The organism is Pseudoalteromonas sp. ABE4_541, assembly GCF_056312285.1.
This window is the reverse complement of record NZ_JBSVEM010000001.1, coordinates 288,358-344,830: the sequence shown is the minus strand read 5'-3', so window position 1 is coordinate 344,830 and position 56,473 is coordinate 288,358. Positions and strand designations below refer to the sequence as shown.

The following is a 56,473-nucleotide window of genomic DNA, read 5'->3' as shown; positions in this document are numbered from 1 at the left end:
ATTGACATCATGATACTCAATCAGCTTCTCCACAACGTTAACAAAGCCTTTTTCAATTGCCCACATCAGCGCTGACTTATTATTTTCGTCTCGAGCCGTCCCTTTGGCCCCTTGTGCTAGCAACGCCATCAACTCTGGTTGTTTAATGTCATCACGACAGATCAGCTCTAGTAATGCTTGCTCTAGCCTCTCTACAATTTGCTCTTTATCGTCACAAAGCTTTTCCAACAAACCATAGTAATGCGCATCTTGAAGTAGTAGCTCTGCGGCTAGTGATGCAGTCGCGTCACGATTTACTATGCAATGATCCAAATGTGTTTCAATCGCAGCTTGAAAACTAGGCTCAAGCCAGGCCGTACAAACATCCTGTGGAGATAACTGAATGTTGGCCGCCAAACACCATTCAAATACTTGGCCATATTCTAACGCGATAAGTAAATCAAAAAAGTTAGGATATTCAGTTGACTCAATTTGTATCGCTAAATTGCTGTACTGAGTAAAGCACTCTAACAATCGAACAATCAGCGCTTGGCGAGTCATACCTGATTGCTCTATATGTGCAAACAACTGTTGTGTATAAGCCTGCTGCTGCTCATCATATTCGTCAATATGCTGAAAATAGCACGACTCAAAAGGCTCCAACGGTTTTAACCATTGAAGGTAAAAAATAGGAGGGAGTACGGTCGTTTTAACGCCTTGATCATCTGTACTTGTCGTACAACTTGGCCAAGTTTCTAGGGCGTCGAGTATAAATGCCCCATTTTGCTCTACCAAGCCACGTAGTAACATTGGATACTGCGATGGCCAAATCAAAACATGTTCCATGAGCTTATAGTTCACCTATCAAAAACAAAAATCACTGTCGTCTATGAGACTAAATTCGACAGCCTGACTGCTGGGTGAATAATACCAATTTAGTGAAAAAATTGCTTCGCAAAATCTAAGTAAATCACATGATTATTTCAACCATCTTATAAAACAGCTAAAATCTTTGTGGCTCAAAGTCAATTTAAAATGCTATACACAACAAATCCGAAGGAACCATGATGAAACAACTCGAAACATGGCAGGTTATACTCATTATTGCAGGTGTCTTGGCTGTTATTTGGAGCAATATTGCACTACTCAAATACTCGACCAAATTTGACGTTAAAGTTAAACCCAATAAAACAAAAGAACAAAGTGATGAGAAAAAACAAGACGAAAAAGAAGATGGCTTGGACTAACTGAGTAACTCAGTAGTCCAAACTCTTTAATTATGGTCGAGTTACGCAACTAACCAGTGGGCCATTAAGCAAATAACAGGCAATGTAACTAATGTGCGTAAAATGAAAATCGCAAACAGTTCCAGAAGATTGACAGGGATCTTGCTACCAAGCAGTAATGCCCCTACTTCCGACATATAAATAAGTTGAGTCACACTCATCGCAGCAACAATAAACCGAGTCACATCGCTTTCAATACTACCTGCAGCAAGAATTGAAGGAATGAACATATCAGCAAAACCCACAACGATAGTTTGCGCCGCTTTTTCAGCTTCAGGCACATTAAGAAGCTCTAAATAAGGCACAAATGGCGTGCCCAGCACCTGAAATACAGAGGTATATTCAGCAACAATTAATGCCAGTGTACCCACTCCCATCACTACAGGTAATACCGCAAACAGCATATCTAGCGCATTACATAAACCTTCATGCAACGTGCCCTTTACGCCGGGCGCCTTTCTTGCCTTTTCTAATGCAACATCTAGTGCATGCTTAAATAAGGTTTTACCTTCAGGTGTTGCTTCAGCATCTTTGTCGGCTGGACTTCCATCAACATACATATCTTGTTTAAAACGCAGTGGAGGTAATCGAGGCACTATAATTGCGGCAACAAAGCCTGCCAAACATACTGTTAGATAAAATGGTGCAAACAAGTGCTCCAATTTCACTTGGCCTATCACCACCAAACAGAATGTGATAGACACAGCAGAGAAAGTCGTTCCAATAATAGCGGCTTCTTTTTGTGTGTAGTATTTGTCTTCGTACTGCCTAGCCGTCATCAAAATACCCACGCTACCATCACCTAACCACGACGCAACACAGTTAACCGCACTACGGCCAGGCACCCCAAAAAGTGGTCGCATCACCTTAGTCAACAATGTACCGACGAGCTCTAACAAACCAAAATTCAACAACAAAGGAAGTAATAATCCGGCTAAAATAAACACAGAAAACAAGACTGGCAGCAAGTCGTTCAATACCAATGCTCCGGTATGTTCTGAATGGATCATTGCAGGTCCAACATTGAAGTATGTCATTAGAATAAATGCCATACCTGCCAAGCGTGTCAATAACCAGATCCAGCTCACGTCAAACAAATGCTTGACCAAGGTTACGTTCATCAAAGCCGCAGGCTTGAGAAGTTTGACAACTAAGCTCATCACACCTGTTATGCAGATAATGCCCAAAATAAGGGTATCAATAAAAGGGGCTACAAACCCTTGTAAAGCTTTTGCCATGACCGCAATGGGGATTGTCATTGCCTCACCAATTGCAACTGGTGTCATAAACAAAAATACCCCAATAAGCGAAGGAACAATAAATGCGAAAAGCGTGCGCCAATCGGGCGTCACATTGCGACTTGTTTGTGTTGTCATTATATTTAGCCTACAAAAACGAAGAAAAGAGCCTAGGCTCTTTTCTCATTGAAAAAACAGGTCAACTATTAAATAGTTAAACCTTTATCGCGCAATGCCTTAAGTAGTGCTTGCTGCAGTTGCGCCATTACATCTGTATCTAGTACTTCTCCTTGCGCATCACGCCATGTAATAGAGGTACTCTTATCTTTGGTCGTTGCAATAGAAATCTTATAATCCCCACTTTCGATAGGTAACTGGATTTCATCATCGCCCCAAATTGAATCCCATACGCTCGTGTCAGGTTTCTCATAACGAGTTGAAATATCTCCTGAATCACGATCAATTTTAATGATAGTGAAGCCCATACGCTCTAAAAAGCCTGAGAATCTGTCCAGCACTATATCACTGCTTTGTTCTGTAAGCATAGCGCCGTTTCCTTGCGCATCGAAGCCAAGCTCAAGCGATAACATACCCTGCTGCTTTCTCAGTTCAACTTCAAGCAAACGGTACAAATAGTCGAATTCAGCCACAACTTCATTAACAGCTCTTGCCTCAAGCCGCTGTTTTAATAAATCATTTAATTCAACTTTGTCGCTGCGGTAATCCACTAACTCTGCTCTTAACGATGCTGTTCGTTGATGCGCTTTTTGCTCCACAATAAAGCGAAATTTTTGCTCAGACACGACCTCATCGTCTTCCCAAAACCAACCCTCCGTTGGTTTGATCAACGAATACCAATCGGTTGTCACACTCCCATCCGCTCGTTTATCTTCAACTAAAGATATACTTCTGTTGCTCATAACACTGTCAACAGACTGCCAAATAAAATTAGTTAAGTGTTCAATACCGTCATTTTTATCAAAAAACACTCTTGCTAGTTGTTCGTTTTCTTCAACCCAACTCCCCTTTGCAAGCGTCAAAACTTGAGCGGGTGGACGGTAAGCTTTTGGATCAGGGTCGTTGTCAAAACTCGCTACGGACATTGTGTAAACGGGATCTTGTGATGGCTGTTTTAAATTAGTAGGCACCTTAACAGCTTCATGCACACGGTAGTTACGCTCATGATGTGCATCATTTGTAAAAACACTACACCCAGATAAACCAAGTAATACGCCGATAGCCAACGTTTTTGGGATCCAATACTGCACTGATTATTCTCCTTAGCAGACCCATTAATTTTTATTTCAATACTATGAGTAGGGAATGCTGGTTTGGTTCACTGTCAAATCAAAATATTCCCAAAGATGGTGAGTTCTTTAAGAATGAATAGGTTAGTCTTAATCAACCGTAAAATTTTGCAACTATGGTACTTTCCAATGGGCATAAACACAAGAATGCCATAAAATAATCCACCTTACCGACAATAATTCTCAGATCAGACATGTTCATAGCTCAGATATATGTTACCATTTTCGGTTAAATATCAACTGTTCGCCGTTCAGTTCTGTACAGAAAATGGGCAGTACACAACTTTAAAGGTTAGGTTTCATTAATGACTGCATTTGCAAATCAACAACTGGTGTTAACAGCCATAGGTGAAGACCGCTCGGGTATTGTCAGCGAGTTGACTCAACTGGTAAGTGATTGCCACTGTAATATCATCGATAGTCGAATAGCGATATTGGGCAACGAATTCACTTTTATTATGTTATTAAGTGGGGATATGTCCGCCATTAGTCGCGTTGAACACAGCTTACCTGTCAAAGGCATGGAACTTGGCTTGCTGACGATGATGAAACGCACCAGCTCGCACCAACAAGGCGACTTTAGTGCTGGCTATACTTTGGAATATCACGGGCTTGATATACCTGGCACTTTAAGTAAAGTAACGCGTTTCTTTGCCGAACACCAAATTAGTATATGCTCGCTAAAATCAGACACTTTTGAGCAAGATGAACAATTACATATGCGTTGTGAGCTTGAGTTTAATATTCCCACTGAAGTCAATATAGATGAATTTAAAATTAAATTTGAAGATCTTTCTCACGCGCTCAACGTAGATTATATTTTTAGACGAATTCGCTAAGGATTAACATGAAAACTTTAACAGCAGGCGAGCAAGCCCCCCTTTTTTCACTACAAAACCAGAATGATGAAACAGTCTCTTTGGCCTCTTTGTTAGAGCACAGCCAAGTGCTTGTGTACTTTTATCCAAAAGCGTTGACACCTGGCTGTACAGTGCAAGCTGAACAACTTCGTGATCACAAAACCCAATTGGCGGAATTGAACACAATTGCAGTAGGCATAAGTCCCGATCCAGTGAAAAAACTTAAAAACTTTGAAACCAAAAAAGAGTTAAACTTTGATCTGCTATCTGACGAAGATCATGCCGTTGCAGACGCGTTTGGCGTTTGGGGCTTGAAAAAGTTTATGGGCAAAGAGTACGACGGTATTCACCGCATCAGCTTTTTAGTTGGCCAAGGTGGTAAAATTAAACACGTGTTTAATAAATTCAAAACCAAAGACCATCACCAAGTGGTGATTGATCAACTTAAAAGTCTATAATGTAAAAGAGGCGCTTTATTAAGCGCCTCTTTTACATATCAATCAGTTAATACCAATATATTTGTGTACTTGCACCGATAAGCGCCAGTTCTTTCTCATACAAGTATCTATCGCCAGCTTAGTTGCCTTGGCTTTTTGACTAATAGGCTGCAAGTAAACAAGCTCTGGGGTAACGCCAGTTTGTTCAAACAAGGCTTCTAGCTCTTCCACATGCTTCTGCATCGCCACAGGGTGTTTTATTTCATTGGCGCGCTGCATGGCGCTAGTAAGTACCTTGTAGCCACCCCGCATATTAATTTTTGGCGAAACCGTTACCCAAGTTTGCTCTGGTGCTTTGATCTCAAACGTACCACTGGTTTCTATTTGCGTGCTGTAACCTGCACTATGCAACAGTTCACAAATTGGCACTAGATCGAACATACATGGCTCACCACCGGTGATCACGACGTGTTTTGCTTGATAGCCTCGCAGTTTGAATAAATCGAGAACTTGCTCTGCGCTCGCCTCGGCCCACCATTCTGAATCAGCTTTTTTCTCAACAGTATTTTCTAACGAAATGCGATATGTTGGGTTTACGTCCCAAGTTTGCTTAGTGTCACACCAGGCACATCCCACCGGACATCCCTGCAAGCGCAAAAATATAGAAGGCACACCAGTGAAGCTAGCTTCCCCCTGTATCGTTTCAAAAATTTCGTTGATTTTGTACAAAATGGCTCCGTAATGTATGACTAACTCAAAAAAACACCAAGGAAAATTGTTATTTTCTCAGCGGCCGTGTAGTATATCGCGCCCTGAAGTAAACCTCTATCAAAATCGAGGCAAAACACCTATGAGCGAAAAAGTTGTCGTAATTTATTCCGGTGGAATGGATTCATATACCGTGCTAAACAAAGCTATCCGCGCAGGCTATGAAGTCTATGCGCTTTCTTTTAACTATGGCCAACGCCATGTAAAAGAGCTGCAAGTGGCTGCACAAGTGTGTGACAAGCTGAATGTCGCTCATAAAGTTGTGGATATTTCGGCGATTAACCAACTTATTGGCGGTTCTTCACTCACCGATGACATTGAGGTCCCAGAAGGTCATTACGAAGAAGAAAGTATGAAGAGCACCATAGTGCCAAATCGTAATATGATTTTGCTCTCTTTGGCTGTTGGATATGCCGTTTCAATTAAAGCCAACAAGGTATTTTACGGTGCACACTCGGGCGATCATGCAATTTATCCAGATTGCCGTCCTGAGTTCGTAAAGAAAATGGATGACGTTTGTCGCATTGCCAACTATGAAGAAATTGAAATTGTTTGCCCGTATTTGAACAATAGCAAGATTGATATTTTGACTGATGGCCTTAAGATGGGTCTAGATTACGGTGATACTTGGACTTGCTATAATGGCCGAGAGAAAGCGTGTGGAAAGTGCGGCGCTTGCCAAGAACGCTTAGAAGCCTTTGAGCTAAATCACGCTCAAGACCCACTTCCTTACGAAGCATAATCATGAAGCGGGAGATAGTACTCCCGCCTCACACCCCACTGTAGAAATCTCCATACTAAGACTATTCCTTTAGTGTAATCCCTGATATGTTTATACGGATTTGTAAAATTAAGGAAATGAATATGTCTGGCACAACTATGGTTGTTCTGATTGTTTTTATTGCAGTTGGCTTTGGTGTGTTAAACAAAATGCTTAATACCTATCTAACTCACAAGAAAACACAAGATAGTGAGGAAAAGAAGGCTCTTGAGCAGGAAATTAGTGCTCTTAAAGAGCGTGTATCTACACTCGAGAAAATCGTCACTGATGAGGGCTACACGCTCAAAAAAGAGTTTAACAACCTATAACTAACTGACTTAGACTGAATTAGAAAAGTAGTCTGATGTTCCATGCGCTTGTAGTGCCTCTGACAAGCGCTCTAATGCTAGTAAGTAAACAGCTTCACGCATTGATGTTTCGCGCTCTTCGTATAATTGCCAGGCACTGTTAAATGCGCTGCGCATATAATTCTCAAGCTTCTCACTCACTTTACTCTCACCCCATGCTTCACCTTGTCGATTTTGACACCACTCGAAAAAGCTCACCACAACGCCACCCGCATTGGCTAGAATATCTGGAATAACCTGCGTACCTTGATTTTTTAGTTGCGCATCAACCTCAAAGGTGACCGGACCATTTGCAATCTCAACAATATATTTTGCCTTTATTTGATCCGCATTATGTTTAGTTATAACACCCGCGAGCGCGGCCGGAATTAATATATCTACGTTCAACGCTAATAACTCTTCATTAGTTATTCTATCATGCTCAATGTCTTCACACACAGAGTGTTCACAGTACACGGCTTTTAGCGTATTGCTTTGCTGCTTTTCATGATAAACGCTTTCAATATCTAACCCTTGTTGGCAGTAAATTCCCCCTTTTGAGTCGCTCACGGCAACCACTTTATATCCTGCTTTTTGTAACAATCGCGCGCAATGATAGCCGCCATTACCAAAACCTTGTATCGCGACCGTCTTGTCACTGGGTTCCCAGTCTAACTTTTCAGCCAGTGCTTCCACACATAAATAGGCGCCTTTGCCGGTCGCACTGTCTCGCCCTAGACTGCCACCAAAAGCGATTGGTTTACCAGTAATCACCGCCGGGCACTTAGTTCGAGTTATCTTTTCATATTCATCCATCATCCAACCCATGATCCGAGCATTGGTGTACACATCGGGGGCTGGGATATCCAGTTCAGGACCAATAAAGTCAGCTTTTGCGCGAATATAAGAGCGAGCCAAGCGCTCCAATTCCATTGGTGAGAGAGATTTAGGGTCTACCGTTACGGCGCCTTTGGCACCACCAAAAGGCACTTTTACAACAGCACACTTCAATGTCATCCATAGTGCGAGTGCTTCAACTTCATCTTGGTCGGCTTGATGATGAAAGCGGATCCCACCTTTCGTTGGTCCTAATAAGTCGTTATATCTGCATCTATATGCTTTAAAGTAAGCCGTTTCACCGTTGTCTTTACGAATAGCAATATGATTGATCAACGTACTCTGTGGCTGACGTAGCGCCTCCAGCACAGCATGATACCTTTCGTCATGCTTACCAATGTTAGTAAGCCTCGCTATTGCATCTTGTAAAATGTTATCACTCATTCTTCATCCTTCCCTACGCACGATATTCAGTTATACGGTTCAAATTAGAAGAATAGTTTAATTTTCAAAAACAAATCAGCTATGGCAGGGTTAATTAATCCATCAGCTCGTCCACGAATCGGCAAGGTCTAACGCTCGGTTTAATAAGAAACATTTGTTTTTTAGCCCGCGTCAACGCCACATAAAACAAGCGGCGTTCTTCAGCAAACTCAAAGCGCTCTTTTAATGGTAGCATTGCCTCCAATAAAGGCTGCTTTCTAGCTTGAGAAGGAAACCCCTGCTTTCCTTCGTGTAAACCCAGCAAAATGCAGTATTCAGCCTCACGACCTTTAGAGCTATGAAATGTCATTGTTTTGAGTTGTATCTGTTGAAATTGACCTTGCAGCTTAGCCACAAACTGCCTGTCAGGTAACATCTTATGAAATCGGGCCAATATCAGTACGCTAGCGCTGCCATGAGCGGCAAGACTCTCTATAATTTGAGTTAAAGCATCCTGCTCGTTATCTGAATCCCAAACCTTAATGGTCTCATCCGCAGATGATATATTCGCAGAAATTCTTTTGTTCACTTGCTCTGGGTTCACACAAACGAATTGGCGGGACATATCCAGTATCTGCTGAGGATAGCGAAATGTTCTATCCAATTGGGTGACCGTTCCGGCCCCAAAGTGGCGTATGAATTGTGTCGTTAAGGTAACGTCCGCTCCGCTAAAGCGGTAAATAGACTGCCAATCGTCGCCCACCGCAAAGAGATAGCGCTTAGATTGTGCAAGCATGGCCATAATTAACGCTGCACGCACTTGTGAAATATCCTGAAACTCGTCAACCATAATATGGTGCCAAGGTACTCGAAACTGCCCTTGCTCAATGTAGCGAGTTGCTCGTGCAATCATATCTTCAAAATCGATTGCATTTTCGTTACTAAGATAAAGTTGATATTCAGCAATGATCGGTTTTAAACACTCCAACAGTTCACTTTGCTCTGCTTCAATTTGCCCAAGTTGATTTATTGCTGATGCATTTTTATATGCGCTAATTAATGACCGAATGTGTCTGACAACCCGTGTGCTATTGGGCGATTGCAAGAATGTATTCACGTTGTCAATATTTGCTACACCACATTCCTGTTTACAAAAGTACTCAAACGCGCGCTTGAAGCCCAAATCCATACATAGCGCTTGCAATGTATCTTGAATAAACGCATCCATCTTTTGGCTATCTGTGATGAGCTCACTGAGCTTGGGGTGTTCCCCTTCTACTTGCGTAATAATATGCATGCCTAGGGAGTGGAAAGTCATGCAGCAAAATTGCTCACCTAGTCGCTGCGTAAGCTCTTGCGAGGCTTCATTGCCATATGCGAGTAATAATATTTGTTGCGCTTGTGTGTTGGTACTTCTCAATAAGAAATGCGTGCGCGCTACCATCACACTGGTTTTTCCTGTTCCCGCACCAGCCAATAAAAGCTGTCGTTCATCTTGAATAATGCAGGCGCGCCTTTGAGCTTGAGTCAACGGCTTTGCTTCTATAGTGTCAAAAAAGTGCTGATATTGATGCATTTGATAGGCAATAAAGGCTTCCCTAAAATCGTCAATATCGGCGTCTTGCCAGCTGCTCAGCTCTCTAACTGTAAAAAGCGCTTGGCGTAAAGCGTGAGGCAATGAGGTCTCAGGTTGCCATGATAACCAGCACTTAGCCAAGTTTTCAGCTGACTGACGTACGACCTTTAGGTTATTCGATGATAAATACTGTTGCTTCAGTAATCGTTCTAACTTATTGAGACTTTTCAAGAGGAATGGACTGTGATGCGCTATCCAAAGTGTTTGTAGCTGTTCAGTAGTAACACCGGTTTCTGCCAGTGTAAAAACATGGGGTTTGCTATCCGCTTTCAAGTATATCGTTAGAATATAATGAAAAATGCTTTTCTTTAACTCTGGTGGCTGTAAAAGTTTTTCCCACTGAAATAACAACTCCCCAGACTTAGTCGTAAGCTGGATATGATTATCAGACAGCGTTAGCGTTTGGCAAGATAAGCCAAAATTAAACAAGGGTAAATTTTTCAACGAATTAATGCTATAAGAAATTTTCGAGAGAATATTAGCAGCTAGTAACCCAAAAAGACAAAAGCTACTGGGCCTGAAATGCAAAAAAACCAGCGTGATGCTGGTTTTTTAAATTTGGTGCGGATGGGGGGACTTGAACCCCCACGGCCGAAGCCACCACCCCCTCAAGATGGCGCAAACAAAGCAATAACTTATAATAAACATGCAGTTACCAAAAGAAGTGATGGTAGATTTTTACATTTTCCTATGTGAGCTCTGTAAAACCGACGGCTTTTCTATATGAGCATTCTAGCATGTAACGTAGATTAAACTCACGATCTATACTTCAACCACACCATTAAAAACTGTATATTTATACAGACCTATTTGACAGGTAATATCTATGCTTATAACAATCGCATATCGCCATAACTATGGCCGAGTTTTACTGAATAAGTACGGCAGCCCCAATAACAGTAAAAGCATCAGCGGCCGAAAAGTCGCATGTGTTGTTGATGGTGAAGATCGCATGATTGAGTTTGCCGGTATTGTAAAATCGCACCGTGCTAATCAATTTAAACCTATCACGCTATTGCGCATCGAAGCATACTCGCATGACGAAACAGGCTTGTTTGGTTTTATTGAGTTACCCAAAGGCACGAAACTAAAAGGTGTATTGCATCACGATAAGGCTTACATGCTGGTTGATGAAAAATGTAAGCCTTGCACTGAAGATTAGTCGCGCATGAGACTTGCTAGATATTGCGCTCTGTTGCCAACCTGACGAGCCCAGCGGCTATTCAACATCTCATCCGCCGCCTTGCCATAGTCGCAAGCCTCTAATGCTGCAAACATACGTTTAAATCCGAAAAGCCCATTTATACCAAGGTTAAAGCCCATATCCATTAATACACGCTTTTTAGTATCGTCCAACGCCTCAAAGCCTTTGAAACGTCTGTTCAACTCGGCGTGTACGTGTTTAATGTCATTGCCTAGTAAGTAATCTATCTCGTCGTCTGACAAACCGCGCTCTTCAATATTACGGCCAACACCTACCGTTATTTTCCCACCTGGGCATACATACGCGAAATGACTCTTACCCTCATGGGTAGTTAGCTGCTTTTTCATCTCTGTCATTAAAACATCATTCACGATTTACACCTCTATTTTTTGATAATCGTTGCTAGTTAAAACCTTGCTCACTTGTTCATCATCTGCGATCACTTTGTCGTTAAGTTGTGCACCTATTGAGTTTGAAACCCATAATTGACCATCGTGCCGTTCTAGCTTCGCTCGTGATTGCTGGGGGTCCAAAGCGACCACTTGAGCACGAAATAAAACTTTCTGAGTGCCGTTACCAAGAACGCTCTGAAACTGTTTCCATGGATTGCCCGTTGCCATTAGTGGTGGACCTCCAAACTTACATCCTGCCAAACATCGGTTAAGCCGTTCACGGATATACCCGTCGAGATACATAAACCTGTTGTGTCACCAAATCGAACTATCATGCCGGGTTCAATTAAACTGTTGCCAAGTGGTACACGTATTCTCACTAACTCCTGACTCCCCGACTCGTTCATAATTCTGCGACCAAGATCTCTATTCACAGCGTGATCTTGCTGTAATGGGGAAATTACATCCGCACCTCTGTTGGCTCCAACTGTTCCCGACTTAAGCAGCTCTGTTGTGGTGCCAGTGGTATCTGAAACAACAAACAAAGAGTCAACTACAGGTGTGCTTTGGTCTGAACGTGATTCACTTATGATGTGAGATATATCGATAACATGATCGCATTGCTCGTCTGCTAGTGTGCTGTATTCGTCAGGGTTTCGTTTATATCTCGGTTCAACAGTTAATGCATCGTTGATACGATCTGGTTTAATCATTCCACCCGATGCCGCTACTACATCATTTAATAGTGCCAGCGGTGATTTACTGTTGTATGAGTATGAGCCAGAGGACAAGATCCAATCAGGCATGTTTGACCTGTCAAGCGTAAACCCTGTCGGTTGTATTTGCTCTTCAACAATTTGCCATGGTGATATAGGCTGATCAACTGTGCCAGTTTGCTTAGGCGCGTATGGTTCGCCTAAATACTTTGAGCGCCCTTCAGCTAAAAACCTATATTTAGTATCTGTAATGCTCGATATGGAGCGCTCAAACGAAGATACAAAGAAACGCCATACATGCCCGTTCACCTCCATCTCTATCTCATTCTGAACGGCCAATAAGCTGCCCTCATCCCCTACGAGCTCACCCGATAAAAGCCATGCACATGACTCAATGTCGAGGTTCAAAGATGCAGCCACTGGATTAATTTCATGTTTAGCGTTCGTTTGCTTATTAACAATCGCACATTTGATTTTGTTCATAACTATTAATGCATCCAGTTCAACTCTCACGAACTCTAGTTGTGCATCAGAAAGCCTAAGAGTTCGGAAGTCTAATTTTAATGGTGGTCTTGTGGGTGGCTGTATGATTGGTGGCTTTATTACTATCGGACGTTCGCCATGTATGACATTGCCTGCATTGCCCAACGACGACTCAACGGAATGGCTATAGTAATAGCCCCGATTGTAAAAAGGCGCTCGCAAAGTCAAGCTATAGGATGCAGCGTGCTCGAACAATGTGCTTAAGCTTTCTGCCGCAGCTACTGGCATTAAGACACCAAAACCATGTTGTGCAACCAAAGCTTCGTAACTATCTATACCAAACCATTGCCCACCCGTTAACCGAGGTAAAAAGCGAGCGCTTTGCTCTTGGAGTATTTGTGTTTTATACGCATCTTTAACGCTGAATAGTATGTTACGAGCAATTGAAGCCAATGAATCATGCGATATGATAAACATGTGATCCAGCTTTTTAGCACCGTATATGCCAACTTGCCGACAAACACTTTCACGCTGCATGTTACCAGCTACTGGCTCTATAACTTGGGCCAATTGAATACCATGTCGAAAGCCGTTGCTTACGCTACCTCGACCACCTCGTTCGACGTTTACATCATAATTCACCACACTTTCGAGTTGCATATCAGTTACTACTGCGTGACCAGTCAACGCAATGCCAGTGACAATTTCACCTATAGCATTAAGTGCTTGGAGTTTTGCCCGGCCAGAAATAAACAACGCAACGGGCTCACTGTCAGCGGGCTTTAGCTCAATTTGTGCATTTAACTGTCTTTCTTTTTCGAACGTAAGCGCTAGATAGCTCGGATCACCTTTAGGTGGCACCTGCACATCAATGATGAAATCAAGTTGAGCATTATCTTGACGCTTACGCGAAAACTTCATGAGATAGACCAATCCTGAATTGAGAACATCGCACCTCTAAATACGGTTGCGTCTTCAATTGGCAATCTCAAATCGGCAAAACTATCACTACCACCGATTGATAAAGTAGCGACAGTTACACCAGACGAGTCCAAAATCTCAGCGCTCGCCAATACACCAGATTCTAACAACATAACTGCTTGAGTGGGATGCATCCGCATAATGCCATTGTTTATTTCACTATACGAAGGGGTTGCTAATTTAATCTCGCTAAGTACATTTTTATTAGCATCAACCAACTTTATTAGAACCGCATTATCTCCAATAGACCTAAGCAGCTCATCCTTATAAGGTATACCTAACTGCATAGGTTAATACTCCGTTGGCGACTGGAAATCAGCGGCCACCGCGTTGTACTCAGCATCACCAAACGCGGGGCTGTCTTGGGCAATGATCATATATTTGGTGGTCAAGTCGAGGTTATCAAACCTGTAATTACCTGATTTATCGGTCATACTCTCGTCAATGATAATACCTGCCTGAGTAAAACACAGTACGCGCCGTCCCGCCGCAGGAATGCCATTAATCGTGACGGTACTTTTTATATAACCTTGACGCCTATTCAGGTCATGGATTTTATGCCCTTTCGCTATTCGTTGCGGATTCAGGTTGCGGGTGGCTTTATATTGAGGGTAGTTGCCGAATGGAAATGCCAGCTCACGGCTATGCGGTGACCCCCAAACTAATGATTGTGAAATCGTATGGTACGTGTATTCTACCTCTGCCATCACACTACCTCTGAACTAATATCAAATAAGACGGAAGATAGATAGCTTTCGTTAATGCTATTTGAATGTGACCCGCACAGCACCAGCAATAACTCCCTATCATGCCTTAAATTTTGGTAAATTGTTCGATGGTCATTCGTTTGTTTATGGTAGCGATTCACTAATAAAGGAAGTGTCCCTCTATACGTATAAGTAGAACCTTCGAGCTCCAAAACTGGTAAATCACTCTGGCTTAGATACACCCCATTATCAGCTAAATTTGGTGTCGAAAGACCATCACCAAGCAGGGACCAAAAGTTCATTAATCTGAATGGGACAACACCTTTTAATTGAGTATGAGAACGTGCCAGTCGAGCGCGAACTGGAGTACTATTGTATGAGTTATCATTCAAAAATTCGGTTAATTTATTGTAAGGTGTATCTGTTTCACTGAAGTTACCCCGAGTAATGCAGTGACTCCTATCGCCAGGTCTAACAGAGTCAATATAACCAACGCAGTACATTGAATTAGCTTCATAGTAAGAATAATTCCCACCGGTATTATCGTGCGTGAAATACACTATTTTATCGTTAGCAACTATGTTCCAGTCGCTCACATCTCTGTTGTTATACCAAGTATTACTAACCCACAAACTTGTGTAAGCCTCTTCAAAAGTGTCAATGTCTACAACATCACTTACTAATTGAACGCCCGCTCTAGTTCCATACGATGTACTAGAGCTACCGAACGAATGATCATCAACCACACGGATCAGAAAATCACCTTCATCAGCTTTGGTTCTGTATATGACAATGAGGCCATCACCTGATTCGTGTTCGATTGTCCAACCAACACCGGGGGTTCTCATTGTGATTGCACCGCTTACAGTTTGCGTAGGGACACTATCTAATTCAAACCATACCTGCGTAGCCGTTACCTTTGTTACCCGATGCTCACCTGTGTATTCCTCTTGGTCCGCAATAATCTCGATCACTTGATACTTTTGAAAACTATGTCCAGCTTGAATTGTCGCTACAGCGGCTTGCTCTGCTTCGTCGTATTCAAGTGCATCAACTTGAGTGTCACCAAACCCTGTTACTAGGCATGATTTGAGAATGTTGTTTAATAGCCCTGCTTGACGATTTGGTGCACCACATGCCGGCGCACCTTGGAACTCAGAAGTAAACCATTTTCTAGGGTATGTTGTAGCCATTATTATATTACCTATTGATGTTACCACGCGCTTCGAACTGAAATCGTTCACGTTCAGCGCTTGATGGTGTTGACTGTAAAACAGTGAGAATTAACCAGATTGGGAAAATTGCCCCGACTGTATTGAAACGAAGCACGTTGCCAGCGGCCCAACCATCGCCCCACCCTAAGTGGGGCACTGTAAAATAAGGGGTGCTGGTGTTGGGATTGAGCGGTGCAAATTCTGAATTAGTACTGCCAATCGCTATCTGCCCGGTATGCTCGCCAATTAACTTAAACGATGTATTACTGGTAAAAACTATCGCCCACCGTTCAGTGATCGCACCTAAGTTGTCGGTGGTAATTGGGTGATCCGCATCATTGTATTGCGCACTGGTTTGCTCACCTATGAGCGAGTCAGACCACTCCCCCGTCCACGTTCTTTGGTCGAATAAGCCTGTATATCGAGACCACAGTGACTTGGCGACAAGCAGTGATGAAACCTTCGCTTTTTGGGCTTTGTAATCATGTGACAAAGGTTTGGCTAACCTGACGGTACCTGAAATATCCACATCAGTCGCCACAGCCATATCCTCATAGCGATAGCTAATGACGCGCTCAGCACTTAAAACAGATTGAGCAAAAGTGATTTTCCCTGCATTTAAGTCGGTGACATAATCTGAGCTTTCAATACCTTCCACGCTTACCGAAGCAAGGCGGGGTTTATTTAAATCGATGACCATATTTGGCCCAACTGTGGCCGTGATAGTATCGGTTTGATGAACCAGCACAACATCACCTTTCGTGACCGTTGGTACACGACCATCACTGGGTAATCTAACTGGGTCAAGTCCAATTAAATCAGCGTCCAAAGGCAGATTGCTGTACGTTACGCACGAATATCTCAGCGTTGACATATCAACACCTTCATTCGTTTCAAACGTAACAACCCCAGTTTGGTGGTCAACTTTGCCAGTTACCAATGCGCTTATCAGCGCGCCCGATGCATCAGAAGTAACGGAGTGCCTGCCGCCTTCAGGGGCCACAAATGATAAGGTCATTGATTGAGGTGCCAAAGGGGCTGCTATGGTTCTAAATACTGCATTACTATCGACTTGGTTGTAATCAAGAGATGTTGAAAAGGCGACTCGCGCAAAGTTTACGTACTGCTCAGCTTGCCAGTTATCAACTTGAATTTGTGCGGAGAGGCTTTGCACACTGCCTACAGACGGCCCGCGAGCCCCTGTTGCATGGTCAATTTCATTGTATAATTTGCCGTCGTGCTCAAAGTAATATTTACCGGCCAGCCAAAAACGGGTGGTATTGGGTATAAGTCTCTCATCGTTTGACCGAGGCACATCAATAATAAGTTTTTCGCACTTAAACGCGAAGGAGTCAGAAGCGTTTGAGCTAAGACCACCATAGCGCACATTCAATGATGACATGTCATTGATGGTTACGTTGGTAACCGACTTGTCTCGTCGTAAAAAAATGTACTTGTAATATTTATACTTCACATCGCGCGCGACAGATAAAGATAAACTACGTTGGATCTGGATCACGCCCGTTTGATAATTAATTGACGCGACTTGCTCACCATAAGTATTTTTTAACCGTCCGTAACCATCATCAAAGCAAGGGTATGTTGTAGCTGCATCGTAAAAGTAATAGCGCAGTTGATTGTATTGCCCTTCCCGTCCTTGCTGGTCAGTTTCGACAGTGCTAGCAGACACCTCAAAATACACTGTACCTGGCTGCACGCTTTCGCCCAACTCAATTGTAAAAACATCATTCAAAAACGTAACAGGCCTACTTGCAGAATTAATTGACCCCAGCACATCGAAATCAATGGTAAATTCAGTGCTTTTTGATTGCAGCACGTGAGGTCTAAACTTGATCAAGTTTTTCGTTGCATCATGAATGAGAACGCCATCACCGCCGGACTCTGAAGCTTGCTTGTTCCCCCATTTTACAACGGGGGCCGTAGCAGTAGCATTTTGAGGTAAATCGATGATGAACCAAGGTTGGATGGTATTGTCACTGGTTCTATCAATGACACTAAATGTAGTCCCCCATTGCATCACAATATGGGTTTTTGCATCGGGCAGAGCACCCAAGGTTAATGTCAGTGTGCCAGTATTAAAATCAACGCTCCCCGTTCCTACTTTGTCGGAGCTGCCAGTCAGTACACCCGCGCCTTTATCTATCAACGTGTACCATTTGCCCTGAACCATATAACTAACCACTAGTGTGCCAGGTGAAGGTATTGGTGCCAATTCGCGAACGTAACTATAGCCGCGATTTGTAGAATCTATTTCAATCGAATCACTATTTGCGGTGGTTTTCTGAAGCGCAGCCGTAATAAACTTCACCTTTGTATTGCCATTCAATACCTGCATGTTTTCATTGAACTCAATAACACCCGTTTGATAGTCGATAGACGCAACTACCACACCGTCTAATAACAGGTTTTCGTTACTGTCATCAGTCATCGTAATACTTCCGTACTCAACAACTAGTGACCCATGCGCAATAGAACTTCCTAAAAACAAAGATTTATAGGGTTCTAACAATGTAGATACTGTGGTTTCATGTAGTGCACCAGAACCTGTTAACGAAGTCTTTTGCCCAAGCGCGTTAACGTCCGTGACTGGCGTTTCAATACGAGATGACGGCACAAGTTGAGTGAATATGTCATCGACATTGAGAGTCATGCTACCAAATGCAGCATCGTTAACCAGAGTAGATACGCCGTAATACTTCACCGCGTTTGCAACGATGGTTTCTCTTAATGTTGTTTCAGTTGTATTAAAATCCACGGGGCTGGGTTCACCGCCTTTGAACGTTTCACGCAGTGGCTCTGATATTTCAGCGGTGATTACCCTACGCTGAAACGATTGAAGGCTACCGCTATTTTGTACCGTGAAAGTACGTATTTCTGAAGAGTAATCAACAATACGAATATACTGCTCGTATTCGTTATCCTTGCTTTCATTGCTAATAAGTGATAACACTTCGCCTACATTTGGCTCTCTGTAGTCGTCCCGCTGCACAATTCGTATTGTTCGCTGCCCTCTAAGCTGATCCCCCAATAGCGAGCCCGGCCAAAGCGATGACCTCGCTAAGTAACGTTCAATTACATCTTTGGCATCTTTGCGGGTATCATAGTGATCAAACGTGGACATGAGCGTCACGCTCACGCTTTCATCTTCTGGTGGCTCAATTAGCGCAATGTTAGCGCCTGAGTACTTATCATCTGTCGGGTTATCTACGTGCAGATATACCTTGCGTAAACTAACTGATCCCGTAGCCCTATCCAAATCAGATATATCAGGAAAAATACTGTTTTCAGTACCATCAACAATAACTTGCCCAGTAATACGCCCACCACCGTCAAGCGTATCATCCATACGCTGCGACTCTTTGAATTTGATGTCTGATTGATGAATTGCCACTATAAAACCTCGATAAAGCGTATTTTTTCTATGTAGTAGGTATCTGCCATTAAATGGTTGATGACTAGGTGATCAGATTGGGCCAAGTCGAACTTAACGGTGTACTGCGTACCGTTGATAACCAGCGTCAATCTGTCTTCTTCTCTCAGTGCAGCGATGGCTTGCGCGTCTGCCAAACTCAACCAGCACCTATCTGCGCCACCTGTTAACGTAATTTGTCTACCATCTTGATATTTCCCCCGCTGAATAACGACCCTGCCCGTTACAGACATTTGATTGCTCTGGGCCATCGCTGAGTATTCAAACGGGTTGTGCGTTAAGCCCCTTGGTAACGTTAAATTATTGAGCTTTATCATATTTGCACCCTCAAGCCTGACTCTCTGAGAATTTGAATAAGTGAGTCGAGCATACTTCTGTTTTGCATTGCTAACTCAGCTTGGGCCCCGCTTGGTGATTCAAAGCGCACGGTGATCACTTCGCTCACCGCTTGCGCCTGCTGCCTAATAACGGGTGAAATGCTGGTAGGTGATGGAATTGCAACAGATTGTTGCGCTCTTTGGCTAAGCGTTCGCTTTGCGTTTTCAATTTCACGCAAATAAGCTGTTAGGTCTGAGTAGTCTAAATTGTTAAACTGGCGGCTAGCGTTACTTGCAAGTTTGTTCAACTCACTGAGTGATTTACTGCCTGATCGCACTTGCTCGGTTAGTTTGCGCATATGGAGCGTTTGGCTGATCACCTTTTGCTCCTGTTGAAACACTTTGTTTGACTCTCTCGCTAGGTCAACCCACCAACTACTTGATACACGGCCGTTTTCAACGATAGTACCTTGCAGTTCATCGTATCGAGCTTGCAACGATTCAGTTGATTGATTTGATAAGTCAGTCTGTTTACTCAGTTGTGCGCTAGACTTAGCAAAAATGCTGGTGTATCTCGTTGAGTTTTGAACCGCTTTTGAGTATTGGTTGAATGATTCGGCGCTTTCACGATTCCATCGAATGCTATTACGCACGCTTTGCGTAGATCTATCTTTCGCTTGAGTAAAACTATTAACGGCGCTAGTCGCTCGCTGTGTCGCTTCAGTATTACTCTGCGTTGCTGTGGTTTCAGCAACCACGGCATTTTTGAGAAGAGATTGCGTGACTTTCAAGGTATCTAACTTGGTTTGGTATTCGCCGAACGTGATCGTGCCTTGCCGATACTTCTCCGTTAACAACTCGATTTGTCTGGTGTTCTTTTCAGCTATCACCTGCAATTCAAAATTGGTTTTAGTCTCTAGCTCTGTTTGCACGCGTAAGCGCTCTTTGACTAATTGCAACTCTCGTTCAGCATTAATGCGTTGCAGCGTCAGTTTTAACTTTTCACTGTCCGTTTTTATATTCTTGTTTAACTGGTTATCAAGCTCCCAAATAGCATGTTCTAAATCAATCTCGGAAAGCTTCAGACCTCTGACTGTATCACTGAGCTGTTCATTTTGAGCAACTTGAATTTGCTGTGTTAAAACAAGCTTTGAGCTTTGTTCATTTAACCTTTCTTCGGCAAATAGTAATAACTTTGTTTTGGCCTCATAGTCAGCAATGCTAATAGTGCCTTTTTCAAACTCTGTTCGAAGCTCTTCAGATTTTTCAGTTAACTCTTTTCGATTGAGATTAAGTCGCTCAGCTTCTTCTCTCAGCGCCTTGTTGCGTGCAATCTCTTCTCGTTCAAGCTTGGCACGTTCTTCGTCACGTTTATTTTGAAGTGCGATCATCCGAGTGCGGATCTCGGCTTCCCTATTTGCACGAACGAGTGCCGCAGCGAGTTCAATATAAGCTTGTTCGTTATCAGCTAAATACTTATTAGCACTGATAAGGGTTTGGATCTGCTTCTGCTGTTCTTCACCTAACTCTGTCGAAGCATTTTTGTACTTCTCATAGACAGAGAGAAAATCTTCATATGCAGCACTAGACTCATCAAAAATACGGTCAGCAGCATGCCCTATGTCACGAAAATCTTCTTGGATCCCTGAAACAATCTTCTTGCTCGTTTCGCGCATCGCTTCAAGCTTTTCACCACTGACCCCGGCAAATTCAGCAATCGCAATTTTTGCTTCATTGAGTGTGAACGCAAAACCCTTTATGACTAAAGTAAGGCTGTTAAACAAAATCCGTACATTAGCCACTTGAACGGCTAATACCGCCCCAATGGCAGATCCACCTACATCACTAATGACATCATATGCCAGCCCAAACGATTCAACTACTTCGCTAACCCCCTCAGACAAATCTCCCATACCATTCATTAGCATGGTTACGACGGGCTCTAGGCTAGTTAACAGCTCTGAGGTTGTTCTCACGCCTTGGTCTAGTTCGTCGCTGAACGCCTCTCCCGCAGCTCGCTTTAGCCCGGTAAATTGATTAATTAGACGGGCAATCTGTGACTCTTGGTTTGCATAGACTTTCGCGGCTTCTTCAAAGTGCGCAGTAGAATCAACATATGCTTTGCCCGACAGATCCAATGCATACCGGAGTCGAGACACCTTGTTCGTCAAAACCTCAAATACTTCTAACGTTTCTTGTGAATCGATACCCAAATCACGCATGATGTTTGACAACAACACACCTTCACTCTTCGCGTTTGCCAACCCTTTAACTAAGCTGAATAAGACTTCTTCAGGCCTTTCCCCTAGGTTCTTCTCTATTTCTTGCGCAGTTAACCCGGTAAGCTCTTGAAGTCGCTCAAGCGCCGAGCCGCCCTTTTGTACGGCTTGCAAAATAGATTGTGACAAGCGCGTAAAACCAGAGCGTGAACGCTCAGCTTGTTGACCTGATTCTTTTAACACAGTACCGTAAGCGGCCGCTGCTGCACTGCCCACCTTAATCGCACTCGTACCCGTGACTATTTCTTTAGTCATGAATGCGATCTCGTCTTCAGTAACAGCGAAGTTATTACCTAGAGTCACCACAGAAGAAGCGAGATTATTAATTTGTGGTATGCCTTCTCCCGTCATCGACAGGATACGAGATAAAAGCGTTGCAGCCTCATCACCGGCTAAGTTGGTTGAAACATTTAACGCATCTGCGGCGGCCACAAGATCCAAAATATCCGTTGTGGACTTAGTGCCTAGCTGGCCAGCAATCTCGGCAAAACGTGCTAGTTCATTGGTGCTTGTCGGCATTATTTCCTGAGATAGTACCGCCAACTCTTCATGCATGGCCGCGATAACTTCACGCGCCTGCCCTGTAGTCTTCTCAACTTTTGTGATGGCTGCTTCAGATTCACCGTAGGCTTGCGTGCTTTGGCGCACCACCTCGATGGCTGATTGAGCCGCGATTAACACGGTGTAAATTTGCGCAAGTCGGCGTGTTGCTTTGGTTAGGCCATCTGTCGATTTGGCCGCTTTGTCTTTGCTAACCGAATCAACTTCAACTGCTCGGCGTGACGTTGAAACTTGCGCAGAGGTTAGCCCTAACTGCGATCTGAGCTGTTCCTCTTTCTTGATATACTGGCCTGATGTTATGACACCATTTTGCTTATCGCGATTGAGTTGTTCAAGCTGTCGCTCATACTTTTTGAGCGATAATGTAAGATAACGAGCCGCCGCCTCCTGCTTTTCTTTTTGCTCGGCGGCTTGCCTATCTGCTTCTATCTGCTTTCTGGTTTCTTCTGTGAGCTCTCCTGTAACACCTAAAAGCCTTTTTTCAGATTCAATGCGTTTTGCTACAGATTGAGTTTGCTTTGATAGCTCAGCGTTAAGGCGCTCAACTTCTTGTTTTTGGTTTTTATGTGCCTGCCCTAGTTGCTCTGAGACTTGCGTTAAATTCTTTGTGTGTGCACCAAATTGCTTAAGCTCAGCCTTAGAGTTATCGTATGCCTTTTGAAGGTTGTTCAACTCTTTACGTTGCTGCTTAAGTGACAACTTCGCCAGCTCTACAGACTGCTTTTGCTCATCTGTTGCTTTCTTATTATTCTTTACTGAAACAGTGAGATTTTTAAATTCGACTTCAGCTTTTGCTAACTCAGTTCGAGCTTGCGTCAATTGTTGCTTAAGCGATTGGAAAGAACTGATCGTGCCTTGCTTAACTTCAATTTGCTGTAAGTTTTGCTCAGCTTTTCTGGCTGTATTACCAAGGTTGCGCAATTGCTCCGCAGCTTGAACCAGCTCATCACTAGACAGGTTCTTAGCGTCAATTATGAGCTGTACGACTTCTTGATTATGTTCGTTGTTTGCCATAGAAAAGCCTTAAAAAAGGCCGCGAACGGCCAGTTACTCTCAGGGGACTAAGCCGCTTGCTCGATTTTAATGTATTGAGACTCACCAGCACCTAATACCGTTTCGTCTTTCAAAATAGTGAAGTTCAAAGGTAGGCTAGAATAGTCATCGCCAATAAAGCTAATCGCATCAGACGTACTAAAGCGCACTCGATGGAATGTCACGCGTACTGGTTTGTTTTGATCAGCCTCGTTAAGCCCATCAAATACGACGCGGTATTCTTTAGCACTTTGCGTGATACCTTCCACGTTATAGGTCGTCATAGACTCATAGGTGACTTTGATAGTCGAAGCATCGGAAATAGAACCCGCATCTAAAATCAAAATGCCACTATTACGAACTTTGTAATCACTCCCCTCTACATACGTTGTGCTAGCTGTACTATCAGTCACCGTGATTGACTTTGACTTATCAGGTATTTTTTTGAATGGGATAAACCCATTTTTGTGTGCGGTGTGTTCTTCCGCCGCAACCGCAATGCCTGGCACAGCGTTAACCAAGGCACGCATGGCTAACGCCACGTTTTGTGGTGAAAAGCTCAATGTCGTTGCGCTGGCCGTCACTTGTGATACACGTGAAATCGAGTCAATCACACCGCCACCGGCGTTTTCATAATCGTTTTGTTCTTGTGACTCTTCACTAATACTGGTTGATAGTTCCGAGCAGTTGCCAAGCGGCAGCAAAGCCCCGCTGCCGCCAACCTCTTGAATGTAGATAGAGCCGCGACCTTGAAAGCTTCTATTTCTCGTTTGTTGATTCATTGTCTTCACCTTTAATAAAGCCGTGTTTTTCGAAAAGTACTTTTTGTTCTGGCGTTACGCTTGCTTCACTACCAGGCTGATACTCAACACCGTTGAACTCAGTGAAGTCACTGAACACCACAGGGATTAGTTTTTGCTTACGTGTTGTCATGCTGTACCACCGTTCACAATGTATAAAATGCAATCGTCAGGCATTGCTAACCACGTTTCACCATCTGGCGCCTCTGGCATTTGCGTGCCAACGTTGCCTTTGGGGATACGTACAACCTGACCTTTTTTAAGGATTGGCTCGCGTGGATTGCCATTGCGGTGATAACTGATCTCGTTTGGCACCAACACTTCACATAACGTCGATTGCTCCATAGCACTGCCAGGTATTACTATGCTGCCCACTTTTTGCTCATTAGGCAGAACACGTAAAATTGCAATATCCCCAAGAGGTCTAATATTCATATTTATCTCCATTTTTCTTGGTAAGTAAGCGTTATATCGAGCTCTACGAACGCAAACGGGTCGCCAGCTTCAGAGGGCTCGAACTTGGCACCGCCTAAACTTAGGTTCATTGATTTGGAACTGTGATCGTCTTCATCTGAAACGAATAACGCGGCTCTGATTTTGTACAAAAGGTCATCCAACTCTCGTTGTATGCTGCCTTTTTTGAGGGGGGAAACCAGCCCAATTATTTTTATATCTCGGCCTAATTTCGATGAATTACCAGCGGTATTACCCAGTGTGTTGTCATGAATAGAATGCACAAAAATCGCAGGCAGTTTTTTTTCTTTTCTTAGGTCATTGATATGGTGTTGAACAAAACCATCAATCACCCACACATCAGGGATTGTTTTAAGCTTGCCTATCACATCATGTTGAATGACTTCTGTAATGTTAGGTGTCATCAAGCTAGCCTCCGAAAGTCATTTTTAAATTCCGTAATAAGGTGGTTTTGTATCACTGGCTGCATGCGCTCACGCGCACTCACAAACAACTGATTGATAGAACGAGAATGTAAAACCGTCACGCCGTATGGCTTGGTGCGTGCACGCTTTATGATTTTTTGAAGCTTTCGAGATTTGCCCGGTGTACGCCCCACGCCTTTATGTAATCCACTTCGAAAATGACCAGCCGCGTGTCTATTAGCTAATACAACGCTTTGACGCGCAGAACCTCTTAGTGGCTGCTTCATCAAACGTGCATGTGGGATATTTTCAAACCCACCGCGTTTATTAATACGAACCGCAATGCCATTGCTTGTTTTATGGTGCTGAAAGCGCGTCAAAAGCGTTTCGCGTGTATTTGCATGTACCACTGAACGTAAATTATTAGGTGCCGCACGAGACACACGCTTGATGTGGCGCTTAACATAACTAGGCTGAAGTGTCGTTTCAGTCGTTATGTCTCGAACGGCTTCTTTGATTGAATAGGTAACCGTTTTATTGATGGCTAAGGACGCAGCTTTATTCACCGCTTCGGGTTTCGCTTGCATCTTTTTAATTAGACCAGATAAGTTACTGGCGTTATAAACGGTCACTGAAACACCTCCGTTAAATGGACGTATGTTTTAGCGGTAACCACTCGGTTGATCCCGTCTACTTGCCACGTTCGGTCTAAATCGTCAGTAAACGTGTCACCTGGTTGCGGCGATGGAATGTCAATGCGCAATATTCCGCCTTCAACAATTGAACCTGCTATCACATCAAATTCAGTGACCACAGGCTTACCCGCATTAATAGTGATAGAGACATCTTCAAAAACTTCACCATCAACGTCGGTGTAAGTGCACACATGACCCAACGTGTCATTAATACGCTCTGCCATATCAGTGAAAATGTCTCGATACATTACGCCACCGCCGTTTGAACGAGGCGTACACTACAAGTTTCATCGCCGTTTACAGCAGGTTCAGTAAACACCCCAATTACTTTTGCTTCCGCAGCACTTGAGACTTTACCCGATGACACAAGAAATTTTGCGGTTGTTCCTTCGCCTGCTGCTAACGATGCGGTTTTTGGTAACTCCCAAACACCTTCAGTACGACCATTAAAACGCTCACCTTCCGCCGCAGTCGTCGAAGCAATAACAACTGTAGAGCCAATGATGTATAACCCACCAGACACTACCCCACCCGTAGGTGCAGTGAATTCAATGCTTTTACCTTCTTGAATAAAATTACTCGGCATTTTCGTTACTCCTTATGCTTTACCTGTTGCCATGGCTGTACCACGGTAATCAATCCAACCAGCCCCAAAATCTTTGCGTACAAGCGTACTCATACCATCAATGTCATGGCTCGTATTTGTCTCGATGTACATTTCTTCTTCACCTGCAAGGTAGGCGTATTCGAATGTATCGATACCTCTAGAGAAAGTGTGATATTGCTGTTCATTCACAGCGGAGATGCGAGGCTCAACAATGAGCTTCATCTTGTGCCGTAAGTGCTGCTCAGCCATGGTGTTAGCGACATATGCTGGGTATAGCAACTCTTCGGCGAGCGTTTCATTCTCATCAGAAACAGCCAAATAATCCCAAGTTATATTGGTGTAGTTATCACCGAGTGATTTTTGTCTACGACCGAGCTTTCGCATGGCTTTTAAACTGTCTTTGGATAACTTAGAGCCAGCATCAAGCAAGTTATTATGATCAGCGTGATAAACTGATTTTTTATCCGCCATCAGTATTTGTGCCGGTTTGTTCGTAAAGAAATTATGACCGAGAATTAAGCCCCAAATGATATTTGATTCAAGATCACGGCCAGAGCGACCAAACATGGGGGCAATACGGTCAAACGCACTCATATCATCGTTGATGAGCATTTGACGAGAAAACGCGATTTTTCTGGCGAACGTTGCAATTGAGTACGCTTCACCATTTTCTTTGAATGTGCCAGCTTTGTACTCACCATCTTCACCAAGCGGTAAGAGGTTTGGGGCATCACCTAGTGAATACGTTTTCTTCTCTTTGAAGTCGTTAACGGTTGTTCTTCGGCCAAGTTCACGCCACGTTTGCGGCACTTCCGCATAACTATCTTGCAGGTTCTTGTTGAGCACATTCTCTAACAATAAAGGGAAATCACTCGTGGTGTGAAATGCACGAGCTGCAAGCTTTTGACGGCTCATGCCCAGTGTTGATCCGCCTTGCGCGTCAACAAAATAACGCGCCATATCCAACAATGTCATCCCATTAAAGTCACGCACTAGCTGCTGTGAAACACCTTCATGTGGATCGCGCCCGCATCGCGCTAAAAGAAAAGACTCACCTGCCTTTCTAATGTTTTCACGCTGATCAGTCCGCCCATCGCTAACAAACGTCGCATAATTGCGAATTGCACTTTGCTCAGACTGACTCGATTGTGCTTCGATGGCAGTGCGGTAAAAAGAGTCAACAGTGTCGCCACGTGTGAACGCATCGATTGCGATCTGATCATCGAGGCCCACACTGCGCCCCACATTCATCATTTCAGTTAAGTCTGCACGATTTACAGTCGGTTGCTGGCTGGGCTGCTCAACAGCCTGCGGTGCAGCGCTCGGAGTTGGTTGCGGCTCCGTTTGCGCCCTTCCGACTTCTACTGGTTGAGAAGGTGCCTTATGTTCTGAACGAGTTGTATTTGTTGTCTCGTTCGAGCTTTCTTCAGGGTCCATAGTGGTATCCTCAATTATAACGTTGTGTAGTTCTTCTTTTGCACGCTCGTTGTCTGAGCGCACACCGTTTGTGGTCTCGAACGAAACCGGGGTAAAACTTAATTCGGTAGGTTCCCAATCAACAGCGCGGTAAGTTGGCAACTTGTCGCTGTCCTCTTGGGTTTTTAGATATTTATGGACTTTGTAACCAAGTGAAACATGGCGTAATACACGGTCGCGAACCTTGGTCCACATTTCTTCCGAAGCTGGGTCAGTAGCAAAACGAACACGACCCAATATTTCGCCGCGCTCAATTTTGTATTCTTCAGTGATACCGTACACATCTCGGCATGACCACGTTTTGTGGTTGTCGCAAACTGATAAACCTTTGTCGAGTCGAGCTGTGCGAATAGCGCTCGGTGCAATTTCCAACTCTTCCATAAACTCGGTGTCATTCCACCAGTCATAACGCTTACCTGCTTGACCTGTCGTGAAGCAAACCCAAACACTGCGATTTTCAATGTCGATTGACTCTTGCTGGATCTCAGCCCTTACGTGAAACGTACCTTGTCGAACTTGTTGGTTATTTTTCATTTTTCTTCTCGCTTAGTAATTCACGTAATATGTCGTTTTCACGTTTTTTGTCTGCTCGGCCAGCCATAAAAAATAAAATGGCGAGCAAAAGTGATATGAAAGAAATCCCTAAGCCAATCAGTGGTGCATACGCGTTTAGTTGCTCAAGTACACCTGACGCAACCGTCACTCCGCCTACACCAGAGGTCGATGCGGACGCTGTCGCTGCTACCTCGGTTCTATTCATCATCAGCCTTGTTAGATTGAGCGCCGACAACACCACTGGCTGTGTCATTTTCATCAATTTGGTTACCTGCGCTTGAAAACATTGAAGGGTCAAAATCGAATGGAAGGCGGTCTATTAGTGTTTTATCCTCTTTCCATTGCTCGATCACTGCCATAAAGTCACGACCTAACATCTGCGCTGCTGAACTTGGCGACAACATGCCGTTTCTCACTTGTGACATGATGTAATCAAAATCAACTTTAGGATCGACTGATAAGCGCGGTGGGAATGTCCAGTTAGCCTCGAAATCATTGGTTGCGTTAATAGCTCGGTGCTTAAGCTCATATGTGTGCATAAACCAGTTTGCGATCACATCTAGTGCAGGGGCGAGCATGTGCGTCTGGTATATATCAAGTTGTTGGTGAAACTCGATACGCCCCATACGACCAGAGGCAAAATTGGTTTGCGAGTTGTCGCCTGTCATAGACTCGTAAGTAACACCAATACCCGATGCAACATCACGCTTCAAAGCTGTATCAAAGTTAGTCGAAGCGTCTGCCTTGGGTGGTGTCACAACGTGGGGGATCTGCCCATTGCGCACCTTTTCAATCATGCCTGGTGTTAACTCTTCGGGTAAATCTTCACCTGTCTCACTATCAGCAAAGCCGGTTGATGCTGAGCTATCTTCTACAAATAGAGCAAAACACGCGGCAATTTGTTGCTGCATCAATTTCGCGTCTTTGTAAATTTCGTAATTGCGCAAAATATTGGCTGACGCATCAAACCATGTGATCCCGAGGTGCTGCCCGGAACGCTCTTTTAAATAAATATGTACTATCTCTGTTTTTGGATAGAGCTTTGATTCGTTTCTATGGCGATGAGTGAGAGACTGGCTAGGCGTGCTATACAACCAGTATCCCTCTAGCTTTCCATCTCGGTACTGAATACCGTCAACAATATCGACATCCGTGTCTGTGCCTACTGCTGATTTTGAACGATCTAAATGTGATTGCTCAAAAGACTGAAGTTCTAGAGAACCATCTTTAGTTATATGTTTTCTTATGAAAATACCGCCTGACTCAACAACCGTTGACATCCACAAGAACTGCAAACCGTAAAAAGTGTGATGCTCGTCAAAATCACATTGCTTCGAGTTAGCCCATTTTTTAAATGCTTGGTTCAGCTTTTTCAAAGTCGCTTTTTGGCGCTTTGTTGGGTTGCCATCATCAACGACAAATTTCGCTCGAATGCCTGCACCAACTGTACTTGCAGCGATAACACGCTTGGCCTTTTTGGCTAATGGATTATTTCTGCATAGCTCTTGCCCACTCACCATGGAATCCGCAAGCGCTCGACTAACTTCTTGAGCAGCATTGGTCTTGGGTCTGTGCCAGCCATTGTTACGAGAGCTTTTTGATGCAATGTCATAGGTTCTTGAAAGCACATGAATTGCCGCCCGAGATTGAGCGCGCTTTAAACCTGCTTCAGGATTGAAATAACCAACGAACCTATCAACAATATTCACTTAACCAAAACTCACAAATGCATAACTAAGATGTTGCATTTACACAGGATAAACGGGTTTTTAAGTTTGGTCAAATACTAGTAACCATTGCTCGTAAAAATACGACGAGCTTTTTGCTTTTTACCTACTATTTCGGTTTTCAAGTCATCAATGGCTACGCGCATTTGACGAGCGCTTTGATATTCGATCCACTGGTCGCCTTCACGCACTTTTAATACGCCTGAGTAATACGCACGTTCTAATCGTTCTAACATTGCCTGTTTATCTGTCATCGTTTGATCCATCCTTCACGTTTCTGTTTTCGGGTTGATTTTTTACCAACTGGCTTTTTAAAAGGCTGTGTTTGTTCTTGTGTATCCACAACCTGCACAGGAGGTTTGTCTGGATACCATTTAGCTTCGAGCGTGCCCCAATCGGCTTCCTTCATTCGGTCAATTTGCAGCATCGACGCACCAGCACGCGCATATACTCGACAATCCAAGAAGTGGTTATCTTCACGCACTTTTTCCCACCGGTATGAGTGAAAACCTCGGTTGTCCGTCAGCATGACATGCTGTTCAGCGGTGATCTGTAAAAAATATTCTTCGTCGTACATAGGGTAATGGCAGTAGCCTGAGGGGAAACCTGCGCCCGTTGCTAGGGCTTCATCTGTAGGTTTTTTAAGATTGAGCCAGCGGTAGAACTCTTCTTTGACCACCGAGCCCCCTACGCTCCAGAGCATAGTGCCGTTACTTATGCGCGTACCGTCGATGTTTATGTCTACAGGCTTAGGAGTGCCAAGAATAGTCGATAAGTTTTCATCTTTCTCACCTTTGACGGCCACAAGTCGAGGGCTACCGTAGTTGCGAACAAAGTTGTATACCTGCTGCGTCTCATAACCAGAGTCAATACAGGTTTTCAATACCGGCATTTCAACACCAATACAGTTGGTATAAGTCCGATCTAAAAACGCTCGTAAGCGTTCGTGTGTATCATCTTCAGAAATGTGGCCTTGGATCACACCTTTATCAATCGACCAGTTTTCTTTGCGCCGCCCCCAAGCTACCACCTCATAAACAAGGTAGTTTTTCTGAACATCAATCCCACAAGTAAGGAACAACCCACCACGCGGAACAATGCCAATCTTGTAGGGCTCTCGGCGTTCATAAAGGCGTTCGTGATCAGGCTGGTCGCTGACTTCCTTCCACGTTTCAGCCATACGCGTGTTATAGAACGCTTTGAGTGATTCAGGGCTTCCTTGAGCGTCTGAAAACTCTTTTGCTAACGTGGCAATGGGTGTAAACGGACTCGCCAAAGACGATACTTTGTATCCATGATGCCAAGTAACCTCGGGCTTTGTGGCTATCCAATACCCATTACGTATTGATTTAAGCCTATCAGCTTCATTCCAAAGCGTGCCGCACTCTGAGCAGCGGATAGCCGCTTCTTGGTGTAGAAACTCGCCTTTTTCATTCTTAGGAATGTATACATCAGGCCATGTCAGGGTTTTTCGGTGATCACAATGCGGACACGGCTGAATAAATACAGATTGATTTGAGTTTTTATACTCTTGGGCTATTCGTGACTTCCCTTCCACGGTAGGAGAGCACGCAGCAACCTTCTTAGCTCTCTTACCATATGTAGTAGCTCGCCCCCAACCAACGCCAATTGGATCACCTTCGCCGCCTGAACCACCCGCCCCCGCGCCAACGTTTTGCGGATATTTGTCAATTTCATCGAACAACATCACCATACAGGCCCGCATTGCCAAATCACCGGGATTACGCGCGGAGACAATTGACAATTGCCCGCCGGGGAATTGCTTTTGCAATATGGTGTTACCTTCACCTCGTCTATTGTCTGAGAAGACACCAGCAACAACAGGAGTCGCTTTCACTGACTTTACAAATCTTTCCTTCGACCATGCTTCAGCCAGCTTTTCGTTCGGGGCAACGTACATAATCGGGGAAGGCTCTTGATGCACGTAGTAAAGCGAGGTATTTAACATCAATTCAGTTTTCATGAACTGAATGCACGCCATCACCGTTATCTCTTGCACATCAGGATCAGTGATACTCAGCATGGGTTGACGAGCAGCTTCAACGCGACTGGTCCGCCAGCGTCCAGACTCGGCACTGTTATCTGGTAAATATCGGTATTCGTCAGCCCATTCAACCAGATTCAAATTGGGGGGTGGTCTTAGATAAGTTTGAACAATTTCTGTAAGGTCGGTCTCAATCTTATCAATTGCTTCAGGGCTGGTTTGTAAAACGTCTAGAGCAGTAATCACTACATAACTCAAAAGTCGCAAATACTACCATCATAAGTGCAACCTTATGGTTATGCAAAAAATCTTTATACCCTTTTAAACAAACTTTCAAGAAATTTATTTTTCCGTTCGAGAGTTAAAGCATGAACCTCAGCTTGCTTGCGTAACGATTTTAAGTACTCCGTTAGAGCTTCCTTAGCATCATAAATCTCAACGGCTAACTCATCATTACAATCGATTCCGGTATAAAGCTCATAAGCTGTCAAAATATGGGTGCCATCATCATAAATGCCACCATAGTCTATTGTGTTTAATTCATCAGCCAAATCTCTTGAATGTAATAGATATTCATTCACTGGCACTTCCGTTAAGTCAATTCCGGCTTGAAGTTCCAATAATAGTCTTGACAGAAGAAAATATTTATCATTCCGGTATACTTCGGCATTCAAGACGCGGCCACTATCAACAACTATTTTTACTTTGTCATAACCACAGATCATTCCCATCACGAATACTTCATCTATCATTTCAAATTCATCACCCAAATATAATTTTTCAAAATAAGGCAACAAATACATTTTCGAAAAATATGCTTTGTCAATATAGCTGAGATAGTAAATAACATTATTTATTTCTAAATGATTAATATATTTACCGAGCAACAAATTATAAAATTTAAACTTTGACTCCTCATCAAGCATACTTATGAAGTTCGCAGCATAGTATTCAACAATTGACTTGTGTGCAAAGTCAACCTCATCACCTTCTTGTATTATTAAACAACATCTCGAGACTAAATCTTCAGCTATATCGTATGTGTCACTTTGACTATCTATAGTAATTTTATTAGCTTCTTTAACTAGATTTTCAAAATATTCTCTATTAATCCCTTCATATTTAGTGTCAATTATAATTTTAAAACAAAGTGCTTTGAAAAGCTCTTCCAACTCTTCATTCGTTATCGCCGTTAAACTTTCACGTTTGAAAGCAACTTTCAACCTATCATGCTTCGATACAACTAACTCAAAAATACGCTTATAAAAATCAAATAAGGATTTAGGTTCCTCACTCAATTCAGGGTATACAAAAGCAAATATATCAACAAGAACTGGCGTAGAAAGAATTCGCTGAATAGTATCGCTATTTTTTATTGCTTCAAGTAGAAAATACTTTGACCCACTCTCCAACCAAAAATAATTTGACACTATTTTTTTTATTTTAAAAAATGACAAGTCATTAATTTTATATCCAGTTACCAGACTTTCATTTAATATTGAAGCCCCGGGCCTAGTCGCGACACAACACCTATTCCCATACCTTATATAGCAACTCAAAATAACATTTAATGCAGCTTGTTGCCGATTTGGCGCAACCTCATCAAATCCATCAAAGAAAATAGAAACCAGATTTTTCTTTAGCATGTATTCACACGTGTCAGTATCTAGATTTATATTTAAGCTAAATAGTTCCTCTCGCACTATCTCAGCTAACTGCAAATTTTCTTTCCAATTAATTTTTCTTAGAGTAATCATCAAGGGGAAGGTGCAATTATTTTCATCATTAATCATTTTCCAGATGGCATTTCTAATCATCGTAGTTTTCCCCTGTCCAGCACGACCACTAATACAGGTAATTTTATTACGATTTAATTCTTCAGATAAACGAAACACTCTTTCTTTGCTATATGAAACTCTAGAAATTGAATTCGGCACATATATCTCATCAATAAATACAGCCCTGTCGCCGGAACTTATCGTCTTAAAGAATAAATACTTATCGATAAACTTATTTCTTATATTATCCCGATGAGTTACTGAAATGGCATTAAGAACCATGCACGCTTCTTGTTCTTCCCTTTTATTTTTCAACTTTTTTTCTAACCAGCCAAAAAGTTTGTTGGACACTACTTTTCCAACTTCAGAAGCGGCAACCTTTGCCAAAATATCTTCATTCATTTGTCATCTACTCCCTTAAAGATTTCCCCATAGTTGTCTATACTTACTCTAGCACCAACTACTTGTCACCCATGTGTATTATGTATTTTCACCTTTTCAAGCATACTCATGCTTATAATTTGATAACTCCTTTAACGTTTCTTTAGTATCGTCACTGAGAATGCGATAAATTTCCTCCTGCTCCTGGTGTGCTAAGCTACCAGATAAACGATTAGCTTGGCCAACTAGCTTAGCTCTTACATTTTGTAAAATCACAGCAAAATTACGTGTAAGGTCATCAATGTTAGCAACTTGCTTGCGAGCTTCAGCGAGTTCCAATTCCGCAAGTAAGGCGTTTGCTGCTTCTCTTCTGGTTTTGGCCTCCAATAAATTCATTTTCTCATCAGCGTCACCATCTACACCAAACTTATCTTTTACTCGATTAGCTTCAAACTCGATACGCCAAGAAAAACAGGCGTGTGAATCATACATATACTGCCTGCCCTCTTTACCCAAACAAGGCATGCCCATATCGCGCCATTCACGGATAGTTTTTGGCGTGACGCCAAATAACTCAGCTAGTTGAGCTTGGTTAACCTTGTTCATGTTTTATCTTCTCCACGATCTCGTAAACTCGTTTAAAGGCACGTTTACCACGGTGATAATTTGATGAATTGACACCCTCAACTGTTTCAATCACCTGATCGTCTGTGAGACCAAGAACCAGTGATTTTTTTAACGCTTGTTTGATTGTATCGCTGCTAATGCGCGTTAACTCGACGTACAAGTCAAATTGGTTTTCTGTAAGAGAACCGGGTTGAATATCCATATTGACAGATTAAAATCAGTTAATTGATTCGGCCACATTAGCACTAACCACTTGTTTTTAAAAGATAGGCAACATGCGTTTTCAAAATTTCTGACTGTCCTTTTCCCGCGGGTCAGCGCCCCTGCTCCGAAAAATCGTTAAAAAAGAACCTGTTACGGGGTGTATCCAGTTGCGTGACTCTCGATGTGTTCGCGTTGAATCAGTTGAGTGATTTTGTGTGGAGATAAAAAAAGCCCGTCATGATGACGAGCTTTGGCTAGTTACCTGATTGTATTAGATGAGTTGAACAACCTTCCTGCATGCTTCTATACCACTACTTGATAATGATGCGCTTATGAATGCCCCGTCTAGCTCTGCATACCAACCCATTTGCAACTTGATTGGCTTTACCCTTGGCTTGTATCCGTCTGTGTAATTGATGCTTGATAGCTTGTCATGTATAAGTGCTTGCCAGCTATGGTGCACTGACCAGCAATCGTAAGGTGATATGGTCTGTGTGTGGCCACTCCTAAACTCTGCTACCGTTGGCCCTTTCTTTTCGAGCTCTAACGATAATAGTTTAATTGCTAGCCCTATTAGCTCGTCTGTAGTGTCTCTCGTTGTAGATATGTACTTAACACTCCCATACATGCCATTAAATTCTGATGTGTTGTACTCGTATATGTCTTCCATGCCGTTAAAGCTTCCACCTTCATACTTATTCAATACCTTTTCTACAGCCGAGTTAGTCGGCCCATTTGTCCAACTGATCGCCACGCTATCATAATGCCGAGTACGTACAGAGAACTTAATTTTAGGAAAATGGTGCTTTAAATCTTTACGTATGTTTTTTGCTACTTCAGCAGCAGAACCAGTATTAATTTTGTCTAGATGTGAATACATGATCTTTTCCTTAGAATCAGTTAAGTGATTTTCACTGTATAGAATCAGTTAACTGATTCTAAATATTCAAATCGCCTTTAATGAAATAGCAAAAATAAATATAACACATTGTTTTATAGTAAATTATAACACATTTTTGCATCTGTACACTTATGTAACTGTATATTTATCCTGCTTGACTGCGTGTTCCCTTAGCCCTACTCTCACAGCTAGAAGAGGTTTAACGAGTTACAGTGAAATGCATGAAGAGCCAGCAAAAAAGAAAAAGTCTATCAGCGCTTTTTTAGAGCCATTAGAAGTTGGTGAAGCCGTTTATATTGAAGTAGAAGACCGCGCAGAAGCACGCAGGCGCATGAGGCAGGCGACTACTACGGAACGGCTAAAAGGTGACTTGAAAAACAGAACATTTGAAACCAGCTCGTTTACTGCCGTTCCTGTTGAGAACTGCCCAGCCGTTCAGTATCTAGTTAGAGTTGTAAGAACGTCTTAAATTAAATTAGCTAATATAAAACTAATAAATTAGAAAATATCTCTAAACCCGCTTGCCAAAACTAATACATTAGATTAATATTAGTTTCAGTTAAGCAACATAAGGAGATATATGGAAGAACTTGAAAAAAGGAAATTGGAGCTGGAAATTCAAAAACTTGAGCAAGAAATTGAATCCCAGCGACGTCGCGAAGTCCGAGATAACATAAGATTGGCATTCTACGTACTCGGCATAATCGCAGCGCTAATCATAGCATGGACTAAGCTCCCCATCTAGGGAGCTTATATTGATTAAAGGTTGTTACTATGAAAATGCAATTAAAAGACTATACCCCTGTGTTGTGGGCTTTAGCTGGTGTAATAGGTGCATTAGTTATGTATTGGATATTTGGCTAATGGATGACGTACAAATAATCACGCAAGACGGTAAGCCAGCATTTGCGGTTGTGCCCTATGATACATGGCTTGAACTAACATCTAGCCGAGCTAAAGAAAGTTCAATACCAAACCAAGTTCTTGACCTTAAAGCAAGACACAAATGCAGCTTGATAGCAGCGTGGAGACGCTATAAAGGGCTTTCTCAAAAAGGCCTTGCTGAGAAATTAGGGATCGGACAATCTGCCTTATCTCAAATTGAAAAAGTTGGGAACAAAGTTCAGATTGATACAATACAAAAAGTGGCTAAAGCCTTATCCATTGATGTAGAGCAATTACATGAAATATAAAGAGCTGTTTGCCCTATTATTTGTCAGTTCAGGTGCAATAGCCACTAGTGGAGGCGGCGATAAAACTAAACAACCTAGCATAAGTTTTGGACAAGCAAAAAAAGTACTAAAACAGATTTATAGAGCCCAACCCACCACATTTTACTGTGGCTGTGATATTGAGTGGCTGAGTAAAAAGAAGCTTGTGCCAGAAACGTCAAAATGCGGATATAAACCTCGTAATGAGCTAACGAAGAAAGGCAAAGTAAATCAACGCGCAAAACGTATCGAGTGGGAACATGTTGTACCTGCTTGGGAGTTCGGCCACCAGCTTCAATGCTGGCAAAAAGGTGGGCGAAAGGAGTGCAAGAACGAACCTATATTTAGAGCTATGGAGGGTGATTTGCACAACTTGGTTCCCGCAATCGGTGAGGTTAACGGGGACCGTAGTAACTTCAAGTTCACAATGATTGAAGGTGAACAACGTGTCTATGGTCAGTGTGATACCGAAGTCAATTTCAAATCAAAGACATTTGAACCTACTCCCAATATACGTGGTGACATTGCAAGAACTTACTTTTATTTCGAGAGTAAGTACGACTTAAAAATTAGCAAAAAGCAAAAGCAGTTGTTTAATGCGTGGGATAAACAAGATCCAGTGAGCGAAGCTGAATGTGATATAAATGAACTGAAAGCTAAGCATCAAGGTTGGCCAAACCCATTTGTCAGCAAACAGTGTAAATAGCCTCCCCTAATTATCAAAAGGAATGCCCGTATGGAATATGATGAACGAATTATTGCCGCACTAATTGGCGTCGGTGGCCTCGTCTTAGCTGCTGTACTTAGTGCTGCTGGATACTTTTACCGTTCGTTAGCTGGCAGCAAACGAAGTGCCAAGGTTGTATTATATATGCTCTTTGAAATTAGATTTGTCATTAAGGCCCAATTATCTGATCCAAAAACTGAAAGAGAATTGTTTATGGAAAAGTACAAAAGCCATTTAAAAGATCACCTAATTGAGGAAGAGTTACTTGAGCTAGATATATTCTTAGGCCCTCTAATTGAATCTCAAAATGTTGAGCTGGTTTCCACCGCGGTTAATGGTGTTTTAGAGCGATTGATTGAACCATTTGAAAACGCCTTACAAGAACTTGCCCAAGAATCCCCGATTCTCGCATATAAGCTAAAGGGTGTAGAGACTCTTCTAGCATCTTGTCAGGTAGGACTAAACCATATACATAACTGTGAAGTCAAACCTGAAGAATTAGATGATTTTACTCATGAACTGATAAAAAAAGGTCAGGCTGACATAAAGCAAGAGGCAATTGAAGAAATTGACAATAACATATCTATTGTGGCCAAAAAGTGTGGTTTTTGGGAATGGAGGCGAAGTAAGAAACTACTATCCATTCAAGATGAGCAGCTAAATGAAGAGCGCTATCAAAAGCTAGACAAATATTTTGAATCTGTCGTCGCTGCAATCCCTCCTCGTTCAGCTTCAGAAAATGTAGACCCAAAGCAAAAAACAATATCACTTCTGTAATAAAGCCCAATCAGAGATGACAGTCGGCTGTGTGTTGTGAGATCAACTGGCCGAGCATCTATTTAAGCACAGTTTAATTTTACAGTCTTCGCAATATAACCATATATTATGCTCTTTCGGCGTTTTGGTGCTTTTTCACACAAGTAATTTAGGCTAAGCTCAGAACCTAACTTTTGAATAACAAAACAATTTTGCAACTAAAACAGGTAAATACTCTATTAGACACTTTGCCGTTTTTAAACACTCCACTAGGGAATCTATTTTATTTAGCTGCCTGGTATACGGAAAAAGCATCACAATTTTAGGTAAGTGAATGGGCATCATATCTCAAAAATTCAGCGCGAAGATATCAGCCATGAAGGCTGAGTTTGAAAGCAATAAAAACGTAGTTCACCAAGGAGTTAAAGGAGGCTTTAATGAAAACGAGCTTTCCGCACTAATAAGAGAAGTTACTCCAAAGAGATATAATCTGACAAAAGGGGTTATTGAAAACGCAATGGGGGAACAGTCAAATGAAACTGATATCCTGATCTATGATGATGAGATACTTCCTTCATATATGAAAAATGAACTGACCTTTGTTCCTGTCGAAGCCGTAAAGTATAACTTTGAAGTCAAAAGTGCTTTAAATGCGAATGAACTTAAAACCACCATAGATAAATTTAAAAGGTTCAGTGCTATTGGCGGAACGTCACCCACCGTGCTTTTCTCATTCTCTAGCGATATTGCTGGAAGCGAACTCAAGCGGTTGAAGAAATACGATAATAACTTCTTTATTAATCCAGCTATTACTGTTTTATGTACTTCCGCTAAAAGTTATTACTATAAAAGTGTCAGCAAGCACTATCTTAAAGACTACATGGACCATTCAGAGTTTTTTAAATTGTTTCAAGAAAGGTCTGGAATTGACGTAAACGCCTCATTAAAAGCAATGCAAGAACTTCGTTCAAATGATTTAATCTTGTCCCAAATGACACGCTCACAATTTTTAAAATTCATTCTCAGTATGATTAGCATAAATAGCTATTTCAAGAACTTTGATAACGGAGAGATAACAATAAACGGGCTAAAATATAATGAGATCACGTTTAATATTCATAAGTGGGTGGGGATTGAGATGAGTAGTAACGAGATCGAGCTATCTTTACTCTCCGGTATCTCAAATACATTATCAAAGGGAAATTTTGGCCAATATTTATTACATTCTGGAGAACATGAGCCGAAAATATTTGCAATCTGCTACGAAGATATGTGGGGTAATTCAAGTTGCCAGGATTTCAATGAAAATGGATTGAATTATGATATTGATAATGTTGGGTTCAGCTTTGAAACCAGTCAAGATTCAAGCAAAATACTATTCCATATTTCAGATAAAGAACGTAACTAACAAATTAAATTAAGCGGACATCGCTGCGCGCTCTATTGGCTTTTGAGCCGCTATACAACTTGAGGAAAAGGAGCTTGGTCGTGCATAATTTAGGTGTACTAGCCTCATAGCTATCAGTCAGAAAACAGCCTAATCTAGTACAACTCAGTATTCTTAACCCCATAAAAGCGACTTCAACTTTCCGACTAAATTTTTCATTAGTCCCTGTTCCTGCTTTGGTGGTTGGTCATACTTTGGCATAGGTTCATGATACTTGGCTTCTTCTCCACCGACAGGCTCTTCTACAATGAATTTTTTCTTATCGTGCACAGGCATATGCATAGGCACTTCTATTAACTCAACTTTTTGCGTTGAATTATCGACCAGCTCATTATGTTCCCGGGTATCAATAAATTCATCAGCTATTGAATCAATGTATGCACCTTCATCTCTAACTTCTGGCAGAGGATCAACTGCAATCTTGCGCGTCCCAAACATGTTAAATTGGAGGGCAAATTTTTGCCCAATATACATAAAGAAGTATTCTGCGTATTCACAGTGAAAAACGTTACTGCTATTACCATCTTGCTTACCGATGAAGAAAACCGTTACACACTCTCCCTCAAGCCTCCTGCGTGCTTCTTGATATCCAATATTAATTTCACGTAGTACACCTTCTTTAATATTCTCCTTCCAACGAGCGGTATTGAGATGCAACTCGAAAAACTCGTCGGTAACAGGGTCTTTTTGGTTGAGCGTTAGTTTAATCATATTTTCACTAACAATAGGCGGCTGAGTAAATCTTAGTTCCTTATAAAACAAAAAGTCATCGTTAAATCGTATGTTTTTCGCACCTGTAATTTGCTGAAAGTAGCTTCGGTAGGTTTTTTGTTTATAGTTGATGCTTAGTGGTTTTACTGAGTTCTGCTTAGGACTCTGAATGTAGAAAAGCACTGCAGAGGCAATTGAGTTACTTCGCCTACGATTAGAACGCGGACCACTTTTCGAGTTAGCCGTATCGGCGTGTCTCCTTTGTTGACTGCCTACCTGACGATAATTAGTTTCTTCAGGCTCGTTGGGAGGTAAAATTTCTCCGACATGGCTATATTCGACAACTGTTCTTCCATTACCGTCGTCTTTAACTTTACACCCATTACTTTTATCAAAGTGGCACCCTGTAATATGGTTCTTAACCTTAAAATGTGGAGCCTTTACATATGGTTCAAAAATCCCATTTACGATTCTGCCAAGCGCACAAGCCACTGTTGTAGCCTTTTCGGCGCAGCGAGGGTTGCTACATACAAAATTATCTTTGTGCACTTCTGCGTAATGCTCTGGATATGAGTGTTTTATTTGATAGGCATACTCTATACGCCCCATAACCACATTATAAGCTTTTTCCATATTCCTTTACCCCTAAATGAATTTAAGCAATAAATTACTAGTAAGAGATAAAAAATCAATACTAAAACACTAATACCTTGGCGAGTTATCGCAAATCACTCAACAGCAACAGTACGTACAAAGCTCAGGAGTTTTATCAACTTTCTGTTTAGGCTATAAGAAAGCATAGTTTATGAAAAAAGTGTCATTATAGAAAAAAAAGATTCAAAAATGCCCTAATACACAAACTCAAAAAACGTATGGATTAGATAATGGAAAACATAGAACAAAGAAATTACCAGTACTACACCCTCATTTTCACATCAATGACGGCTGCAAGCTTCGTCATATTTTTAACTGCCATAAACATCATTGAGGCTAGACGACTAACCATAATGGCACTTAATACAATTCGACGCCCTAGTTTGATAGAACTTACACTACTGGGTAGTGTAGTTAGCATGACAATCAACGGCTTTATCACTTTGATTGTTAATTCCAAATTAGGTAATACTTTTATGAGCTTTCTTCACGAGGCAACTCGGAGTGCCACTCTACTATTCCTATGTGGAGGGTATGCATTCCTCCTCACGTTTCTTTTGTTTCTCGGGCTTTTCAGTGGGCTGCTAGCATTCGCTTGTCTCGCAAGTATTGCTGTGTGCTTTTATTTTCACTATTACATATTTAACTAACATTCTAGAGGTAAACAGCGAATTAACTAGTGACATTTTGTTAACCTTAAGGTTACAGTATTAATCATTGATATGCATTGTGGAGGGGAAAAGGAATGTTGAAACTATTTGCTGTACTGGCATGTTTTATTTTGTCGCCGGTGTTACTCGCAGATGATTCTGAATACGATAAGGTCAGAGATAAGGTGTTCTGGTTAAAACTATATGATGAGCCATATAAAACATTTTACTGTGATGAAGAAAAGCTAGCTGGCGAGAGAGTTACATTAGAGCATGTATACCCTGCTGATTGGATAGCAAAAGCGCTTGGTTGCAAGTCAAGGAAGAGTTGCGATAACGATGTTTATAGGGCCGCGTCATCTGACTTGCATAACCTTTGGCCAGCCAAGCAAAGATACAATTCAAGCCGGGGCAATAAAAGCTATGGTGTGATACCAGGAGAAACACCAAGGTTTAAGAATGATACATGTGACTTCGAGCGCACATCAGGCAAAAACGCGGTTGTTGAACCACGAGATGCAATCAAAGGTCAAATCGCTCGCAGTATTCTACATATGATCCACTACTATGATTTACCAAGCAAAGACCTGTTACCGCTCATGGTTAAGTGGCATATTAAATATCCACCAACACCTGAAGAAATAGCGCGTCAGGATGAAATTGAAGAACTTCAAGGCAGACGTAACGAGTTTATTAAGGGTATATGATGATAGGAGAATTTAAGGATTACCTGACCATAACATTAGCAAAACGGCTATCAAGCCCCTTTCTGGCCACGTTTTTGTTTGCTTGGTGTGTCGTTAATATCGATATTCTGTTACTCGTATTCTCTAGTGCGCAATGGGACGTCAAGGTTGTAAACCTACATAGCTACTATGCAAAGTTTGACTTATCGAGCTATCGGGTAATCTTGCCTTTAGGGATTGCTGCATTCTACGTATTTATTTGGCCTCAAATTGATATGTATATCTTTCATTATACAAAAAAGGTAAATTTCAAATTCAAGCAACGTCAGCTAGAACTTGAGCTTAAGCAACCTGTCTCACAGGAAGAGTTGAAAGCCATGCGTAAGGCGCATCAAAGCGACAAAGCGAGTTTTGAAGAAGAACTAGACAAAAAAGATACAAGAATACACAAACTGCAACAGTTAGTTCAATCAATGGAAGGTAGGCCAACCAAGAAGGAGTATGATGCTTTAAAAGGTGAACTTAATATCAGGCCAAGCCTAGAAGAGTTCAATCGCCTCAAAAAAGAACGGGATGAGCGGTTATCGGAGGATGAGCATCAAGCGATAGAGCATGATTTGAGCAAAGCGCTACAGAAAATTAGTTCTCTTGAGAAAGATATCAGTACACATGAAGAGTCAAATATAGCAACTCATCAACTGTTGAACTCATATGAAAGTGATATCAAAAAAATGAAAAAAGAGTTGGAAGAGGCTAAAGCAAAGAATAAAAGTTTGAACCAAGAGATACTGAGCTTACCGAATGAAATAGTAGATGATGTAAATAATCTTCTAAGTAAACGACTAGTAGTGAATCCAAACACATTCATATGGAAAAATGGTGAAGTTACTATGCAAGATAGTTTAAAGACAGGAAAACTCGACTTAAAAGAGGTAGAAGACGATTGGTAAATCCAAACACATTTACTTGGAGAAATGGTGAAGTTCTAATACAAAATAGTGTAAAACAAGGAGACTTCGGTGTAGTAATAACGCCAACTGTTAAGTTTTTCCCACCAAAACAGAGCAAGCACAAGAGTTAAGGGCCGAAGCCCCCAACTCAATATCTAGATAAGTAGCGATAAGATAGCAATTGCTAAGTGACATACACTAGCGACTGCTGCGTCAGATAATTCAACTGAAATACTGAACTTCAAATTCACCCCTCCAATGTTAATTATTAATATTAACCTTGAAGCTCTGACATGTTTGTTATACGCTTTTGTTGTCACACATTGCGAAAACACTCAGAGCAACAAGCCCTGTTTGCAGGTTTTCGTTTGGCGCTATGGGCTCAATCATAGCGCCTCCCCTTTACTACCCTAGGCCCTGCAGTAACTAAGATAGTGGGGGTAAAAACATTTTGCAATAGAACAAATCACCGCTGCCTGTGGATAAGTCAGGGATAGGTTTATATTGCAAGTGACCATTAACTTATCCAATCTGAGTAGTAAACACGGTGAGCAAAAATCAACCTAAGTCACTCTATTTTTCTTAATTTCAAAGAAAATTAATTTCTCCGTGTAAGTGTATAACTTCCTCTTACTATATTAAGTATACACAGAAGTGAAAAAAGCACTTTAAAATGACAAACCTTCCTTTTGAGTAGCTATTTAGTCATTTGATCACAATACTGAAAAGTCATCAAAAAATTGCCCAACCTGTCAATAGCTACCCCATGGCGTCGGGTACTCACCCTTCTGGTGATAGTATTGATGATGGCAAGTGAAAATAAAAGTAGAATCCTGACTTGGGAAAACTTCACAAATTATACTAAGCTGATTAACTAGTTATCAGGATGATAAGAAGATCAAAGGAGAAGACTATGATCGGCGTAAAACCGCGCCCCCTCGCACCAAATCAAGAGTATGTACGTTTAGTCAATTACGCAACGACAAGAAAGCCTGTGATATTATTGGCATTATTGAGTGGGTGGAGCTGTTCAGAGATATTGCGAATAGCGAGACGCTACCCGTATAAGTTCAAATGTGAAAAGTACTGGGTGCTCTGGTACATATCACTCGTTCGATGATCCATACAAAATAAGCCTATCGCGCCCAAAAAGAAACAAAAGAGAAACACAAATGAAACACTTGTTTAATATAGAGTAACTAATGTAGTATTGAATCGGTTTTCATGCATTTACAGGAGAGCGAATGGCGCAACAGAGTCCACAAAGTCAACCTATTGCAGAGTTCCAACTGTGGGGGTTTCTAGCAAAAATATACCAAAAAAGAGTTCTTATACCGATAGTCCTAGTATCCATTTTGAGTTCATTCTTGTTTCTAGTTTACAAGAAGGACATCAAATCTACATTTGATCGTCTCAGTGGCTCTGAGTCTTGGACTCAATATGATAATTATGTGGCAATACGCTCACAAGTTAGTACGATAATAGAAATCTGGAATGATATAGATTCCTTAGATGACCGTTTGCGAAAAGATGTTCAAAAGATATTTGAAAAGATCAATGGAGTGCATGAACGTTTTTCCACTCTACAAATCGATAAATTGTCAATGGGCACTCAGGTATATTGGCGCATGGACTACGCCAGATTAAACAACATCCTCTATGACATGTATGGTGATGAAAAGTTGCTAGATAAGGCTGTCTCTCTCTCACTAGAAGCCATTGAAATTAGTACAGATTCAAGCAAACTCACTAAAGAAGACCTAATCAAGTTCGACGAGTATAATGTAAGTTTTCAGCTTGATTGGATACTTCTAGCCTCTTATACACTCAGCTCAGCGAGTGGGAGTACAAAATATCAAGATGACTTAGCTAAACTGGTGGCACGTTTGGGGGGTTGTGAAATATTTATAAGCGATCCTATCACCCATAAAAATATGCGAAAAGGCTTACCATGCAGCCTGTGATCTTTCCATAAAAAAGGGCCTTTTGGCCCTTTTTACTTTTAAACTTAAGATACTAAACCTTTAAATATCTCAAAAATCGACTTTGAGTCACTAGGTTTATCAGGTGGTATTGAAGGGCCACCATTTCTAGCATTCAATTTATGTATGCTAGGTGCAACATGTCCAGCCTCTACGCTTGCAAATGAAATACCAGCTACGACCGCAAGCGGTGCCACGACACCAAATATTATTTTTTTACTACTAATGCGTGATACTTTTTTAGCGGGACTTGTAGAACAAACTTCCATTACTTATATCCTTATTAGTTTACTTTTAACAGTTCTTGTCATTTGACGTCATGACGCGTTGACTGTGAAATTAATTATACAAAAAGTTAACAAAGTGTCAAATTGAGACTTATATTTTTCGAGCTAATCAACACCTCTTAATGCTATCAAAGTGGACATGCTCATACACAGGTCTTAATTGACCCTTCCTTAAACATGAATGTTATACTATGACTGAGAGTTTATCGAACAGTCATGGATTCTTACAAATGCACACTAAATATAAAACTCAATGCTCTCTGACGCGGGAATACTACTCAAGAATTGTTTCTCATTGGTAGTCAATTGCCCGGTGACTATCCATATTCCACGGTCATCTTCTACTCTAAACATCAAGTTCGGGAGGTCTTTGTTCTCTGGTCGAAATAGTCGCTCGCTATTGCTTGCCATTATTTTGATACTCCTTTTATTTTTTCTACCGTTCTTAAACCTGCAAGCCCAAGCATACCGAGCGTCAATTCCATCATGGCATCTAGTGGCAGATTAGGCGCGCCCACATCGGGCCATAACCACTGAAGAACGGGATTGACTACAAACGCAAATAAAAAGCCTAAGCCGCATACCCACAACAAAAAAGGCCGTGCGCCAGCAACAAACACGCTGCGATGAGAGGCGCTAACTTCACTAATACGCGCTTGAACATTTGCAGAATTTGCCAACAACCGAGCTTTTAGCACCTCTTGCTTTAGAACTTCCTCTTCACTGGTATACAGCTCATCTAGAATACCTCCCACCGTTTCAAGTGGATCTTTTGCTTTTCCTTCGCTAAACAACAGTGACAGCAACCCCACTATTGCACTACCTCGATTAGTCCAGTATGCAACCAAATCAACTGAGTTCTTACCATCCCTTCTAGGGCACAAAGCTCGGCAAAAATAGTTGTGCTAGGGTCGAAGTTACATATGCCTGGTATACGGACTTGGCAATCTTGACCTTTTGCACTGTTTCTCAACGTTCGGCTTATTAAACTCATGCAAACCTCACAATTTGCTCAACTGTTTGCTCTACTTCAGAATAATCTTCAAAATTGGATAGAACCGACCCAAGTAGCACATCAATTGATTTACTGTATAGTTCGCTAAACTCTTGCTCGTCCATATTGCTATAAGATATGGACTTTGCTCGTAGCCTTACCATGCCCTCAGGGTATCCAATTACATCGTAAAACCCTGCTTGAATGGCTACCCATCGCCTAAATTCATCAAAATTCTTCAATGGTTTAATACAGTAACCATTGTATTCAATTGGCTGAGTATCAAAGTGGTCAAAGCCCAAACTCAATAACGCCATGTACTTACGATGAAAGTCACCATTACGCATACGCTTGAAGTCGCCCCGAACAACTTCGCCTAACTTAAGGCCATCAATGAAATCACCATCATCAGTTGTAACTGGCATTAATCCGTGGATTGTTTTAACAAGTGCTAATTCGGCCATTCTCAGCTTCTCCTTGATTGGTCCACTGTTATAATTACTTGCAAACACTCTATTTTAGTTCGCATCTAACATCCCTCATAGCGCTACAGAGCTACGCCTTGGTGTTCCAAAGCTGTTATTAATTTGACTGGAAGTCGCCCTACCCGCCATTCATTGAGCAAGTCATCCCTGTAGCTTTTTGGTAGGTCTCGATAGCTATAACCCGCCAACAAAGCTTCACTAACGTCTTTGCGCGATGACTGTTCGTTTATCACCCCTGTTTCCGAATATGCTTTTTTTGTGGTTTGATGCATCTGCTTTACATTGGCCTTAGCTCTAACCCTCACCTCTTCACTAAGCCATGCATACTCAAATCCTTGCCAACCTCGCACCACGCATTCAGACAAACAATCATCAACGCTAACCCCATTTTTGTGTGCCAAGTTTAATTCTGTGGCTAACCGGTTAATCACTGTCTGACTCACCGATAGCTTTTTCTTCTTTCGATACGATACCCAGTCCAATAGCACTTGCTCAGATGGTTGAACAGGCCAGCTTGAAAAATCGAGGGAATTTTTTGCTGTGTTTTTAAATGGTTCTATGACTGGTTCTAATGACTGGTTCTGAGATCCGTTTTTGGGGGTATTCAATGATCCGTTTTTGGGGGTATTCAAAGATCCGTTTTCGGGGGTATTAAAACTTCCATTTTCACCAATACTACCGCTTTTGGGTGTATTAAATTTTTCACCTCTAGAGCCCTTGTGTGACGAGGCCTTCATAGGGGCACTTTCATTAATACCCCCAATTTCGGGCTTATTGATTTTTTCGAAGTTTTCGACACCATTGATCCGATAAACTTTTACTTTTCCCGTGATCCCTTTTCGTCTACCTGTATCAGACAAGTAACCCAGAGTTTCGAGTTTGCGCATATTGGTACCTACTGTCTTTTCGTTAAGTCCTGTATCTTTAACGAGACGCGCAACACTAGGGAAACAACAATGATCCTCATCGGCTCTATCTGCCATTGCGAGTAGTAATAATTTAAGTGAAGATGTTTTTAGCTCTTGTTGCCACGCCCAATCAGTAGCTACCCTGCTCATACACACCCCCGTTTGCTTTTTGTACGTTATATGTCATACTAATCTCCGTTCTTAGATGAAACCCGCTGCGCTCGCCAAAGTACTGCGGGTTTTATTTTTATTTATCTTTAGGCTTTTCTTTTTTACTTTCGCCGTTCTGTCTTTTGCCACTATTACCCACTTTGTGTTCTGAGTATCTGTCATATAAATTGTCAAACATGGCTATGCTTCCTGTTGAGAGTTATTTAGAAGTTCACGCGTAAGATGCTCTTGATTGGTTACTTCATTTTCGAGCCTTTGGCCTATCCACCGCATTACATATACGGGTTTTGAATTGCCGATTGCGTTGTATCGGTGTCCATCAGGGCACTCACTTGAAGGTTTACCTTTCCAAGGGATCTGAGTGTGATTATCTGGTATACCTTGAAGCCGTTCACACTCAATTGGTGTAAGCTTCCTTACGCGATCCGCCATCACACAGCCCTGATTAATTCCGCCAGTGGATGCGCAAATTGGTGGCGCAATGTTGGAAAAGCCCATCCCCTCCTGGTTTGGGTTAAACACTATGACATTTTCTTGTCCATGGTTCCGACCTAGGCAATGAGCTAAATTGGAAATGATAGGATCTTGAGTCCCATGAACTACCATATTGAAGCCATCAGCCCTAGAATAATCATTGCAAGATGTTTGAAGGCAATTAGCTACCTTAGGTATCCATTTATACTCAGAACATGAAAGGACTAAATTTTCTGATCCACCTCCCACATGACCGCCACTTTGCCTCAAAGTGCCGCAACCTTTGCGCCACTTTCCAAAACCACTTTCGGTATATACAGCTTGATAACCCTGCCCAACAGTGCCGCCCATGCCTTGTAAAGTGGGACATACGTTACTAAGGCGAACTTCTCCTTTAGTATTCTGGTGAATTGCAGAAACAAGCCCTGAGCCACGCTGACTAAATAACTCCTGGTCAGACATTGCGATACCACCAGTATTGTGAGATTGGGAAAGCGTTGGATGCGGCTTGTTTACGTCATCCCAGTGGCTTGAACTTCTAGTGCCTGCCTTAGGACTGATGGCAGTGTCTTGTTCCTTCGCTCTGCCCGGTTCAAAATCCCTAAACACGCTTTCGGGCTCAAATAGTATCGGTCCGCGATTGGCCCAGTCTCCAAAATCTGCGACAGCGAACACTCTTCTACGACGCTGCGGTACTCCAAAGTATTGCGCATTAAGCACACACCATTCGACAAGCCCTTTTTTTTCCGACAGCAAAACCGCTTGTTTGCCACTTTTTGCAATCAAAGCTAGCACCTGAGAGTAAGTGGATGATTTCTGCAAAATCATCGCCTCCGTTAGAAGAGAATGCGCCAGTGACGTTTTCCCAAATAGAGAACCTTGTGCCACAGTGCTTTCTACACCAGTCGATGATCTTAACTGCTTGTCTGAATAAGCTACTTCGCTCACCTTTAAAACCCTCTCTTTTTCCAGCAATTGATAAGTCTTGGCAAGGACTGCCAAAAACAACGATGTCTATTTGTCCTAGCGCCTTTATTTGTCGTTCTGTTACTTTCGTTATATCACCAAAGTTCGGTATATCGGGCCACCTATGGGCAAGTACAGCCGATTGGAATTCGCCAAATTCACAGAATGCTGCTGCTTCCCAGCCCATTGGCTCCCAGGCTAACGTGGCTGCTTCGACTCCACTAAACAGGCTTAAATAACGCATTACCTTATTCCTTGTTTCTATTGCTCGCTAATAAGCTGCTGTAAGAGAACTTTCCCCGCTTCAAGCCCATCAACACGACCTAAAAAGTACTCATACTTCGGATCATTTTGTGCTGATTGGCGCATCTCTTTTTCTTCTTCAATTCGGGCGTCTAAGGTTACGAACAACCTTTCCGCAAACTGGTTTTCGCTCATGATTTTCCCTCCCTCGAAAGTTCACATTCCCCAAGACTTAAACAGCCTTCAACAGACTTTAAGAATTCACGCTTTTTTATTTCTGAAGCGTTAAGGTCAATAGATGAAAGTAAACTGCCAACCCTTTTCCCTGACATCTTCACGAGACCAAAACTATCTCCTCGATTTTGAAAATCTAGAAATGGCTTTTTAAGGTCTTCAGGCGTTACTTTGCCTCCAGTAAACTCCTTTATTCTTTCAGTAACATCCTCCGGCACTCGTCGATGTCCGTACGCGTAGCTTCTAACTGTAAAAAACGACTTCCCCAATGAGTCAGCGAGTGCTTCCAAACTACCACCACCGACAGCCCACTGATTTAGATCCACAACAACCACCCAATGTATTATAATATGTATTTTTATAATACATGTTATATTCCGTTTGTCCAAAGTTATTTGTTGATTGAAAAAAAATCTACAGACTGTATTATTATTGTATTAGCAATCCAATTTTAAGTTCAGAGATGGCAGTTAAAGCGTGGGCTAAAGAGGCTCAAGTTATAATGAAAAGAAAAGGGTTAACTCAAAGAGAATTGATCTCTGTATTCGAGGTTAGCTCTCAAGGCGGAGTAAGCCACTATTTTGCTGGAAGATATGACCCATCTAACGAGCAGTTGAGAAAGCTCGCAAATACGCTCGATGTTGATTCAGACCACTTTATTAAATTAGAAGAAAAGATGAGTAGTCAGCTTCGAATCGATCCTAACGTACTGACAGAAGCATTTCAGACGATTGCGCGACACAATGAAATGTCAGAACGAGATATTACTAAATTCTTCAGTGTTTATGAGAAAATGAACCCACAGCAGGTTGCTGAGATATACGATATTTTGATGGCACAAAAAGAAAAAACGGATTTTGATATTCAAAACACTGTACGGAAGTATGCGAAATAGTATCAAGCTGTATAAGTATATTCGGGGGAATACTGTTTTTGTGTAGGTCGAAAAGCTAGGAGGCAGACCAAACAAAATGATGACCTGCACCAAGTATCATTCACCGCTCAGTCTTTTCAAAGTTTCATCTTTTCTTCTGAGAAGAATTGTTTTTTCAACGAGGTTAGTGTTTACATTAGCCGCGATATGGTACTTCAAAGCTTTTTTCTTAATATATAACTCCATATCAACCACATTGTTTTTAGAGCCTGATGATTCAGACTCTTTTGTGCGATCAAATAATTCCTTGAGTGTTGTCACCAATACTACTCCCATAACTAGAGTGCATGATATGACAATGTATGTTTCGAAAGTTTCCATCTAAATACACTTCTTGTCTAACTGATAATTCCTAAGTAATGCTAGAATAATACATAATAAACACAACAAAACAAACACAAAGTTAACAAATTTAATACCTTCTGTATAAATCGAGGCTGTATAGCTTGTAGAAAACAACGTCTTTTCAATTAATCGAGTAATGTGTAAGAACGCTTGAACCCCAAATAAGATAGCAAATACACGCGATACCTTAGAGATAGTTAAATTGAAGCTTTTGTGTATGATTAACACGCTCTTAATTTCAACTATAAAAGTTCCCACGAAGAACAAGTGCCAAATTGCCTTGTATCCTATAGAATCCCCACCTTTTGCGAAACCGTATAGGTAAGGAGTAACTACAGTCATTAGGCAAGAGAAAAGAATGAATACTGTTAATGTCAAACTGTAACTATCAATCCTCTTAAATTTAACCAAGTAGACTCCCCATAGCAGGATATAAGCCAGAGTCGCATGCTCAATTAAATTAAGTAAATGCTGTTCTAACTCTGTAAACATCTAACCTCCCTCTTTTTTGGCCTTTTCAGGCAGCAAGTAAAGAAATTTAAACTGCTGAACTTGAGATGGATCTAATCCTCCTCCCCCTGTTCCACCTTTAACTTTCTTAAGACATTTGCATTTTAATACTGTCAAATTACTGGATTTCATCCTAAGCCTCTAATAAAAAAATTATCGCCCATTGACAACCTGTGCATTACAATACATATTATAATACATATTATCAACCGTGTGATTATCACTTTCGATAGTGACTCTTTAGTTTACATGAACGAAGTAAGGATGACACTGATATTGCTTTCGTGCAGGCCGATTCGTGTATGCCTTAGAAATATGAGGTGAAATTTAGTACATGAAATGCTCCACAACACAATGCACACATTACGAACAAGTGATTGAAGAAATTGCCAGCGAACTAATAGTCGGCAACTCGATTATCGTGGCGAACATTACCTATAAAAAAACAGATGTCGTAGCCGAAATGTACGAGCAAGAAGAAACGGAAGAGCTAATTGCTCGATTGATATTTAGTGATTTAGCCGTACAAGAGCGACTAGATGAAATCAAACAGCAAACAGTTTACGAAATGGCCAAAAAGCTAGCGACAAAACACTTAAACGCAGCATAAAAAAAGGATCGAGAATGCTTTATTTAAAACCCGCAGAAAACAAACAAGCGTATGCGAAGATTGGCATTTATGGCGAGGCTGGCTCTGGTAAAACACGTACAGCCGCAGAAATTGCAATAGGACTTTGGAAAGCATATGACCTTCAAAAGCCTATAGCCATGTTTGATACAGAACCTGCGGCCAGCTACATAATCCCGCTATTTGAACAAGCTGGTATCGAGTTCCTAGTATTTGATGAATCTCGTGCTTTGTCTGACTTAATGGGCTTTTGGGATGAAGCTGAAAAACACTGCTCCATCGTAATCGCTGATTCAATTACACACACATGGAAAGATTGCCAAGATAGCTATTTAGCTAAGCTAAACGAACAACGCAAGAAATCTAATCCAAAAGCAAAGCCAATTTTCCAACTAGAGTTCCATCACTGGAAACCAATTAAAGCTCAATGGGCTGCGTTCACAGATAAATTCTTAAGCTCAAAGATACACGCAATCGTATGTGGTCGCGCTGGCTCAGTATATGAGTATCAAAAGAATGAAGAAACAGGGCGAATGGAACTAATTACCAGTGGCACAAAGATGGCTACCGAAAAAGAAATGGGTTATGAGCCTTCTCTGTTAATTGAAATGGTTAAACACCGAGAAAACGGAAGAATTATCAACCGTGCATTAGTGGAAAAAGACCGTACTGACAGATTAAACGGCCACTGCCTAGATTACCCCAGCTATGATTCTTTCGCTGCTCACTTCGACTTTTTGAACATAGGTGGCCAGCACTTCGACAGCATGGAACAGCGTAATAGTAAACATATCTATGAGAACCAAATTACAGATGATGGGTTTTCATATGAAAAAAGGCAGCGTGAAATTCAGTGCGAAGAAATTAAAGGCTTACTTGTAAAGCATGGCTATGACGGTAATGGCACCGAAGCGAAGAAGTTTAGGCTAGACCTCTTTGAAATGATATTTGGAACACGTAGCTGGACTGCTATCGAATCGATGAGCAGCGCAAAGTTACTAAAAGGTTTTGCCGACTTGAAATCGCTACTAACTCAGGAAGTTGAGCAAAAGTCCGCCTAATTTTCTAAAACAATTCAGCGCTGCGCGCGAACTTGCAAGGAATGAACATGGATAACCTAATCAATACACCAGAAGAGGCTAAAGCAATTGTCGATGCTCGGAATGCTCGTATAAGCAAAGAGCTTCGTAAGCAATGCGAAAACAGAAGGCGACTAGAACAACGTAGAGACGAGCTGGCTTTAGAAAAATCACACAAAGAGGTTTGGGAATAATGGCGCGCGGAGTAAATAAGGTAATTCTAGTTGGGCATTTAGGGCAAGACCCTGAAGTTCGTTACATGCCAAATGGAAATGCCGTGGCAAAAATTAGTCTTGCAACGACTGATAGTTGGAAAGACAAAAATACGGGCCAACAGCAAGAACGAACAGAATGGCACCGCGTGATCCTATTTGGTCGATTAGCAGAGGTTGCTGCGGAATATTTGCATAAAGGTTCCCAAGTTTATATTGAAGGCCGCTTACAAACGCGAAAGTGGACGAATCAAAATGGACAAGATCAATTCACTACTGAAGTTGTCGTGGATATGGGAGGCCAATTACAAATGTTGGGGGGTCGTGGGGAGCAACAAGACAAAGGTCTATATCAAGGTGTACCAAATCAGAGTCAAAGCAGCTACGGCCAGCAACAAGCTGGTTTTACTCAGCAGCAACCAAGAAACCAAAATCAACTAGGTGCTCCAAACAACCCAATGGAGCCCCCTGTGGACTTTGATGATGATATTCCGTTTTGACCCGTACTAAAGAGTATTTGTATATGGAAAATGACTTTTTAAGTATCACTGCTCAGCAGTTGGCGTGGTGCAAAGGAAAAGACGAACCAGATGGTAGCGAGCGAAAAGAAGCACAATCTTTAGTAAACAAATGGAACAAACAGCGTATCGCACTTGGTCTTTTACCTTGGTAAGGCCAAGAATTAGTTAAGCGAAATTTGAGGTTATTATGAGTAATGAAGAAACACATTTAATAGAGATCAAGGAACTAGCAAAGATACTAGATTGTAGTGTCAGTGGTATCAATCTAAAGCTCAAAACTGACGACTATTTTCCCAGGCCTATCCCTAGCAATGGAAGATCGGTTCGCAAGTGGCGACGATGTGACATAGATGAGTATATAGGTCGAAAAAACCCAGCTGAGTGGGATTTACAAAACCTGCCGCCCCAGCTTGTTCAACTGATCAGAATTACAGTAACCGAAGCCGTTGACAGAGGCCTAAACAACTTCCTGAATACCCCGCGCTAGTTGCGGGGCCCGCCAAAAAACACCAAATTAACACAAGAAACACAATCAAGCACATTGAAACACAATCAAAACATATGTAACATAATTACCAACCTCTTCGTGAGTTGCCCTTCTGCGGTGTATTCGCCGTGGTTTGTGTACTTAGAGCTTTGGCTCTTCGAGCACACTTAGTATAATTTTCTCTATGGTATGATGAATTTGACGAGTTGGACTCACGAAGAGGCTTCAAAGGCACTTTCCCGAGTAAGGACAATCGAGGATTTAGCTGCTGCTTTAGGCTGTAGCATGAAACTCTTAACTTTTTTTGCTTTCAGAGCCACAAAAGAGCAAAAATATAAATCTTTCACAATTTCAAAAAGAAATGGTAGTGAAAGGCTAATCGTCGCACCAAAACCAAAATTAAAAAATATTCAAGCCAAATTAAGTGTTCTACTTGAAGAGTACTACTTACCTCGAAAAGCTGTACATGGTTACATAAAAAAGAAAAGTATAGTAACAAATGCTAGAACACACGTTAATCAAAAATGGCTAGGAAAAGTAGATATATCCGATTACTTCGGTTCAATCAGCACAAACAGAATTGTCGGACTCCTCTGTTCTGCCCCATTTTATTTACCACTTAAAGTCTCCGCAACCATAGCGTTAATAGTTACAACTAATGGCTCGTTACCACTTGGTTCGCCTTGCTCTCCAATGCTGTCGAACATAATAACCAGGCGATTAGACAAAAAGTTAAGTGACCTTGCTCGAAAGTACAAATGTTATTACTCCCGATATGCAGATGATGTGTTTTTTTCAACTAATAGAACACACTTCCCTTCTGAATTGCTATACAACACTGATGAAAACGCATCCAAAGTTGGTGCTGAACTGGAACAAGTCTTTTTACAAGAAGGCTTCTTGATTAATAAAGACAAGACCTCGCTAAAAAATAAGTCCCAAAGACAATTGGTAACGGGGATAGTAGTAAACGAAGGTTTAAATGTACCTAGAGAGTACGTCAGAACATTAAGGGCAATGCTCTATTCATGGGAAAAGCATGGGTTAAAAGGAGCTGAAGCCCATTGGCTAAAGCACTATAAGAACCATAATCGAACAAAGAACAACGATACCCCAAAGTTTTCTTGGGTAGTTAGAGGTAAGTTAAATCATATTGCTGCGGTACGCGGGGTAAACGATGAGCTGTATCTAAAATACGCAAAGTGGCTGGCCAGAATCGATAGTAACTTTAAAGTTGATCCAAAAGCTATAGCGGCTAACATCGCTAGTGAAATTCATGTATATGTTGAAGGAAAAACCGACGCTGTCCACTTGAGAGCTGCTCTATCACACTTCCATAGCGTTGGAAAATTCTCATCACTAAAAATTAAGC

65 protein-coding genes (2 of these 65 running past the window's edge) are annotated in these 56,473 nt (G+C 41.9%); 22 read left to right on the top strand and 43 right to left on the bottom strand.

The window, feature by feature from the left end; all coding sequences use genetic code 11:
• Positions 1–825: the 5' portion of an ankyrin repeat domain-containing protein gene (locus tag ACW689_RS01735; RefSeq protein WP_476287964.1), read on the bottom strand. Its footprint begins 507 nt before the window's first position; 825 of the gene's 1,332 nt are visible here — the first part of the coding sequence; it begins with the start codon at positions 823–825; its stop codon lies off the left edge, out of view.
• Positions 826–1,046: 221 nt separating this feature from the next.
• On the opposite strand from ACW689_RS01735, the gene ACW689_RS01730 reads away from it, so the two are divergent.
• A complete protein-coding gene (locus ACW689_RS01730) occupies positions 1,047–1,226 on the top strand; it encodes a DUF2897 family protein (protein ID WP_476287962.1) in 180 nt (59 codons plus the stop codon).
• A 41-nt stretch (positions 1,227–1,267) separates the two neighbouring features.
• On the opposite strand, the gene ACW689_RS01725 is transcribed toward ACW689_RS01730, so the two are convergent.
• Positions 1,268–2,641 carry a YjiH family protein gene (locus tag ACW689_RS01725; protein ID WP_476287960.1) on the bottom strand — a complete coding sequence of 458 codons (1,374 nt, stop codon included), beginning with the start codon at positions 2,639–2,641 and terminating at the stop codon, positions 1,268–1,270.
• A gap of 68 nt (positions 2,642–2,709) precedes the next feature.
• Entirely contained in the window at positions 2,710–3,771 is a 1,062-nt protein-coding gene (gene bamC, locus ACW689_RS01720; RefSeq protein WP_476287958.1) for an outer membrane protein assembly factor BamC, read from the bottom strand.
• Positions 3,772–4,115: 344 nt separating this feature from the next.
• On the opposite strand from bamC, the gene ACW689_RS01715 reads away from it, so the two are divergent.
• Positions 4,116–4,649 (top strand): glycine cleavage system transcriptional repressor, encoded by a 534-nt coding sequence (locus ACW689_RS01715; RefSeq protein WP_476287956.1) that lies wholly within the window; start codon positions 4,116–4,118, stop codon positions 4,647–4,649.
• Between the two features lie 8 nt (positions 4,650–4,657).
• Positions 4,658–5,128, top strand: coding sequence for a thioredoxin-dependent thiol peroxidase (gene bcp, locus ACW689_RS01710; RefSeq protein ID WP_476287954.1), 471 nt, complete (start codon positions 4,658–4,660; stop codon positions 5,126–5,128).
• 42 nt (positions 5,129–5,170) lie between these two features.
• On the opposite strand, the gene queE is transcribed toward bcp, so the two are convergent.
• Positions 5,171–5,836: a 7-carboxy-7-deazaguanine synthase QueE gene (gene queE, locus ACW689_RS01705; protein WP_476287952.1), complete on the bottom strand. Its 666-nt coding sequence runs from the start codon at positions 5,834–5,836 to the stop codon at positions 5,171–5,173.
• Positions 5,837–5,957: 121 nt separating this feature from the next.
• On the opposite strand from queE, the gene queC reads away from it, so the two are divergent.
• Both queC and ACW689_RS01695 read left to right on the top strand, forming a co-directional pair.
• Positions 5,958–6,617, top strand: a complete 660-nt coding sequence (queC, locus tag ACW689_RS01700; RefSeq protein WP_476287950.1) for a 7-cyano-7-deazaguanine synthase QueC — start codon at positions 5,958–5,960, stop codon at positions 6,615–6,617.
• 122 nt (positions 6,618–6,739) lie between these two features.
• The gene (locus tag ACW689_RS01695) at positions 6,740–6,964 is read left to right on the top strand and encodes a hypothetical protein (protein ID WP_476287948.1); all 225 of its coding nucleotides are present in this window, start codon (positions 6,740–6,742) and stop codon (positions 6,962–6,964) included.
• A gap of 9 nt (positions 6,965–6,973) precedes the next feature.
• On the opposite strand, the gene ACW689_RS01690 is transcribed toward ACW689_RS01695, so the two are convergent.
• Positions 6,974–8,263 (bottom strand): Glu/Leu/Phe/Val family dehydrogenase, encoded by a 1,290-nt coding sequence (locus ACW689_RS01690; RefSeq protein WP_476287946.1) that lies wholly within the window; start codon positions 8,261–8,263, stop codon positions 6,974–6,976.
• 94 nt (positions 8,264–8,357) lie between these two features.
• A complete protein-coding gene (locus ACW689_RS01685) occupies positions 8,358–10,322 on the bottom strand; it encodes a UvrD-helicase domain-containing protein (protein ID WP_476287944.1) in 1,965 nt (654 codons plus the stop codon).
• Between the two features lie 382 nt (positions 10,323–10,704).
• Here ACW689_RS01685 and ACW689_RS01680 point away from each other — a divergent pair, with 382 nt between their 5' ends.
• Positions 10,705–11,040 carry a hypothetical protein gene (locus ACW689_RS01680; protein WP_476287942.1) on the top strand — a complete coding sequence of 112 codons (336 nt, stop codon included), beginning with the start codon at positions 10,705–10,707 and terminating at the stop codon, positions 11,038–11,040.
• Here the strand turns inward: ACW689_RS01680 and ACW689_RS01675 are convergent.
• The 25 genes from ACW689_RS01675 to ACW689_RS01555 form a co-directional block, all read right to left on the bottom strand.
• Positions 11,037–11,453 carry a glycoside hydrolase family protein gene (locus ACW689_RS01675; RefSeq protein ID WP_476287940.1) on the bottom strand — a complete coding sequence of 139 codons (417 nt, stop codon included), beginning with the start codon at positions 11,451–11,453 and terminating at the stop codon, positions 11,037–11,039. The two genes, ACW689_RS01680 and ACW689_RS01675, sit on opposite strands and share 4 nt — an antisense overlap.
• A 3-nt stretch (positions 11,454–11,456) precedes the next feature.
• Positions 11,457–11,702: a hypothetical protein gene (locus tag ACW689_RS01670; RefSeq protein ID WP_476287938.1), complete on the bottom strand. Its 246-nt coding sequence runs from the start codon at positions 11,700–11,702 to the stop codon at positions 11,457–11,459.
• Positions 11,702–13,594: a hypothetical protein gene (locus ACW689_RS01665; protein WP_476287936.1), complete on the bottom strand. Its 1,893-nt coding sequence runs from the start codon at positions 13,592–13,594 to the stop codon at positions 11,702–11,704. The genes ACW689_RS01670 and ACW689_RS01665 overlap by 1 nt, the downstream gene beginning before the upstream one ends.
• Entirely contained in the window at positions 13,591–13,941 is a 351-nt protein-coding gene (locus tag ACW689_RS01660; RefSeq protein ID WP_476287934.1) for a hypothetical protein, read from the bottom strand. The genes ACW689_RS01665 and ACW689_RS01660 overlap by 4 nt, the downstream gene beginning before the upstream one ends.
• Before the next feature lie 3 nt (positions 13,942–13,944).
• Positions 13,945–14,361 carry a hypothetical protein gene (locus ACW689_RS01655; RefSeq protein WP_476287932.1) on the bottom strand — a complete coding sequence of 139 codons (417 nt, stop codon included), beginning with the start codon at positions 14,359–14,361 and terminating at the stop codon, positions 13,945–13,947.
• Positions 14,361–15,554 carry a hypothetical protein gene (locus ACW689_RS01650; RefSeq protein WP_476287930.1) on the bottom strand — a complete coding sequence of 398 codons (1,194 nt, stop codon included), beginning with the start codon at positions 15,552–15,554 and terminating at the stop codon, positions 14,361–14,363. Before ACW689_RS01650 ends, ACW689_RS01655 begins: the two co-directional genes overlap by 1 nt.
• Positions 15,555–15,561: 7 nt before the next feature.
• The gene (locus ACW689_RS01645) at positions 15,562–18,987 is read right to left on the bottom strand and encodes a hypothetical protein (RefSeq protein WP_476287928.1); all 3,426 of its coding nucleotides are present in this window, start codon (positions 18,985–18,987) and stop codon (positions 15,562–15,564) included.
• Entirely contained in the window at positions 18,987–19,343 is a 357-nt protein-coding gene (locus tag ACW689_RS01640) for a hypothetical protein (protein WP_476287926.1), read from the bottom strand. The genes ACW689_RS01645 and ACW689_RS01640 overlap by 1 nt, the downstream gene beginning before the upstream one ends.
• The gene (locus ACW689_RS01635) at positions 19,340–23,197 is read right to left on the bottom strand and encodes a phage tail tape measure protein (protein ID WP_476287924.1); all 3,858 of its coding nucleotides are present in this window, start codon (positions 23,195–23,197) and stop codon (positions 19,340–19,342) included. The genes ACW689_RS01640 and ACW689_RS01635 overlap by 4 nt, the downstream gene beginning before the upstream one ends.
• 47 nt (positions 23,198–23,244) lie before the next feature.
• Positions 23,245–23,997, bottom strand: a complete 753-nt coding sequence (locus ACW689_RS01630; RefSeq protein ID WP_476287922.1) for a phage tail tube protein — start codon at positions 23,995–23,997, stop codon at positions 23,245–23,247.
• The gene (locus ACW689_RS01625; protein ID WP_476287920.1) at positions 23,975–24,148 is read right to left on the bottom strand and encodes a hypothetical protein; all 174 of its coding nucleotides are present in this window, start codon (positions 24,146–24,148) and stop codon (positions 23,975–23,977) included. Before ACW689_RS01625 ends, ACW689_RS01630 begins: the two co-directional genes overlap by 23 nt.
• Positions 24,145–24,450 (bottom strand): hypothetical protein, encoded by a 306-nt coding sequence (locus ACW689_RS01620; protein WP_476287918.1) that lies wholly within the window; start codon positions 24,448–24,450, stop codon positions 24,145–24,147. Before ACW689_RS01620 ends, ACW689_RS01625 begins: the two co-directional genes overlap by 4 nt.
• Positions 24,451–24,452: 2 nt before the next feature.
• Complete coding sequence (locus tag ACW689_RS01615) at positions 24,453–24,893, bottom strand: hypothetical protein (protein ID WP_476287916.1); 441 nt, start codon at positions 24,891–24,893, stop codon at positions 24,453–24,455.
• Entirely contained in the window at positions 24,893–25,525 is a 633-nt protein-coding gene (locus ACW689_RS01610) for a hypothetical protein (protein WP_476287914.1), read from the bottom strand. Before ACW689_RS01610 ends, ACW689_RS01615 begins: the two co-directional genes overlap by 1 nt.
• Complete coding sequence (locus ACW689_RS01605) at positions 25,522–25,836, bottom strand: hypothetical protein (RefSeq protein ID WP_476287912.1); 315 nt, start codon at positions 25,834–25,836, stop codon at positions 25,522–25,524. Before ACW689_RS01605 ends, ACW689_RS01610 begins: the two co-directional genes overlap by 4 nt.
• On the bottom strand, positions 25,836–26,174 hold the full coding sequence (locus ACW689_RS01600) for a DUF2190 family protein (protein WP_476287910.1): 339 nt from the start codon (positions 26,172–26,174) through the stop codon (positions 25,836–25,838). The genes ACW689_RS01605 and ACW689_RS01600 overlap by 1 nt, the downstream gene beginning before the upstream one ends.
• 12 nt (positions 26,175–26,186) lie before the next feature.
• Complete coding sequence (locus ACW689_RS01595) at positions 26,187–28,205, bottom strand: prohead protease/major capsid protein fusion protein (protein WP_476287908.1); 2,019 nt, start codon at positions 28,203–28,205, stop codon at positions 26,187–26,189.
• Complete coding sequence (locus ACW689_RS01590) at positions 28,195–28,434, bottom strand: hypothetical protein (RefSeq protein WP_476287906.1); 240 nt, start codon at positions 28,432–28,434, stop codon at positions 28,195–28,197. The genes ACW689_RS01595 and ACW689_RS01590 overlap by 11 nt, the downstream gene beginning before the upstream one ends.
• Positions 28,424–29,935 carry a phage portal protein gene (locus tag ACW689_RS01585; RefSeq protein ID WP_476287904.1) on the bottom strand — a complete coding sequence of 504 codons (1,512 nt, stop codon included), beginning with the start codon at positions 29,933–29,935 and terminating at the stop codon, positions 28,424–28,426. Before ACW689_RS01585 ends, ACW689_RS01590 begins: the two co-directional genes overlap by 11 nt.
• Positions 29,936–30,012: 77 nt before the next feature.
• Complete coding sequence (locus ACW689_RS01580; RefSeq protein ID WP_476287902.1) at positions 30,013–30,207, bottom strand: phage head-tail joining protein; 195 nt, start codon at positions 30,205–30,207, stop codon at positions 30,013–30,015.
• A complete protein-coding gene (locus ACW689_RS01575) occupies positions 30,204–32,204 on the bottom strand; it encodes a phage terminase large subunit family protein (RefSeq protein ID WP_476287900.1) in 2,001 nt (666 codons plus the stop codon). The genes ACW689_RS01580 and ACW689_RS01575 overlap by 4 nt, the downstream gene beginning before the upstream one ends.
• 65 nt (positions 32,205–32,269) lie before the next feature.
• The gene (locus ACW689_RS01570; protein ID WP_476287898.1) at positions 32,270–34,138 is read right to left on the bottom strand and encodes an NACHT domain-containing protein; all 1,869 of its coding nucleotides are present in this window, start codon (positions 34,136–34,138) and stop codon (positions 32,270–32,272) included.
• 96 nt (positions 34,139–34,234) lie between these two features.
• Entirely contained in the window at positions 34,235–34,723 is a 489-nt protein-coding gene (locus ACW689_RS01565; protein ID WP_476287897.1) for a terminase small subunit, read from the bottom strand.
• Complete coding sequence (locus ACW689_RS01560; RefSeq protein WP_476287895.1) at positions 34,710–34,946, bottom strand: hypothetical protein; 237 nt, start codon at positions 34,944–34,946, stop codon at positions 34,710–34,712. Before ACW689_RS01560 ends, ACW689_RS01565 begins: the two co-directional genes overlap by 14 nt.
• Before the next feature lie 273 nt (positions 34,947–35,219).
• A complete protein-coding gene (locus ACW689_RS01555) occupies positions 35,220–35,828 on the bottom strand; it encodes an LPD29 domain-containing protein (RefSeq protein ID WP_476287893.1) in 609 nt (202 codons plus the stop codon).
• Positions 35,829–36,066: 238 nt separating this feature from the next.
• Here ACW689_RS01555 and ACW689_RS01550 point away from each other — a divergent pair, with 238 nt between their 5' ends.
• From ACW689_RS01550 to ACW689_RS01525, 6 genes are all read left to right on the top strand, one after another.
• Positions 36,067–36,318 carry a hypothetical protein gene (locus tag ACW689_RS01550; RefSeq protein WP_476287891.1) on the top strand — a complete coding sequence of 84 codons (252 nt, stop codon included), beginning with the start codon at positions 36,067–36,069 and terminating at the stop codon, positions 36,316–36,318.
• Between the two features lie 111 nt (positions 36,319–36,429).
• Positions 36,430–36,594 carry a hypothetical protein gene (locus ACW689_RS01545; protein ID WP_476287889.1) on the top strand — a complete coding sequence of 55 codons (165 nt, stop codon included), beginning with the start codon at positions 36,430–36,432 and terminating at the stop codon, positions 36,592–36,594.
• Positions 36,595–36,712: 118 nt separating this feature from the next.
• Entirely contained in the window at positions 36,713–37,042 is a 330-nt protein-coding gene (locus ACW689_RS01540) for a helix-turn-helix domain-containing protein (protein WP_476287887.1), read from the top strand.
• Entirely contained in the window at positions 37,032–37,766 is a 735-nt protein-coding gene (locus tag ACW689_RS01535) for an endonuclease (RefSeq protein WP_476287885.1), read from the top strand. Before ACW689_RS01540 ends, ACW689_RS01535 begins: the two co-directional genes overlap by 11 nt.
• Positions 37,767–37,796: 30 nt before the next feature.
• On the top strand, positions 37,797–38,564 hold the full coding sequence (locus tag ACW689_RS01530; RefSeq protein WP_476287883.1) for a hypothetical protein: 768 nt from the start codon (positions 37,797–37,799) through the stop codon (positions 38,562–38,564).
• Positions 38,565–38,877: 313 nt separating this feature from the next.
• Positions 38,878–39,951, top strand: coding sequence for a DUF6602 domain-containing protein (locus ACW689_RS01525; RefSeq protein WP_476287881.1), 1,074 nt, complete (start codon positions 38,878–38,880; stop codon positions 39,949–39,951).
• 153 nt (positions 39,952–40,104) lie between these two features.
• Here the strand turns inward: ACW689_RS01525 and ACW689_RS01520 are convergent, their stop codons facing one another.
• On the bottom strand, positions 40,105–41,334 hold the full coding sequence (locus ACW689_RS01520) for a hypothetical protein (protein WP_476287879.1): 1,230 nt from the start codon (positions 41,332–41,334) through the stop codon (positions 40,105–40,107).
• A 766-nt stretch (positions 41,335–42,100) separates the two neighbouring features.
• On the opposite strand from ACW689_RS01520, the gene ACW689_RS01515 reads away from it, so the two are divergent.
• From ACW689_RS01515 to ACW689_RS01505, 3 genes are all read left to right on the top strand, one after another.
• Positions 42,101–42,712, top strand: coding sequence for an endonuclease (locus tag ACW689_RS01515; RefSeq protein ID WP_476287877.1), 612 nt, complete (start codon positions 42,101–42,103; stop codon positions 42,710–42,712).
• Positions 42,712–43,641 carry a zinc ribbon domain-containing protein gene (locus tag ACW689_RS01510; RefSeq protein ID WP_476287875.1) on the top strand — a complete coding sequence of 310 codons (930 nt, stop codon included), beginning with the start codon at positions 42,712–42,714 and terminating at the stop codon, positions 43,639–43,641. The genes ACW689_RS01515 and ACW689_RS01510 overlap by 1 nt, the downstream gene beginning before the upstream one ends.
• Positions 43,642–44,885: 1,244 nt before the next feature.
• Positions 44,886–45,605 (top strand): hypothetical protein, encoded by a 720-nt coding sequence (locus ACW689_RS01505; RefSeq protein WP_476287873.1) that lies wholly within the window; start codon positions 44,886–44,888, stop codon positions 45,603–45,605.
• 44 nt (positions 45,606–45,649) lie between these two features.
• Here ACW689_RS01505 and ACW689_RS01500 read toward each other — a convergent pair whose 3' ends face one another.
• From ACW689_RS01500 to ACW689_RS01455, 10 genes are all read right to left on the bottom strand, one after another.
• A complete protein-coding gene (locus ACW689_RS01500; protein ID WP_476287871.1) occupies positions 45,650–45,892 on the bottom strand; it encodes a hypothetical protein in 243 nt (80 codons plus the stop codon).
• 255 nt (positions 45,893–46,147) lie between these two features.
• Positions 46,148–46,321: a hypothetical protein gene (locus ACW689_RS01495; RefSeq protein ID WP_476287869.1), complete on the bottom strand. Its 174-nt coding sequence runs from the start codon at positions 46,319–46,321 to the stop codon at positions 46,148–46,150.
• Positions 46,321–46,722 (bottom strand): 3TM-type holin, encoded by a 402-nt coding sequence (locus tag ACW689_RS01490; RefSeq protein ID WP_476287867.1) that lies wholly within the window; start codon positions 46,720–46,722, stop codon positions 46,321–46,323. The genes ACW689_RS01495 and ACW689_RS01490 overlap by 1 nt, the downstream gene beginning before the upstream one ends.
• A complete protein-coding gene (locus ACW689_RS01485) occupies positions 46,722–46,904 on the bottom strand; it encodes a nuclease domain-containing protein (RefSeq protein WP_476287865.1) in 183 nt (60 codons plus the stop codon). Before ACW689_RS01485 ends, ACW689_RS01490 begins: the two co-directional genes overlap by 1 nt.
• On the bottom strand, positions 46,901–47,368 hold the full coding sequence (locus tag ACW689_RS01480) for a DUF1367 family protein (RefSeq protein WP_476287863.1): 468 nt from the start codon (positions 47,366–47,368) through the stop codon (positions 46,901–46,903). The genes ACW689_RS01485 and ACW689_RS01480 overlap by 4 nt, the downstream gene beginning before the upstream one ends.
• 83 nt (positions 47,369–47,451) lie before the next feature.
• On the bottom strand, positions 47,452–48,447 hold the full coding sequence (locus tag ACW689_RS01475) for a helix-turn-helix domain-containing protein (RefSeq protein WP_476287861.1): 996 nt from the start codon (positions 48,445–48,447) through the stop codon (positions 47,452–47,454).
• Positions 48,448–48,648: 201 nt separating this feature from the next.
• On the bottom strand, positions 48,649–49,728 hold the full coding sequence (locus tag ACW689_RS01470) for a DNA cytosine methyltransferase (protein WP_476287859.1): 1,080 nt from the start codon (positions 49,726–49,728) through the stop codon (positions 48,649–48,651).
• The gene (locus ACW689_RS01465; RefSeq protein ID WP_476287857.1) at positions 49,655–50,152 is read right to left on the bottom strand and encodes a DNA cytosine methyltransferase; all 498 of its coding nucleotides are present in this window, start codon (positions 50,150–50,152) and stop codon (positions 49,655–49,657) included. Before ACW689_RS01465 ends, ACW689_RS01470 begins: the two co-directional genes overlap by 74 nt.
• Positions 50,153–50,169: 17 nt before the next feature.
• Entirely contained in the window at positions 50,170–50,346 is a 177-nt protein-coding gene (locus ACW689_RS01460) for a hypothetical protein (RefSeq protein WP_476287855.1), read from the bottom strand.
• Entirely contained in the window at positions 50,343–50,711 is a 369-nt protein-coding gene (locus ACW689_RS01455; RefSeq protein ID WP_476287853.1) for a hypothetical protein, read from the bottom strand. The genes ACW689_RS01460 and ACW689_RS01455 overlap by 4 nt, the downstream gene beginning before the upstream one ends.
• 176 nt (positions 50,712–50,887) lie before the next feature.
• On the opposite strand from ACW689_RS01455, the gene ACW689_RS01450 reads away from it, so the two are divergent.
• On the top strand, positions 50,888–51,280 hold the full coding sequence (locus tag ACW689_RS01450; protein WP_476287851.1) for a helix-turn-helix domain-containing protein: 393 nt from the start codon (positions 50,888–50,890) through the stop codon (positions 51,278–51,280).
• 96 nt (positions 51,281–51,376) lie between these two features.
• On the opposite strand, the gene ACW689_RS01445 is transcribed toward ACW689_RS01450, so the two are convergent.
• Entirely contained in the window at positions 51,377–51,580 is a 204-nt protein-coding gene (locus ACW689_RS01445) for a hypothetical protein (protein WP_476287849.1), read from the bottom strand.
• A gap of 928 nt (positions 51,581–52,508) precedes the next feature.
• On the opposite strand from ACW689_RS01445, the gene ACW689_RS01440 reads away from it, so the two are divergent.
• The 6 genes from ACW689_RS01440 to ACW689_RS01415 form a co-directional block, all read left to right on the top strand.
• The gene (locus ACW689_RS01440; protein ID WP_476287847.1) at positions 52,509–52,784 is read left to right on the top strand and encodes a hypothetical protein; all 276 of its coding nucleotides are present in this window, start codon (positions 52,509–52,511) and stop codon (positions 52,782–52,784) included.
• Positions 52,785–52,798: 14 nt separating this feature from the next.
• Complete coding sequence (locus ACW689_RS01435; protein WP_476287845.1) at positions 52,799–53,863, top strand: AAA family ATPase; 1,065 nt, start codon at positions 52,799–52,801, stop codon at positions 53,861–53,863.
• Positions 53,864–53,910: 47 nt separating this feature from the next.
• The gene (locus ACW689_RS01430; RefSeq protein ID WP_476287843.1) at positions 53,911–54,075 is read left to right on the top strand and encodes a hypothetical protein; all 165 of its coding nucleotides are present in this window, start codon (positions 53,911–53,913) and stop codon (positions 54,073–54,075) included.
• Complete coding sequence (gene ssb, locus ACW689_RS01425) at positions 54,075–54,593, top strand: single-stranded DNA-binding protein (protein WP_476287841.1); 519 nt, start codon at positions 54,075–54,077, stop codon at positions 54,591–54,593. The genes ACW689_RS01430 and ssb overlap by 1 nt, the downstream gene beginning before the upstream one ends.
• 23 nt (positions 54,594–54,616) lie before the next feature.
• Positions 54,617–54,766: a hypothetical protein gene (locus ACW689_RS01420; RefSeq protein WP_476287839.1), complete on the top strand. Its 150-nt coding sequence runs from the start codon at positions 54,617–54,619 to the stop codon at positions 54,764–54,766.
• Between the two features lie 533 nt (positions 54,767–55,299).
• A protein-coding gene (locus tag ACW689_RS01415) for a reverse transcriptase domain-containing protein (protein ID WP_476287837.1) crosses the window boundary here: on the top strand, positions 55,300–56,473 show its 5' portion. 545 nt of this gene lie beyond the right edge of the window; only the first 1,174 of its 1,719 coding nucleotides appear in the window; its start codon is at positions 55,300–55,302; the stop codon falls past the right edge of the window.

Excerpts from the sequence above, each read along its gene's own strand:
- ACW689_RS01590 (WP_476287906.1), bottom strand. The coding sequence starts at position 28,434 with ATGATGAATAGAACCGAGGTAGCAGCGACAGCGTCCGCATCGACCTCT.
- queC (WP_476287950.1), top strand. The coding sequence starts at position 5,958 with ATGAGCGAAAAAGTTGTCGTAATTTATTCCGGTGGAATGGATTCATAT.
- ACW689_RS01690 (WP_476287946.1), bottom strand. The coding sequence starts at position 8,263 with ATGAGTGATAACATTTTACAAGATGCAATAGCGAGGCTTACTAACATT.
- ACW689_RS01560 (WP_476287895.1), bottom strand. The coding sequence starts at position 34,946 with ATGGATATTCAACCCGGTTCTCTTACAGAAAACCAATTTGACTTGTAC.
- ACW689_RS01440 (WP_476287847.1), top strand. The coding sequence starts at position 52,509 with ATGAAATGCTCCACAACACAATGCACACATTACGAACAAGTGATTGAA.
- ACW689_RS01510 (WP_476287875.1), top strand. The coding sequence starts at position 42,712 with ATGATAGGAGAATTTAAGGATTACCTGACCATAACATTAGCAAAACGG.
- ACW689_RS01565 (WP_476287897.1), bottom strand. The coding sequence starts at position 34,723 with ATGAACAAGGTTAACCAAGCTCAACTAGCTGAGTTATTTGGCGTCACG.
- ACW689_RS01540 (WP_476287887.1), top strand. The coding sequence starts at position 36,713 with ATGGATGACGTACAAATAATCACGCAAGACGGTAAGCCAGCATTTGCG.
- ACW689_RS01520 (WP_476287879.1), bottom strand. The coding sequence starts at position 41,334 with ATGGAAAAAGCTTATAATGTGGTTATGGGGCGTATAGAGTATGCCTAT.
- ACW689_RS01730 (WP_476287962.1), top strand. The coding sequence starts at position 1,047 with ATGAAACAACTCGAAACATGGCAGGTTATACTCATTATTGCAGGTGTC.
- ACW689_RS01615 (WP_476287916.1), bottom strand. The coding sequence starts at position 24,893 with ATGACACCTAACATTACAGAAGTCATTCAACATGATGTGATAGGCAAG.
- ssb (WP_476287841.1), top strand. The coding sequence starts at position 54,075 with ATGGCGCGCGGAGTAAATAAGGTAATTCTAGTTGGGCATTTAGGGCAA.
- ACW689_RS01495 (WP_476287869.1), bottom strand. The coding sequence starts at position 46,321 with ATGGCAAGCAATAGCGAGCGACTATTTCGACCAGAGAACAAAGACCTC.
- ACW689_RS01665 (WP_476287936.1), bottom strand. The coding sequence starts at position 13,594 with ATGAAGTTTTCGCGTAAGCGTCAAGATAATGCTCAACTTGATTTCATC.
- ACW689_RS01715 (WP_476287956.1), top strand. The coding sequence starts at position 4,116 with ATGACTGCATTTGCAAATCAACAACTGGTGTTAACAGCCATAGGTGAA.
- ACW689_RS01430 (WP_476287843.1), top strand. The coding sequence starts at position 53,911 with ATGGATAACCTAATCAATACACCAGAAGAGGCTAAAGCAATTGTCGAT.
- ACW689_RS01680 (WP_476287942.1), top strand. The coding sequence starts at position 10,705 with ATGCTTATAACAATCGCATATCGCCATAACTATGGCCGAGTTTTACTG.
- ACW689_RS01515 (WP_476287877.1), top strand. The coding sequence starts at position 42,101 with ATGTTGAAACTATTTGCTGTACTGGCATGTTTTATTTTGTCGCCGGTG.
- ACW689_RS01635 (WP_476287924.1), bottom strand. The coding sequence starts at position 23,197 with ATGGCAAACAACGAACATAATCAAGAAGTCGTACAGCTCATAATTGAC.
- ACW689_RS01480 (WP_476287863.1), bottom strand. The coding sequence starts at position 47,368 with ATGGCCGAATTAGCACTTGTTAAAACAATCCACGGATTAATGCCAGTT.
- ACW689_RS01435 (WP_476287845.1), top strand. The coding sequence starts at position 52,799 with ATGCTTTATTTAAAACCCGCAGAAAACAAACAAGCGTATGCGAAGATT.
- ACW689_RS01725 (WP_476287960.1), bottom strand. The coding sequence starts at position 2,641 with ATGACAACACAAACAAGTCGCAATGTGACGCCCGATTGGCGCACGCTT.
- ACW689_RS01525 (WP_476287881.1), top strand. The coding sequence starts at position 38,878 with ATGGGCATCATATCTCAAAAATTCAGCGCGAAGATATCAGCCATGAAG.
- ACW689_RS01595 (WP_476287908.1), bottom strand. The coding sequence starts at position 28,205 with ATGAAAAATAACCAACAAGTTCGACAAGGTACGTTTCACGTAAGGGCT.
- ACW689_RS01420 (WP_476287839.1), top strand. The coding sequence starts at position 54,617 with ATGGAAAATGACTTTTTAAGTATCACTGCTCAGCAGTTGGCGTGGTGC.
- ACW689_RS01570 (WP_476287898.1), bottom strand. The coding sequence starts at position 34,138 with ATGAATGAAGATATTTTGGCAAAGGTTGCCGCTTCTGAAGTTGGAAAA.
- ACW689_RS01620 (WP_476287918.1), bottom strand. The coding sequence starts at position 24,450 with ATGAATATTAGACCTCTTGGGGATATTGCAATTTTACGTGTTCTGCCT.
- ACW689_RS01655 (WP_476287932.1), bottom strand. The coding sequence starts at position 14,361 with ATGGCAGAGGTAGAATACACGTACCATACGATTTCACAATCATTAGTT.
- ACW689_RS01640 (WP_476287926.1), bottom strand. The coding sequence starts at position 19,343 with ATGATAAAGCTCAATAATTTAACGTTACCAAGGGGCTTAACGCACAAC.
- ACW689_RS01475 (WP_476287861.1), bottom strand. The coding sequence starts at position 48,447 with ATGAGCAGGGTAGCTACTGATTGGGCGTGGCAACAAGAGCTAAAAACA.
- ACW689_RS01555 (WP_476287893.1), bottom strand. The coding sequence starts at position 35,828 with ATGTATTCACATCTAGACAAAATTAATACTGGTTCTGCTGCTGAAGTA.
- ACW689_RS01650 (WP_476287930.1), bottom strand. The coding sequence starts at position 15,554 with ATGGCTACAACATACCCTAGAAAATGGTTTACTTCTGAGTTCCAAGGT.
- ACW689_RS01460 (WP_476287855.1), bottom strand. The coding sequence starts at position 50,346 with ATGAGCGAAAACCAGTTTGCGGAAAGGTTGTTCGTAACCTTAGACGCC.
- ACW689_RS01695 (WP_476287948.1), top strand. The coding sequence starts at position 6,740 with ATGTCTGGCACAACTATGGTTGTTCTGATTGTTTTTATTGCAGTTGGC.
- ACW689_RS01485 (WP_476287865.1), bottom strand. The coding sequence starts at position 46,904 with ATGAGTTTAATAAGCCGAACGTTGAGAAACAGTGCAAAAGGTCAAGAT.
- ACW689_RS01465 (WP_476287857.1), bottom strand. The coding sequence starts at position 50,152 with ATGCGTTATTTAAGCCTGTTTAGTGGAGTCGAAGCAGCCACGTTAGCC.
- ACW689_RS01505 (WP_476287873.1), top strand. The coding sequence starts at position 44,886 with ATGGCGCAACAGAGTCCACAAAGTCAACCTATTGCAGAGTTCCAACTG.
- ACW689_RS01670 (WP_476287938.1), bottom strand. The coding sequence starts at position 11,702 with ATGGCAACGGGCAATCCATGGAAACAGTTTCAGAGCGTTCTTGGTAAC.
- ACW689_RS01535 (WP_476287885.1), top strand. The coding sequence starts at position 37,032 with ATGAAATATAAAGAGCTGTTTGCCCTATTATTTGTCAGTTCAGGTGCA.
- ACW689_RS01580 (WP_476287902.1), bottom strand. The coding sequence starts at position 30,207 with ATGACAGATAAACAGGCAATGTTAGAACGATTAGAACGTGCGTATTAC.
- ACW689_RS01605 (WP_476287912.1), bottom strand. The coding sequence starts at position 25,836 with ATGTATCGAGACATTTTCACTGATATGGCAGAGCGTATTAATGACACG.
- ACW689_RS01550 (WP_476287891.1), top strand. The coding sequence starts at position 36,067 with ATGCATGAAGAGCCAGCAAAAAAGAAAAAGTCTATCAGCGCTTTTTTA.
- ACW689_RS01660 (WP_476287934.1), bottom strand. The coding sequence starts at position 13,941 with ATGCAGTTAGGTATACCTTATAAGGATGAGCTGCTTAGGTCTATTGGA.
- ACW689_RS01625 (WP_476287920.1), bottom strand. The coding sequence starts at position 24,148 with ATGACAACACGTAAGCAAAAACTAATCCCTGTGGTGTTCAGTGACTTC.
- bcp (WP_476287954.1), top strand. The coding sequence starts at position 4,658 with ATGAAAACTTTAACAGCAGGCGAGCAAGCCCCCCTTTTTTCACTACAA.
- ACW689_RS01600 (WP_476287910.1), bottom strand. The coding sequence starts at position 26,174 with ATGCCGAGTAATTTTATTCAAGAAGGTAAAAGCATTGAATTCACTGCA.
- ACW689_RS01530 (WP_476287883.1), top strand. The coding sequence starts at position 37,797 with ATGGAATATGATGAACGAATTATTGCCGCACTAATTGGCGTCGGTGGC.
- ACW689_RS01545 (WP_476287889.1), top strand. The coding sequence starts at position 36,430 with ATGGAAGAACTTGAAAAAAGGAAATTGGAGCTGGAAATTCAAAAACTT.
- ACW689_RS01630 (WP_476287922.1), bottom strand. The coding sequence starts at position 23,997 with ATGAATCAACAAACGAGAAATAGAAGCTTTCAAGGTCGCGGCTCTATC.
- ACW689_RS01450 (WP_476287851.1), top strand. The coding sequence starts at position 50,888 with ATGAAAAGAAAAGGGTTAACTCAAAGAGAATTGATCTCTGTATTCGAG.
- ACW689_RS01500 (WP_476287871.1), bottom strand. The coding sequence starts at position 45,892 with ATGGAAGTTTGTTCTACAAGTCCCGCTAAAAAAGTATCACGCATTAGT.